Below are 57044 nucleotides of genomic sequence, written 5' to 3'. Positions count from 1 at the left end.
ATTGATCTGCGCTTCACTGACACCAAAGGCACTCAGCACCACGTGACCATGCCAGCTCGTGATGCGCTGGATGAAGATTTCTTCGAAGCCGGCAAGATGTTCGACGGTTCCTCCATCGCCGGCTGGAAAGGCATCGAAGCTTCCGACATGATCCTGATGCCGGACGACGCCTCCGCCGTGCTCGACCCGTTCACCGAAGAACCGACCCTGATCCTGGTCTGCGACATCATCGAACCGTCGACCATGCAAGGCTATGACCGCGACCCACGCGCCATCGCCCGCCGCGCCGAAGAGTACCTGAAGACCACCGGTATCGGTGACACCGTCTTCGTCGGTCCAGAGCCTGAATTCTTCATCTTCGACGAAGTGAAGTTCAAGTCCGATATCTCCGGCTCGATGTTCAAGATCTACTCCGAACAAGGCTCGTGGATGTCCGACCAGGACGTCGAAGGCGGCAACAAAGGCCACCGTCCGGGCGTCAAAGGCGGCTACTTCCCAGTACCTCCGTTCGACCACGACCACGAAATCCGTACTGCCATGTGCAACGCCATGGAAGAAATGGGCCTGGTCATCGAAGTGCACCACCACGAAGTGGCAACTGCCGGCCAGAACGAAATCGGCGTGCAGTTCAACACCCTGGTGAAGAAGGCTGACGAAGTTCAGACCCTCAAGTATTGCGTACACAACGTTGCCGACGCCTACGGCCGCACCGCGACCTTCATGCCTAAGCCGCTGTACGGCGACAACGGCTCGGGCATGCACGTGCACATGTCCATCTCCAAAGATGGCAAGAACACCTTCTCCGGCGAAGGCTATGCCGGCCTGTCCGACACCGCCCTGTACTTCATCGGCGGTATCATCAAGCACGGTAAAGCCCTGAACGGCTTCACCAACCCGGCTACCAACTCCTACAAGCGTCTGGTACCAGGCTTCGAAGCTCCGGTAATGCTGGCCTACTCGGCTCGCAACCGTTCCGCCTCGATCCGCATCCCTTACGTTTCCAGCCCGAAAGCCCGCCGTATCGAAGCGCGCTTCCCGGACCCGGCTGCCAACCCGTACCTGTGCTTCGCGGCACTGATGATGGCCGGCCTGGACGGTATCCAGAACAAGATCCACCCAGGCGATGCCGCCGACAAGAACCTGTACGACCTGCCGCCTGAAGAGGCGAAAGAGATCCCGCAGGTGTGCGGCAGCCTGAAAGAAGCCCTGGAAGAGCTGGACAAGGGCCGCGCGTTCCTGACCAAGGGCGGCGTGTTCTCCGATGACTTCATCGATGCCTACATCGCGCTGAAAAGCGAAGAAGAAATCAAGGTCCGCACCTTCGTACACCCACTGGAATACGAGCTGTACTACAGCTGCTAATCCGGTAACGCTCGCGCAAGCGGCGTAGTGCAAGAGAGGCCTCCTTCGGGAGGCCTTTTGTTTTTCTGACATTCTTATGCGCATTGGCCGACAGGAAAAAAGGCCAAAAAGCTGCACACTGCTCTTTTACCGCTTCGGACCCTCGCCATGCGTATGCCCCTGTTCGCCCTGCTCCTTGCGCCAACCTTGCTCCTGCAAGGGTGCGCCTCGACACCCGCACCGCCAGTTGCCCTGTCGCGCTTGCTCGATAGCGTGAATCAACGCCTGGATATCGCCGACGATGTCGCCCTGAACAAATGGGACTCGGGCCAGCCTGTAGAAGCGCCCGAGCGTGAGCAGCAGGTCATCGCCAATGCCCGCACCCAGGCCGTGCGCTTTGGTGTGGACGAGCACCGGGCAGGCGTGTTCTTCGCCGACCAGATCGAAGCCAACAAGCTGCTCCAGTACCGCGCACTTTCACGCTGGCATGCCGCAGGCAGCGCACCACAAACGCCACGGGTCGATCTGGGCAGCCAATTGCGCCCGCAACTGGATCGCCTGCAACGCACACTGCTGAGCCAACTGGCAGAGTTTGATCGCAACCGCCCGGCCCAATGCCAGGCGACCCTGGCCCAAGCCATCGCACAACAAGACAAAGACCCGCAGCAGTCCCTGGCCCTGATCCGCGCGACGACGCATTTGTGCTCGCCGCAGTAATCCTTCCTCTATGCTCTATATTGGTGCACGCATCTGCTTGCACCTGAGCAACTCAGCCCATTTTGGTTCGCGAAAAGTGCGACCTCAGGACTTTGTAGGCGTTTTTCGCGCAAATACAGGTCTTAATCCGGAAATTCCGCTTCTTTTCGGAGCCTTGGTTTGCTTTTTGCATTTTCTTTGTACCAGCGGATTACCAGCGCCCGCGACCTGGCCCTGTGCCGAGGTTGTATGAGCCAAAAGAGGTCAACGACGCCCCATGACCATTAGCGATGCACTGCACCGACTGCTACTGGACAACCTGACCACCGCCACCATCCTGCTCGACGCCGAACTGCGCCTTGAGTACATGAACCCGGCGGCGGAGATGCTCCTGGCCATCAGTGGCCAACGCAGCCACGGGCAATTCATCAGCGAACTGTTCACCGAATCGCCCGAGGCGCTCAACTCCCTGCGCCAGGCGGTGGAGCACGCGCACCCTTTCACCAAGCGCGAAGCCCAACTGACCTCGCTGACTGGCCAGACCCAGACCGTCGACTACGCGGTGACGCCGATCCTCAGCAAAGGCGCGACCCTGCTGTTGCTTGAAGTGCATCCGCGTGACCGCTTGCTGCGCATCACCAAGGAAGAGGCCCAGCTGTCCAAGCAGGAAACCACCAAGATGCTGGTGCGCGGCCTGGCCCACGAGATCAAGAACCCGCTCGGCGGCATTCGCGGCGCCGCCCAGCTGCTGGCCCGCGAGCTGCCGGAAGAAGGCCTGAAGGATTACACCAATGTGATCATTGAAGAGGCCGACCGCCTGCGCAACCTGGTCGACCGCATGCTCGGCTCGAACAAGCTGCCATCGCTGGCCCTGACCAACATCCATGAGGTGCTGGAGCGGGTCTGCAGCCTGGTCGAGGCCGAAACCCAGGGCGGCATCACCCTGGTGCGCGACTACGACCCGAGCCTGCCGGATGTGTTGATCGACCGCGAACAGATGATCCAGGCGGTGCTCAACATCGTGCGCAACGCCATGCAGGCCATCAGCGGCCAGAACGAACTGCGCCTGGGCCGCATCAGCCTGCGCACGCGAGCCATGCGCCAGTTCACCATCGGCCACACCCGTCATCGCCTGGTGGCCCGCATCGAGATCATCGACAACGGTCCCGGCATCCCTGCCGAGCTGCAGGAAACCATCTTCTACCCCATGGTCAGCGGCCGCCCGGACGGTACCGGGCTGGGCCTGGCCATAACCCAGAACATCATCAGCCAGCACCAGGGCCTGATCGAGTGTGACAGCCACCCTGGCCACACCACCTTCTCGATCTTCCTGCCGCTGGAACAAGGAGCCACCGCCTCATGAGCCGAAGTGAAACCGTCTGGATCGTCGACGATGATCGTTCCATCCGCTGGGTGCTGGAGAAGGCCTTGCAACAGGAAGGCATGACCACCCAGAGCTTCGACAGCGCCGACGGGGTCATGAGCCGCCTGGCCCGGCAGCAGCCGGACGTAATCATTTCCGACATCCGCATGCCTGGCGCCAGCGGCCTTGACCTGCTGGCGCAGATTCGCGAGCAGCACCCGCGCCTGCCGGTGATCATCATGACCGCCCATTCCGACCTGGACAGCGCGGTGGCGTCCTATCAGGGCGGTGCCTTCGAGTACCTGCCCAAACCGTTCGACGTCGATGAAGCGGTATCGCTGGTCAAGCGTGCCAACCAGCATGCCCAGGAGCAACAAGGCCTGGACGTGGCACCGAGCCTGACCCGCACCCCGGAAATCATCGGCGAAGCGCCGGCGATGCAGGAAGTGTTCCGCGCCATCGGCCGCCTGAGCCATTCCAACATCACTGTGCTGATCAACGGCGAGTCCGGTACCGGTAAAGAACTGGTCGCCCACGCCCTGCACCGCCACAGCCCGCGGGCGGCGTCGCCGTTCATCGCCCTGAACATGGCGGCGATCCCCAAGGACCTGATGGAGTCGGAACTGTTCGGCCATGAGAAAGGCGCCTTCACCGGCGCCGCCAACCTGCGCCGCGGCCGCTTCGAGCAAGCCGATGGCGGCACCCTGTTCCTCGACGAGATCGGCGACATGCCGGCCGACACCCAGACCCGCCTGCTGCGGGTGCTGGCCGATGGCGAGTTCTACCGGGTGGGCGGGCATGTGCCGGTCAAGGTCGATGTGCGGATCATCGCCGCCACCCACCAGAACCTGGAAACCCTGGTGCAGGCCGGCAAGTTCCGTGAAGACCTGTTCCACCGCCTGAACGTGATCCGCATCCACATCCCGCGCCTGGCCGATCGTCGCGAAGACATCCCGACCCTGGCCAGGCACTTCCTGGGTCGCGCAGCCCAGGAACTGGCCGTGGAGCCCAAACTGCTCAAGGCAGAAACCGAGGAATTCATCCGCAACCTGCCGTGGCCGGGCAACGTGCGTCAGCTGGAGAACACCTGCCGCTGGATCACGGTGATGGCCTCGGGGCGTGAAGTGCATATCGGCGACCTGCCACCCGAGCTGCTCAACCTGCCGCAAGACGCGGCGCCGGTGACCAACTGGGAACAGGCCCTGCGCCAATGGGCCGACCAGGCCCTGGCCCGTGGCCAATCGAGCCTGCTCGACAGCGCCGTACCGAGCTTCGAGCGGATCATGATCGAGACCGCGCTCAAGCACACCGCAGGCCGCCGCCGCGATGCCGCCGTGCTGCTGGGCTGGGGCCGCAACACCCTGACGCGCAAGATCAAGGAGTTGGGGATGAAGGTCGATGGCGGCGATGAGGACGGTGACGACGAGGCCTGACCTGTGGGAGCTGGCTTGCCAGCGATCGAGCGCGAAGCGGTCGCCCGGCCTGTAGAGAATGCACAGACTGCAGTGACCTCATCGCTGGCAAGCCAGCTCCCACAAGATTGCAATTTGCCCCATTGATGCACCGACCCCGCTATCGGTGCACCGCCTGAAGGCACAAATCCCCGGCAAAACCCTGCCTAACCCCGTAAACCCGCCATTTTGCGCACTGCAACAAAACTGGCACACACCCTGCATTAGTATCAGTACTTCCAGTTTTGGGGACCTTGGTACAGGCAGGCCGGGGAATCCCCTCTTTTATTCGCGCAGCCTCACCTGCACCCGCCAGCGTTCGCCCTCCTCTGCACCGGCCCATTCGCCGTGCAGGGGGCGGGCCGCGACCAGGGTCACCAGCAAGCCACCATCACTGTTCTGCACCCGCCAGCTCACCGGCTTGCCCTGCAACTGCAACTGACCGCGTGCAGCCCTGCCCTCGGCCTCGAACAGCAGCGTCAGGGTGCCTTCGACCTCTTCGCCGTGCAGCTTGGGTTCTTCGTTGAACCACAGGTTCAAGCCGGCCTCGACCACCTCGATCTGCTCCAGCACCCGCGGTTCGGGCGCGGTCAGGCGACCGATCATCAGCCCCACCAGCATGCCGAACAGCGCCAGGGAAAACAGCACGCGCGGCCATAGCTGCGAACGCGGGTCCGGTTCAGGAGTAGAATACTCGCCATCTTTATGTTCGGAGCCGTGCATGTTTCACGTCATCCTCTTTCAACCAGAGATTCCGCCGAATACCGGCAACATCATCAGACTGTGCGCCAACAGCGGCTGCCACCTGCACCTGATCGAGCCGATCGGCTTCGAGCTGGACGACAAGCGCTTGCGCCGGGCCGGTCTGGACTACCACGAGTATGCCACGCTCAAGCGCCACGCAGACCTGCCCAGCTGCCTGGAAAGCCTAGGCCAGCCACGGCTGTTCGCGTTCACCACGAAAGCCTCGCACCCCTACCACGAAACTGCTTTCCAGCCGGGTGACGCCTTTCTGTTCGGCCCGGAAAGCCGTGGCCTGCCCGCCGAGGTGCTGGACAGCCTGCCCGCCGAGCAACGCCTGCGCCTGCCGATGCGTCCGGGTTGCCGCAGCTTGAACCTGTCCAACACGGTGGCGGTGACGGTGTATGAGGCGTGGCGCCAGCAGGGGTTTGCCTGAGGAATCAAACCGCAGAACAGCGCCGCTCCCACAGTGTTCGCGACAATCCCCAAGAAAAAAGCGCCCATCAGGGCGCTTTTTGCTACATCGCAACAGGCTTATTGCAGCGAAGGGGCTTCGCCAGCTTCCTGCATGCGTTGCATTTCCTGAGCGTACAGGGCGTCGAAGTTGACCGGCGAGAGCATCAGTGCCGGGAACGAACCACGGGTCACCAGGCTGTCCAGCGCTTCACGGGCGTACGGGAACAGGATGTTCGGGCAGAACGCGCCCAGGGTGTGGCTCATCGATGCCGGGTCGAGGTTCTTGATCAGGAAGATACCGGCCTGCTGCACTTCAGCGATGAAGGCTACTTCGTCGCCGTTCTTCACGGTCACCGACAGGGTCAGCACGACTTCGTGGAAGTCGCCTTCCAGGCCTTTCTGCTTGGTGTTCAGGTCCAGGGCAACGCTCGGTTCCCACTGCTGACGGAAGATCGCCGGGCTTTTGGGCGCTTCGAACGACAGGTCGCGCACGTAGATGCGCTGCAGGGAGAACTGCGGCGTGTTGTCGTCGGCTGCGGCTGCGGCGTCGTTGTTCTGTTGATCAGTCATGACAGATCCTTCTTTCCAGAGTCTTTAATGGGTTTCTGATTCAGGCCTTGAGCAGCGCGTCGAGCTTGCCGGCGCGCTCCAGGGCATACAGGTCGTCGCAACCGCCGACGTGGGTGGAGCCGATCCAGATCTGCGGCACCGAGGTACGGCCGGCCTTCTGGCTCATTTCGGCGCGCACCTGAGGCTTGCCATCGACCTTGATCTCTTCGAAGGCCACGCCTTTGCTTTCGAGCAGGTATTTTGCCCGCGAGCAGTAAGGGCAGTAATCGCTGGAGTAGACGATGACGTTGCTCATATCACTTCACCAGCGGCAGGTTATCGGCCTTCCAGCTCGACACGCCACCCGACAGCTTGGCAGCGGTGAAGCCGGCCTTGAGCAGTTCGCGCGCGGTGGTGCCGGCGTGCTGGCCCATGGCGTCGACGATGATCAGGGTCTTGTTGGCCTTGTGCTTTTCCAGCTCGCCGATGCGCGCGGCAACCTTGTCCTGGGGAATATTCACGGCGCCAACGATATGGCCGGCGGCGTAGTCCTTGCTCGAACGGATGTCGATCACCAGGCCCTTGTCGGCGTTGACCAGCGCGGTCAGTTCGCCAGTGCTGAGGCTGCGGCCGCCCTTGCGTGCTTCGGTGACGATCAGCAAAACCAGCAGAACGACGAAGATACCGACCAGCAGATAGTGATTTGTTGCGAATTCAATCAGGTGAGCAACCATCGGAGGGTGTTCCAGGCCATTAAAAATGTTGGCCAGTATACACAGCCCCCAAGGTCGGCCAAAGCCCGCCGGGCAGGGTTATCGCCAGTAATTCTCATTACCGGGCTGCAGCCCGTCGGCCCGCGCTGCCGGGCCTGCAAGGTTAATTCGTCATTGCTGGCCAATTTGCCCTAAAATGCGTGCCTTTATCATCTGAACAACCGTGAGTGTGGGATTGATGACGAGCACGCCAAAACCCTTGGTCCTGATCATCCTGGATGGTTTCGGTCACAGCGAAAGCCACGAATACAACGCCATCTATTCGGCCAATACGCCGGTCTATGATCGCCTGCGCGCTACCCAGCCGCACGGCTTGATCTCCGGCTCCGGCATGGATGTCGGCCTGCCGGACGGGCAAATGGGCAACTCCGAGGTCGGCCACATGAACCTCGGCGCCGGCCGCGTGGTGTACCAGGACTTCACCCGGGTGACCAAGGCGATCAAGGACGGCGAGTTCTTCGAAAACCCGGTGCTGTGTGGCGCGGTCGACAAGGCTGTCGGTGCCGGCAAGGCCGTGCACATCCTTGGCCTGCTCTCCGATGGCGGCGTGCACAGCCACCAGGACCACCTGGTGGCCATGGCCGAGCTTGCCGCCAAGCGCGGTGCCGAGAAAATCTACCTGCACGCGTTCCTCGACGGCCGCGACACCCCGCCAAAAAGCGCGCAATCCTCGATCGAGTTGCTCGATGCCGCCTTCGCCAAGCTCGGCAAAGGCCGCATCGCCAGCTTGATCGGCCGCTACTACGCCATGGACCGCGACAACCGCTGGGACCGTGTATCGGCAGCCTACAACCTGATCGTCGACAGCAGCGCCGAATTCAGCGCCGACACGGCCCTGGCCGGCCTTGAAGCCGCCTATGCCCGCGACGAGAGCGACGAATTCGTCAAGGCCACGCGCATTGGCGAGGCGGTCAAGGTCGAAGACGGCGACGCAGTGATCTTCATGAACTTCCGCGCCGACCGCGCCCGCGAACTGTCGCGGGTGTTCGTCGAGCCCGAGTTCAACGAATTCCCACGTGCACGCCTGCCCAAACTGGCCGCCTACATCGGCCTGACCCAATACTCGGCGAAAATCCCGGCCCCGGCCGCATTCGCCCCGGGCAGCCTGAACAACGTGCTCGGCGAATACCTGGCGAAAAACGGCAAGACCCAGCTGCGCATCGCCGAAACCGAGAAATACGCCCACGTCACCTTCTTCTTCTCCGGTGGCCGTGAAGAGCCCTTCGAAGGCGAAGAACGCATCCTCATCCCGTCGCCAAAGGTCGCCACCTATGACCTGCAGCCGGAAATGAGCGCGCCGGAGGTCACCGACCGCATCGTCGAAGCCATCGAGCAGCAGCGCTATGACGTGATCGTGGTCAACTACGCCAACGGCGACATGGTCGGCCACAGCGGCGTGTTCGAGGCCGCAGTCAAGGCCGTCGAGGCGCTGGACCTGTGCGTCGGGCGCATCGTCGAGGCGCTGGACAAGGTCGGCGGCGAAGCGCTGATCACCGCCGACCACGGCAACGTCGAGCAGATGGAAGACGAATGCACCGGCCAGGCGCACACCGCGCACACCACCGAGCCGGTACCGTTCATCTATGTTGGCAAGCGCAAAGTGCAGGTCCGCGAAGGCGGCGTGCTGGCCGACGTGGCGCCCACCATGCTCAAGCTGCTGGGCCTGGAAAAACCGGCAGAAATGACCGGCTCGTCGATTCTGATCGACGGCTAAAGCCGCTAAAGACAAGCTACAAGCCGCAAGAAAGAGCCCATTCACCCGTTTTTCTTGCCGCTTGTAGCTTGCCGCTTGCAGCTAAAGCCGTTTTTTTTGCAGCCTATGGCGGGCATACTAGGCCAGTCTCTATGCCTGGTGCCGCCCACCCCATGTTTCGCGCCCTGATCCTACTCGCCCTGTCTTGCCTGCTCAGCCCGGCTTTCGCCGATGAGCGCGCGCAAACCCAGCAACAACTGGACGCCACGCGCCAGGACATTACCGAGCTGAAAAAGATGCTTGGCAAGTTGCAGGAGGAAAAATCCGGTGTGCAGAAAGACCTGCGCTCAACCGAAACCGACATCGGCAAGCTGGAAAAGCAGGTGGAGGCCCTGCAACTCGAACTAAAAAAGACGGAAGGCGAACTGGAGCGCCTTGATACCGAGAAAAAAAAACTCCAGAGCGCCCGCATTGAACAGCAACGACTGATCGCCATCCAGGCCCGTTCGGCCTACCAGAATGGCCGCGAGGAATACCTGAAACTGCTGCTCAACCAGCAGAATCCGGAAAAATTCGCCCGCACCCTGACTTATTACGATTACCTGAGCCAGGCGCGCCTGACCCAGTTGCGCAACTTCAACGAGACCTTGCGCCAGCTGGCCAACGTCGAGAAAGACATCAGCCTGCAACAAGCGCAGCTGCTGGCCCAGCAAGGCACCCTCGACAGCCAGCGCCAGGAGCTGGAAAAAGTCCGTACCGAGCGTAAAGAGGTGCTGGCCAAGCTCAACAATGACGTCAAGGCCCGCGACCAGAAGCTGCAGGCCCGTGAGCAGGACCAGGCCGACCTGAGCAAAGTGCTCAAGACCATCGAGGAAACCCTCGCCCGCCAGGCCCGTGAAGCCGAGGAAGCGCGGCAGAAGGCCCTGCTCGCCGCCCAGGAAGCGGAAAAACAACGCCAGCGCGAAGCCCTGGCCGCCAGCAACAGCGACGCGCCGAAGAAGCCCAAGGCTATTCCCGGCCCGCTGGTCTCCAGCAGTGGCGAAACCTTCGGTGGGGCTTTTTCTGCCGCACGGGGAAAACTTCCATGGCCTGTCAATGGTCGATTGCTGGCACGCTTTGGCGAAACCCGCGGCGATGACTCGCGAGCCAAGTGGGACGGGGTGATGATCAGCGCCTCCCAGGGCAGCCAGGTGCGCGCCGTGCATGGCGGCCGGGTGGTATTTGCCGACTGGTTGCGCGGCGCTGGACTTCTGGTCATTCTCGACCATGGTAATGGTTACCTGAGCCTGTACGGCCATAACCAGAGCCTGCTCAAGAGCGCCGGCGATGTGGTCAAGGCCGGTGAGGCCATCTCCACCGTCGGCAACAGCGGCGGCCAGAACAGCTCGGGGCTGTATTTCGCCATCCGCCAGCAGGGGCGCCCCAGCGACCCCGCACAATGGTGTCGTGCCCAGGGATAGGCAACACCCCCTATTTGACGGCGTAGCGCAACTTCGGGCTGCGCCGATGCTCTACGGAGCGCTACCAGGATCAGGAGTTCGTTCGACATGCTGCACTCGCCTCGCCTCACCTCGCTGGCCCTGACCATCGCCATGGTCATCGGCGCGCCCCTGGCCCTTGCGGCCGAGCCGGCCAAGCCCGCCGCGATTCCAGCGACAACGGTCTCGGCACCGTCGGCCAAGGCACCGCTGCCGCTGGAAGAGCTGCGCACCTTCGCCGAGGTCATGGACCGCATCAAGGCCGCGTATGTCGAACCGGTAGACGACAAGACCCTGCTGGAAAACGCCATCAAGGGCATGCTCAGCAACCTTGATCCGCACTCGGCCTATCTCGGCCCGGAAGACTTCCTCGAGCTGCAAGAGAGCACCAGCGGTGAGTTCGGCGGCCTGGGCATCGAAGTGGGCATGGAAGACGGCTTCATCAAGGTGGTCTCGCCGATCGACGAGACCCCGGCCTCGCGCGCCGGTATCGAAGCCGGTGACCTGATCGTCAAGATCAACGGCCAACCGACCCGTGGCCAGACCATGACCGAAGCAGTCGACAAGATGCGCGGCAAGGTCGGCGAGAAAATCACCCTGACCCTGGTGCGCGACGGCGGCAACCCGTTCGATGTAACCCTTGCCCGCGCGGTCATCCAGGTCAAGAGCGTCAAGAGCCAGATGCTCGAAGACGGCTACGGTTACATCCGCATCACCCAGTTCCAGGTCAAGACCGGCGAAGAAGTCGGCAAAGCCCTGGCCAAGCTGCGCAAGGACAACGGCAAGAAGATGCGCGGCCTGGTCCTGGACCTGCGCAATAACCCCGGTGGCGTCCTGCAATCGGCCGTGGAAGTGGCCGACCACTTCCTGACCAAGGGCCTGATCGTCTACACCAAGGGCCGCATCGCCAATTCCGAGCTGCGCTTCTCCGCTGACCCGGCCGACGCCAGTGAAGGCGTGCCATTGGTGGTGCTGATCAACGGCGGCAGCGCCTCGGCCTCGGAAATTGTCGCCGGCGCCCTGCAAGACCAGAAACGCGGTGTGCTGATGGGCACCGACAGCTTCGGCAAAGGCTCGGTGCAAACCGTGCTGCCGCTGAACAACGACCGCGCATTGAAGATCACCACGGCGCTGTACTTCACCCCCAACGGCCGTTCGATCCAGGCCCAGGGCATCGTTCCGGATATCGAGGTGCGCCGCGCCAAGATCACCGCCGAGCAGGACAGCGAGAACTTCAAGGAAGCCGACCTGCAGGGTCACCTGGGCAACGGCAACGGCGGCGCCGACCGTCCGTCGGGCAAGGGCGGCGGCGCCAAGCCTCGCCCACAGGATGATGATTACCAGCTCAGCCAGGCCTTGAGCCTGCTCAAGGGCCTGAGCATCACCCAGGGTAAATAAGGCCAGTTGATGCGTTACCTGCTGTTGGCCCTGTTGTACCTGATGAGCGGTGTCGCCCTGGCGGCGCCGACTCAACCGGGCAAGGCCTACCTGACGCTGATCATCGACGACCTGGGCCAGAACCCTGCGCGCGATTCACGCACCCTGGCCCTGCCCGGCCCGGTGACCCTGGCGATCATGCCCGACACCCCGCATGCCACGGCGTTCGCCCGCCAGGCCCACCGCGCCGGCAAGACGGTGATCCTGCACATGCCCATGGACCCGGCCACCGGCCCCTACGCCTGGCACCCCGGCACGCCGCTGCCGGAACTGGAGCGGCGGCTGAACGCAGCGCTCGACAAAGTGCCCTACGCCGTTGGCATCAACAACCACATGGGCAGCCGCATGACCGCGGAGCCTGCGGCCATGGCCTGGTTGATGGGCGAGCTGCAGCGCCGCGGCCTGTTCTTTGTCGACAGCCGCACCAGCGCCGCCACGGTTGCTGCCAAATCAGCGCAGAACATCAACCTGGCCAGTGTGTCGCGGGATGTATTCCTGGACGATGTACGCACCACCGAAGCCATTGCCGGCCAGCTGCAACAGGGCATTGCCCTGGCGCGCAAGCAAGGTTCGGCAGTGCTGATCGGCCATCCTTATCCACAGACCCTGGAAGTGCTCGAGCGCGAACTGCCCAAGCTCAAGGCCCAGGGCATCGAATGGATAGAAATTCAGCAGATGATCGCCGAGCGCAGCAATCGCGCGATGTCCGGCCACGGGCGCAACGGTATTTACAGGTAGCGGGCGAACGTCGCCTCGACAAAACCGTCACTGCGCATCTGCTCCAGCGCCTGCTGCAGCTTGTTCACCACCTCGTCCGGCACTTCACGGTTGAGCGCCAGGTACAGCTCGGCGCCGTGAAAACGCAGCACCGTCTTGAGCTTGCTCACCCCCACCTGGCACGCCAGGTAGCGACCGGCCGGGTCGCCGCTGGCCCACAGGTCGATTTCGCCGTTCAGCAGTTTTTTCGCGTTGTCGCGGTCGCGCAGCACCAACACCGGGTTCAGGCCTTGCTTGGCCAGGTATTCGGCAATCGCATCCCCTTTATAAGCCCCGATACGATAACGCTTGGCTTCCTGCAGGCTGCTCAAGGCAATCGGGCTGCCCTCGGGGGCCAGCAAAATCCAGTCATCCGGCCCCAGCGGCCCGACCCACTTGAACAGCTTTTCCCGCTCGGGCTGGCGAGCCATGACGAAAACGCCGTAGCCGGGGGTTTGCAGGGCCTGCTCGTAGATGCGCTGCCAGGGGAAGCGCAGGGTCATGCTGTAGGGCACCTTGGCGCGCTTGAACATCTCGCGCACCAGGTCGGCGGCAATGCCATTGATGCCATCGTCGCGGGCAAAGCTCTTGCCGCTGATGGCCATGTTGTAGGGCGGGAAGTTTTCGGTGAGCAGCACCACAGGCTCGCTCGCGCGGGCGAGATAGCTGAACGACAGGCAGCTGCACAACAACAGGACAAGACGCTTGAACATGGTGGCACCGGGCTCCTTGGCAACGCCAAGAGTGCCGGGGCCTAGTGCGCCTGTCCAGCATGGCGCTCACTATCTATGTACCACACGCCGGTAGCGCGGCTTGCGAACACTTGCGCAGGCATACACAAGGAGGTTCACCATGCGCACGTTTTCCCGTCACTACCTGGGTGCCGCACTGGCGTGTTTAGCCTTGCAGGCAACCGCCGCGGACTATGGTCAAGGCCTGGCCGATCAGGCAGGCCCCGTCACCCTCGACAACGCCAACAACCAGAACGCTCACTGGAGCGGCATCGGCCGAATGTCCGCCGGATGTATCGGCACCCTGATTGATACCCGGGACCCCTGGACCGACAACAACGGGCCAGCCTACATAATTACTAACGGGCATTGCGCCAATGCAAAAAATGGCACGATTACTCATGACCAGCCAATAACCGGCACCATAGCCTTCAACTACTTCGCAGACACTGCCAGCAAACGCCAGGTCGTGGCCCTCAAGCGTCTGGTATGGAGCAGTATCCAGGGTGTCGACCTTGCGCTGCTGGAGCTTGACGCACCACTCAGGGCAGTCATGGAAACAGGCATCGTACCACTGAAAATAGACCCTCCCACTCCCGTTGGCAGCCCGATCCTGGTGGTCGGCGACCCCATCAATCCCGGCCTTGGATTACGCTTGAGCACCTGCACCATGCAAAAAGCCGACGCCCATGTCGAGCGCCCATGGGTGTGGCGCAACATTCTGCGTAATCAGTGCGCGGGAATGGATGACGGGGCCTCTGGCAGCCCCATCCTCAACCGCGCCAACAATAATATTGTCGGTCTGATCAACAGCACTTCATTCAGGTCATACAGACCATCGGCGTCAGAGGGGCAAAACTATGGCGTACCTATTACGCGCTTGTTTCGTTGCGGCATGGGCGGGCGAGCGGACTTAACCTTGGACGGCTGCGACCTGCTGCCGGGCTTCGCACTGGAGCAGCAGAATCCTAATGCATTCCAGCGTGTACACAAGATCGCTACAGCTGAGGACGGCAGCCCGCAGGTACCGTCATGGAATTATGAATTTATCATCGACACGCAGTTTTACCGTTACAAGACAACCCGGGATGCCCTGCAATGCGAGAACCCGGCTCATTACAGCGACACCCTGCCTGGGCCACGGGCCAAGATCGAAGATACTGTTGGCCCGGAGCCCGGGAGGCACTTTCTGTGTATCGTCGGCGTCGAGTCACCTGAGCAATCGGCCTCGCGCGCGCTAATGGCGAACAGCATGAGCGTAGCCGTTGACCTGTTCGAGCAAGCCCCGGTACCAGAACCGTCCGTACTGATCGAGCCTCGGCGCTCCGGTGATATCAAAGTCACCTGGACCCTCGACCCACCCCATCTGGACACCTATCGGGCAAAGCGCGGCCCGATTGCCGGTACCGACTGTGCCGATGAGCGGGGCTACACGACTTTTTTCGGTAACCGCTCCGTCGTGTTCAAGGCGAACAAACTCCCGCAAAAACTCTGTACCTATTCGCAAGACATCATCAAACAACGCTCGCCTGTTCGCACCGACCTGCTGCCAGCCCCTGCCGCCGGCTGACAGCCGTCCATGAAAAAGGGCCCTGTTCCTGCGAACAGAGCCCTTCGGGTCCATCAGCCGTTATCAGCTATAGACACGCCCCAGCAACTGGCGGTGGCTTTCGAACTGATCGAGCACATCACGGGTGATCTGCTCCGGGGTGAAGCCCATCAGGTCGTATTCCTGGCTGCCGTTGTGCAGGTAGACCTCGGCGCGGTAGAAGCGCTGGCGCACTTCCGACTCGCCTTCTACCGGCGCTTCGCTCGGCGCGGCCAGGTAACCGTCCAGGCTTACTTCGTAAACGAACGGGTTGCCTTCTTCCATGTCGATGCGCAGGCCCATGGCCGAGCGCGACTGGCCGACCCGGGTCTGCACCTGGAAGCCCAGGGTCTGCAGCTGCGCGGCTGCTTCCTTGAGCGCCGGGCTGACGCGTTTGTCCATGAAGCGCTGAACGATCGCCTGGGTCGGCTGCAGGTCCAGCTGGCTCAGGCGCTCGCTGAAACCGCGACGACCACGGGCAGCCAGTTCGGCTTGCTCCTGCTCGACCTGGCTGTCCTGTTTCATCGCCTTGTACAGGCCGAACATGAACAGCACCAGCACCACCGAGAACGGTAGCCCCGCCAGCACCACCATGGTCTGCATGGCCTGGAAGTTACCGGCCAGAAGCAAACCGATGGTGACCACGGTAATGATCGCCGACCAGAGGATACGCAGCCAGTTCGGCGCATCTTCATCGACATGGCCGCCTTTGCAGGAAAGGTTGGCCATCATCACCGCGCCGGAGTCGGCTGGGGTCAGGAACAGCACGAAGCCTACGAAGATCGCCACACCGACTACGATCTTGGCGAACGGATAGTGCTCGAGCAGCTGGTAGATCGACATCGCCGGCTGCTCCAGCGCTGTTCGCCCGAGCTCCACCGCGCCCTGGTTCATTACCAGGTCCAGCGCCGAGTTGCCGAAGATCGACAGCCAGGCCAGGGTGAAGCCCAGCGGGATCAGCAGCACGCCAGCGACCAGTTCGCGCACGGTACGACCGCGGGAGATACGGGCAATGAACATGCCGACGAACGGGCCCCAGGAAATCCACCAGGCCCAATAGAACACGGTCCACAGGCCCAGCCAGCGCTCGGACTTGGCACTGTCGCCCTCATAGACGTACAGGTCGAAAGTCTTCAGCACCGCGCCATTGAGGTAGTCGCCGATGTTCTGCACGAAGCTGTTGAGCAGGTGCAGGGTCGGGCCGTTGAGCAGCACGAACAGCAGCAAGCCGCTGAACAGGATGATGTTCAGGTTGGACAGGCGGCGGATGCCGTTCTCCACACCCGAAACAGCGGCGATGGTCGCCACGGTGCTCATCACCAGGATCACGATCAGCAGGTTGGTGTCGCTGTGCTGCATGCCGAACAGGTACTCAAGGCCCGAGGACACCTGCATCGAACCGATCCCCAGGTTGGTCACCAGGCCCAGCAGGGTCACGAACATGCCGAAGATGTCGACGGTGTGGCCCGCGGCACCCTTGACCCAACGCTCGCCGACCAGCGGGTACAGCGCCGAGCGCAGTGCCAGCGGCTGGTTGTGGCGGTAGGCGAAGTAGGCCACGGCCAGGCCGACCAGGGCATAGATTGCCCAGCCATGCAGACCCCAGTGCAGGAAGGTCAGCTGCAGGCCTTCACGGGCCGATTGCAGGCTGGCCGACGCGCCTTCAGGCGGGTTGAAGTAGTGATCCAGCGGCTCGGACGCGCCGAAGTACAGCAGCGAGATACCGATACCGGAGGAGAACAGCATCCCGGCCCAGGCACCGTAGCTGAAGTCCGGCTTGTCATCCTTGCCGCCAAGCTTGAGCTTGCCGAAATTGGAGAAGGCCAGAACGATGACGAACAGCAGGTAGCCGCCAATCACCAGCATGTAGTACCAGCCGAAGCTGCGCGACAACCAGGCCTGGGCCTCGTTCAGCACGCGGCCGGCGGTTTCGGGAACTGCGATCAGCAAGGCAGTCAACAGCAGGATCAACAACGTCGAGGTGAAGAACACCACGCTGTTGACCCGGACCCTCTCGGCAGGGGTCTTGATTAGGGAGGCAGAACTCATTGCACATAGGCTCCGGGCAGTGCGAGAGAAACACGAAACAACCGTTACCCGAGCAAATGGTGCAATAGCCCCACTGCTCCAGGTGTTATAAAAGCACCTTGAAAAAACCGTGATCCCGAATCGATTGCGTTGAAAAAAACAGGCCGAAAACCCCGTCCCGAGGGTTGGCCGCGCGGTGCTATACCGTTCGGCAGATCTGTTCAACGCGCCGTTTACACCCGTCAACACCTTGTATTCCGGGGGTTCCACGTCTTTTTGGGGTGCCAATTTGTGCAAGCCGCAGGTAGGAAAAACCTGTCAATTGCACAGATTGTCGCAGAGCTTATTCTTTGTTGATTGAACGTTCAATCAAAACAAAATAGACTGGCCTTCGCCGAGGCAGCCGCTCGTCGACTGCTCGCAGGCCTGAGGAGATTTGCAAGATGCCCAAGGTCGGTATGCAACCCATCCGCCGTCAGCAGTTGATCGAAGCCACATTGATGGCCATCGACCAGGTCGGCATGGGTGACGCCAGCATTGCGCTGATCGCCCGTTTGGCCGGTGTGTCGAATGGCATCATCAGTCACTACTTTCAGGACAAGAACGGCCTGATCGCAGCGACCATGCGGTACTTGATGAGCGTGCTGAACGAGAACGTCGTCGCCAACCGGCAGGCGCTCAAGGACACCAGCCCGCGCGCCCACCTGCAGGTGATTATCGAAGGCAACTTCGACGCCAGCCAGGTCAACGGCCCGGCAATGAAAACCTGGTTGGCCTTCTGGGCTTCCAGCATGCACCAGCCGTCTTTGCACAGGTTGCAGCGGATCAACGATCACCGCTTGTATTCCAACCTGTGCTGCCAGTTCCGCCGCGTCCTGCCGCTGCCTGATGCACGCACCGCGGCCCGTGGCCTGGCAGCGTTGATCGACGGTCTGTGGCTGCGCGGTGCGCTGTCCGGAGACGCGTTCGACACCGACCAGGCGAAACAAATCGCTTACGAATACATGGATCTACAACTGGCTAAACAGACGAGCCCGGACACGCAAAACCAGGCCTCTGAACCACCGCGCGTCGCGATTGCCAAACAAGCAGGAGCGCTGCACGGATAGCCAAACACACATATGCACTTGCGAGGACACTATGGCCCGTTTCGAACTGCAAAAACTCTACATTGATGGTGGTTATGTCGACGCTTCCAGCGACGCTACCTTCGACGCCATCAACCCGGCCAACGGCGAAGTCCTCGCCCAGGTGCAACGCGCTACCGAAGCCGACGTCGAGCGCGCTGTAGAAAGCGCCGAACGTGGCCAGAAAATCTGGGCCGCCATGACCGCCATGCAGCGTTCGCGCATCCTGCGCCGCGCCGTCGACATCCTGCGTGAGCGCAACGATGAGCTGGCCGCCCTGGAAACCCTGGACACCGGCAAGTCCTACTCCGAAACCCGCTACGTCGACATCGTCACCGGCGCCGACGTGCTGGAATACTACGCAGGCCTGGTACCGGCCATCGAAGGCGAGCAGATCCCGCTGCGCGACAGCTCGTTCGTCTACACCCGCCGCGAGCCGCTGGGCGTGACCGCCGGTATCGGCGCCTGGAACTACCCGATCCAGATCGCCCTGTGGAAATCCGCACCTGCCCTGGCGGCCGGTAACGCGATGATCTTCAAGCCGAGCGAAGTCACCTCGCTGACCACCCTGAAACTGGCCGAGATCTACACCGAAGCCGGCCTGCCGGACGGCGTGTTCAACGTTCTGACCGGCAGCGGCCGCGAAGTCGGCACCTGGCTGACCGAGCACCCGCGCATCGAGAAAATCTCCTTCACCGGCGGCACCACCACCGGCAAGAAGGTCATGGCCAGCGCCTCGAGCTCGACGCTCAAGGAAGTCACCATGGAACTGGGCGGCAAGTCGCCGCTGATCATCTGCGACGACGCCGACCTCGATCGCGCCGCCGACATCGCCATGATGGCCAACTTCTACAGCTCGGGTCAGGTCTGCACCAACGGCACCCGCGTATTCGTCCCTGCCTCGATGAAAGCGGCTTTCGAAGCCAAGATCGCCGAGCGCGTTGCCCGCATCCGCGTTGGCAACCCTGAAGACGAAAACACCAACTTCGGCCCGCTGGTCAGCTTCGCCCACATGGAAAGCGTGCTGGGCTACATCGCCAAGGGCAAGGAAGAAGGTGCACGCGTTCTGTGCGGCGGCGAGCGTCTGACCGAAGGCGAACTGGCCAAGGGCGCGTTCGTGGCACCTACCGTGTTCACCGACTGCCGTGACGACATGACCATCGTCAAGGAAGAGATCTTCGGCCCAGTGATGAGCATCCTCTCCTACGAGAGCGAAGAAGAAGTCATCCGCCGTGCCAACGACACCGAATACGGCCTGGCCGCGGGCGTGTGCACCAACGACATCAGCCGCGCCCACCGCATCATCCACCAGCTGGAAGCCGGTATCTGCTGGATCAACGCCTGGGGCGAGTCGCCAGCCGAAATGCCGGTCGGCGGTTACAAGCAATCCGGTGTCGGCCGTGAAAACGGCGTGAGCTCGCTGGCTCAGTACACTCGCATCAAATCCGTTCAAGTTGAGCTGGGTTCCTACAACTCGGTGTTCTGAAGCGACAAGCTTCAAGCGGCAAGCTGCAAGTCAAAGCCGGTGCGTGTTGCGCCAACCGGCTCTTGCAGCTCTCACTCATTTGCGAGCCTCGCACGACCGCATTTTCTTGCGGCTTGTAGCTTGAGGCTTGCAGCTGCTTTCGGAGAAAGCCATGGAATATGACTACATCATCGTCGGTGCCGGCTCTGCCGGTAACACCCTGGCGACCCGCCTGACCGAAGACGAAGGCGTAACTGTCCTGCTGCTCGAGGCCGGTGGCCCTGACTACCGCATGGACTTCCGCACCCAGATGCCAGCCGCGCTGGCCTTCCCGCTGCAGGGCCGCCGCTACAACTGGGCCTACGAGACCGACCCGGAGCCGCACATGGACGGCCGCCGGATGGAATGCGGTCGCGGCAAGGGCCTGGGTGGCTCGTCGCTGATCAACGGCATGTGCTACATCCGCGGCAACGCCATGGATTTCGACGGCTGGGCCAAACTGCCAGGCCTGGAAGACTGGACCTACCTGGACTGCCTGCCGTATTTCCGCAAGGCGGAAACCCGCGACATCGGCGCCAACGATTACCACGGCGGCGAAGGCCCGGTCAGCGTGACCACGCCGAAAGCCGGTAACAACCCGCTGTTCCACGCCATGGTCGAAGCCGGCGTGCAGGCCGGTTACCCGCGCACCGAAGACCTCAACGGTTACCAGCAGGAAGGTTTCGGCCCGATGGACCGTACCGTGACGCCTAAAGGCCGTCGCTCCAGCACCGCCCGCGGCTACCTGGACACCGCCAAGAAGCGCTCGACCCTGACCATCGTCACTCACGCCCTGAGCGATCGCGTGCTGTTCGACGGCAAGCGCGCTGTTGGCGTGAGCTACCTGGTCGGCGCCAGCGAAGAACGCGTCGAAGCCCGTGCACGCAAGGAAGTGATCGTCTGCTCCGGCGCCATCGCTTCGCCGCAACTGCTGCAACGCTCCGGCGTTGGCCCGCGCGCCCTGCTGGAAAGCCTCAACGTGCCTGTGGTTCATGACCTGCCAGGCGTGGGCGAGAACCTGCAGGACCACCTTGAGCTGTACCTGCAATACGCCTGCACCCAGCCGGTTTCGCTGTACCCGTCGCTGCTCTGGTACAACCAGCCAGCCATCGGTGCCGAGTGGCTGTTCAAAGGCACCGGTATCGGCGCCAGCAACCAGTTCGAAGCCGGTGGTTTCATCCGTACTCGCGAAGAGTTCGAATGGCCGAACATCCAGTACCACTTCCTGCCGGTTGCGATCAATTACAACGGCAGCAACGGCGTACAGGAACACGGCTTCCAGGCCCACATGGGTTCGATGCGCTCGCCTAGCCGCGGCCGTATCCAGCTCAAGTCCAAGGACCCGCGCCAGCACCCGAGCATCCTGTTCAACTACATGGCGACCGAGCAGGACTGGCAGGAATTCCGTGATGGCATCCGCCTGACCCGCGAAATCATGGCTCAGCCTGCGCTGGACGCCTACCGTGGCCGCGAAATCAGCCCGGGCGCCGACGTGCAGACCGACGAGGAACTGGACAAGTTCATCCGCGAGCACGCCGAAACCGCGTTCCACCCGTCCTGCTCGTGCAAGATGGGCGACGACGACATGGCGGTGGTCGACGGCCAGGGCCGCGTGCATGGCATGCAGGGTCTGCGGGTGGTCGATGCCTCGATCATGCCGATCATCATCACCGGCAACCTCAACGCCACCACGATCATGATCGCCGAGAAAATCGCCGACAAGATCCGCAACCGCCAGCCGCTGCCGCGTAGCACCGCCAAGTACTACGTCGCCAACGGCACGCCGGTCAAGGGCAAGGCGATGCGTGAGGTCAAGCAGGCCTAAGCCTTTTTCGCGGGGCAAGCCCGCTCCCACAGGTGATGAGCAATCCGTGTGGGAGCGGGCTTGCCCCGCGATGAGGCCCGCAAAGGCAACACAAGAAGGCACTCCAGGGAGTGTCTTTTTTGTACCCGCGATTAACCCTTTACACCCCGCCAACCCCTCAGGTTAGAATCCTTGGCACGCGACCTGCTTATCGAAAGCAAGCCGCCCCCTTCCTGCTTTCCCCCGGAGTACTGCCTTTGGATGCGTCCACCATCAATAGCCTGTTCTTGATCGGCGCATTGCTGGTAGGTGCAAGTATTCTGGTCAGCTCACTTTCTTCACGTCTGGGCATCCCGATCCTGGTCATCATCCTCGCGGTCGGCATGATTGCCGGGGTCGATGGCGGCGGCATCATCTTCAACAACTACCCGACCGCCTACCTGGTGGGCAACCTGGCACTGGCGGTGATCCTTCTCGACGGCGGCCTGCGCACGCGGGTGGCGAGTTTCCGCGTGGCCCTGTGGCCGGCGCTGTCGCTGGCCACGGTGGGTGTGCTGATCACTACCGGCTTGACCGGCATGGTTGCCGCCTGGCTGTTCGACCTGAGCATCATCCAGGGCCTGCTGATCGGCGCCATCGTCGGTTCCACCGATGCCGCGGCGGTGTTCTCGCTGCTCGGCGGCAAAGGCCTGAACGAACGGGTTACGGCAACCCTCGAGATCGAATCGGGCAGTAACGACCCGATGGCGGTGTTTCTCACCGTAACCCTGATCGACATGATCGCCAGCGGCCAGACCGGCCTGCACTGGAGCCTGCTCACTCACCTGTTGCGCGAGTTCGGCATCGGCGGCCTGCTGGGCCTGGGGGGCGGCTGGCTGATGCTGCAGCTGGTCAACCGCATCAACCTCGCTGGCGGCCTCTATCCGATCCTGGTGGTGGCCGGCGGCCTGGTAGTGTTCTCGCTGACCAACGCCCTGCACGGCAGCGGCTTCCTCGCCGTGTACCTGTGCGGCCTGGTGCTGGGCAACCGGCCGATCCGCAGCCGCCATGGCATCCTGCACATGCTCGACGGCATGGCCTGGCTGGCGCAGATCGGAATGTTCCTGGTCCTCGGCCTGCTGGTGACGCCTCACGACCTGCTGCCGATCGCATTGCCGGCGCTGGGCCTGGCGCTGTGGATGATCATCTTTGCCCGGCCACTGTCGGTGGCCGCCAGCCTGCTGCCGTTCAAGGCCTTCCATGGCCGCGAAAAAGCCTTTATCTCCTGGGTTGGCCTGCGCGGCGCGGTACCGATCATTCTTGCGGTGTTCCCGCTGATGGCCGGGCTGCCCGATGCCCAACTGTTCTTCAACCTGGCGTTCTTCATCGTGCTGGTCTCGCTTTTGGTCCAAGGCACCAGCCTGCCGTGGGTGGCCAAACTGCTGAAAGTGACAGTACCGCCAGACCCTGCGCCAATTTCCCGTTCAGCCCTGGAAGTGCACATCACCAGCGAGTGGGAACTGTTCGTCTATCGTCTGGGCGCCGAAAAATGGTGCATCGGTGCCGCCCTGCGTGAGCTGAAAATGCCCGAAGGCACCCGCATCGCGGCCCTGTTTCGCGGCCAGCAACTGCTCCATCCGTCGGGAAGTACCACCCTGGAAGTCGACGATCTCCTCTGCGTAATCGGCCACGAACACAACCTGCCGGCCCTCGGCAAGCTGTTCAGCCAGGCTCCGCAGCGCGGCCTCGACCTGCGCTTCTTTGGTGACTTCGTGCTCGAAGGTGACGCAGAACTGGGGGCTGTAGCGGCGTTGTACGGTTTGAAGCTCGACGGCCAGGACCCGCACACGCCGCTCAGCCGCTTCATTGCGCAGAAGGTTGGTGGCGCGCCGGTGGTCGGCGACCAGATCGAATGGAACAGTACCTTGTGGACTGTTGCGGTCATGGAAGGGAACAAGATCCTCAAAGTGGGCGTCAAATTCCCCGAAGGTACTCGACCCGGCCCTGGGTTGTTCCTTTAAACTCCGTTCTTCGCCTCTGCCTGTACGAATTTTCTGCCTATGTCCCTGCGCACTTTGTTAAGCGCAGCCCTGATCGGGCTGTGCCTGTCCTTCACCCCGGTCTGGGCGGCTGAACCGCCAACCACAGCGTCGATCCAGAAAAGCCTGGACAAGATCGCCGAGCGCAAGCTGCCCGAGGCTGAACAGAAAGCCCTGCAGCAGGTGCTCGAACAGACCCTGACCTTCCTCGGCAACAAAGAGGACAGCGAGAAGAAGCTCGCTGCGCTCAAGCACCAGCTCAGCGACGCACCGCGCCAGACCAGCGATAACCAGCGCGAGCTGGCCAAGCTCAAGGACAGCAAAGTGATCCCGGTCGCCCAGCGCTACGCTAGCTCCAGCGTGCCGCAGCTGGAGCAATTGCTGGCCGAGCGCACTACCGAGCAGGGCGAACTGCAAAAAGCGCTGTCCGAGGCCAACAGCCTGACCATTACCGCGCAGACCCGGCCCGAACGGGCCCAGGCAGAAATCAGCGCCAACCAGACCCGCACCCAGCAGATCAACACCAGCCTGAAGATCGGCAAGGACGGCGGCAAGCCGCTCAACGCCGACCAGCGCAACCAGCTCAACGCCGAACTGGCCGCCCTCAACGCCCTGACCCTGCTGCGCCGCCAGGAACTGGCCGGCAACAGCCTGCTGCAGGACCTGGGCAACAGCCAGCATGACCTGCTGATCGAACGCGCCACGCGCCTGGAGCAGGAAATCCAGGACCTGCAGACGCTGATCAACCAGAAGCGCCTGGCCCAGTCCCAGCAGACCGTCACCGAGCAATCGATCGAAGCGCAGAAGGCCGGCGGCAGCACCCTGCTGGCCACCGAAAGCGCCGCCAACCTCAAGCTCTCCGACTACCTGCTGCGCAGCACCGACCGCCTCAACGAACTGACCCAGCAGAACCTCAAGACCAAACAGCAACTGGACACCCTGACCCAGAGCGACCAGGCCCTGGACGAGCAGATCAGCGTGCTCAAGGGCAGCCTGCTGCTGTCGAAGATCCTCTACAAGCAGAAGCAGGCGCTGCCGCACCTGAAGCTCGACCGCGACCTGGCCGACCAGATCGCCGACATCCGCCTGTACCAGTTCGAGATCAACCAGCAGCGCGAGCAGCTCAGCAGCCCCAGCAGCTATGTCGACAAGCTGCTCACCGCGCAACCGCCCGAGACCGTCACCCCGCAACTGCGCAAGGCCCTGCTGGAAGTGGCGATCACCCGCAGCGACCTGCTCGAACGCCTGAACCGTGAACTGAGCGCGCTGCTCAACGAATCGATCACCCTGCAGCTGAACCAGAAGCAACTGTTCAGCACCGCACAGAACCTGCGTGCAACCCTTGATGAGCAGATGTTCTGGATCCCCAGCAACAAGCCGCTGGACCTGGAATGGCTACGCACCGTCCCCGAGCGTCTGCAGAAACAAGTGGTCAGCCTGCCCTGGGGTTCGGGCCTGAGGGAGCTGACCGACGGCCTGGCCCAGCGCCCGTTGTTGTTCCTGCCCTTGCTACTGCTGATCGGCGCCCTGCTGTGGCGGCGCAAGTACCTGTATGCGCGCCTGACCAAGGTTCACCAGGATGTCGGCCACTTCAAGCGTGACAGCCAGTGGCACACACCCCAGGCGATCCTGGTCAATATCCTCCTGGCCATGCCCCTGAGCCTGGGCCTGGCCTTGTGCGGCTATGCCCTGCAGATCGACGCCCGCGGGCAGAACGCCAACCTCGCCTCGGCGCTGTTCCAGGTGGCCCAGGCCTGGCTGGTGTTCTACACCGCCTACCGGATACTCGCCCCGGGCGGGGTGGCCGAACTGCACTTTCGCTGGGAAAAACCCCAGGTCGAATTCCTCCGCGGCTGGATCCGCCGCCTCGGCACCGTGGTCCTGGCCCTGGTCGGCGTGGTGGCGGTGGCCGAGCATCAACCTTCGGCGCTGGCTGAGGACGTACTCGGCATCGGCGTGGTGCTGACCTGCTATGCCTTGATGGCCTGGCTGCTCAGCCGCCTGCTGTTGAGCAGCCCTACCCACCGCAACGCCTCGCTGTTCCGCAAGGCCGTGGGCGTGGCCTTCACCGCACTGCCGGTGGCGCTGTTCATTGCCGTGTGCTTTGGCTACTACTACACCGCGCTCAAGCTCACCGATCGCCTGATCGATACCCTGTACCTGCTGATGTTCTGGCTGGTGATCGAAGCCGCCTTTGTCCGCGGTCTGGCCGTGGCCGCCCGGCGCCTGGCCTACCAGCGGGCGCTGAGCAAGCGCCAGGCGGCCAAGGAAGGCCTGGATGGCGAAGTGCTGGTTGAAGAACCGACCCTGGACATCGAACAGGTCAACCAGCAGTCCCTGCGCCTGATTCGCCTGGCCCTGCTCGGCGGTTTCATCGCCGCCCTGTACTGGGTCTGGTCGGACCTGATCAGCGTGTTCGCCTACCTCGACAACATCACCCTGTACGAGTACACCAGCGGCACCGGCGCGGCCATGAGCATGGTGCCGATCAGCCTGCGCGACCTGCTGGGCGCACTGGTGATCATCGGCATCACCGTTGCCCTGGCCGGCAACTTGCCTGGCCTGCTGGAAGTGCTGGTGCTATCACGCCTGAACCTGGCCCAGGGCAGCGCCTACGCCACCACCACGTTGCTGTCCTACGTGATTGCCGGGGTCGGCTTCGTCTCTACCCTGTCAGCCTTGGGCGTCAGCTGGGACAAGCTGCAATGGCTGGTGGCCGCACTGTCGGTGGGCCTGGGCTTCGGCATGCAGGAGATCTTCGCCAACTTCATCTCCGGGATCATGATCCTGTTCGAGCGCCCGGTGCGCATCGGCGACACCATCACCATCGGCAACCTCTCCGGCACGGTGAGCAAGATCCGCATTCGCGCAACCACCATCACCGACTTCGACCGCAAGGACATCATTGTCCCGAACAAGACCTTCATCACCGGGCAACTGATCAACTGGTCGCTGACCGACACCATCACCCGGGTGACCCTCAAGCTCGGCGTCGACTACGGCTCGGACCTCGACCTGGTGCGCACCCTGCTGCTCAAAGCCGCCAACGACAACCCGCGGGTGCTCAAGGAACCGGCGCCGATCGTCTACTTCCTCAACTTCGGCGAAAGCACCCTGGACCACGAACTGCGCATGCATGTGCGAGATCTGGGCGACCGCAACCCGGTACTCGACGAGATCAACCGCTACATCAACAAAGAGTTCAAGAAGCAGCACATCAACATCTCCTTCCGGCAGATGGAGATCTACCTGAAGAACATGCAGGGTCAGGAGTACAAGATGGTCCCGGTGGAAAACCTCGACAAGACCGTGCTGCCAAACGCCACGAATGGCGACAAGCCCGGCGACGAGGCCCCGGGCAAACCGGCCTGACTGGACGCCAACGGCCATACCCTTGCAGAATACTCAGGTTTTCTCCAGGAGATGGCCGTTGAAAGCCCTCGACGAACTGACTTTCGATAACCGTTTCGCCCGCCTGGGCGATGCCTTCTCTACTTCGGTGTTGCCCGAGCCGATCGCCGAGCCGCGCCTGGTGGTCGCCAGCGAAGCGGCCATGGCGCTGCTCGACCTGGAGCCAACCGAAGCCCATTCCCCGGTATTTGCCGAACTGTTCGGCGGCCACAAGCTGTGGGCCGAGGCCGAGCCGCGGGCGATGGTCTACTCCGGGCATCAGTTCGGCTCCTACAATCCGCGCCTGGGTGATGGCCGCGGCCTGTTGCTGGGCGAAGTGCACAACGACGCCGGCGAATCCTGGGACCTGCACCTCAAGGGCGCCGGGCAGACGCCATACTCGCGCATGGGGGATGGCCGTGCGGTACTGCGTTCGTCGATCCGCGAGTTCCTCGCTTCCGAAGCCTTGCCAGCCCTGGGCATCCCCAGCAGCCGAGCGCTGTGCGTGATCGGCTCGAGCACCCCGGTCTGGCGTGAAACCCAGGAACGCGCGGCCATGCTGCTGCGCCTGGCACCGAGCCATGTACGCTTCGGCCATTTCGAGTATTTCTATTACACCCGCCAGCCCGAACAGCAGCGCATCCTCGTCGATCACGTACTCGACACGCACTTTGCCGAATGCCGCGAAGCGCCCGAGCCGTACCTGGCCATGTTCCGCACCATCGTCGAGCGCAATGCCGAGCTGATCGCCCGCTGGCAGGCTTACGGTTTCTGCCACGGGGTGATGAACACCGACAACATGTCGATCCTGGGCATCACCTTCGACTTCGGCCCCTATGCCTTCCTCGACGACTTCGACGCCAACTTCATCTGCAACCACTCCGATGACCAGGGCCGCTATAGCTACAGCAACCAGGTGCCCATCGCCCACTGGAACCTCAGCGCCCTGGCCCAGGCCCTGACGCCGTTCATCAGTGTCGAAGCGCTGAAGGAAACCCTCGGGCTGTTCCTGCCGCTGTACGAGGCCCATTACCTGGACCTGATGCGCCGGCGCCTGGGCCTGACCCGGGCCGAAGACGACGACAAGCCGCTGATCGAACGCCTGCTGCAACTGATGCAACCGGGCGCGGTGGACTACACCCTGTTTTTCCGTAATCTCGGCGACCAACCCGCCGAGCAGGCGCTGCAGGTGGTGCGCGACGACTTCATCGACCTGGCCGGCTTTGACCTGTGGTCAGCAGACTACCTCGCGCGGCTGCAGCGCGAGCCCGGCAACGCCGAAGGCCGGCGCGAACGCATGCATGCGGTCAACCCGCTGTACATCCTGCGCAACTACCTGGCCCAGCGCGCCATCGAGGCGGCTGAGGGGGGCGATTACGAGGAAGTACGCCGGCTGCACCAGGTGCTGAGCAAGCCATTCGACGAGCAGCCGGGAATGCAAGCCTACGCCCAGCGGCCACCGGAGTGGGGCAAGCACCTGGAGATCAGTTGCTCGTCGTGACGGACTTGAACTATTTAACCTGTAGGAGCGGGCTTGACCCGCGAACGACCGCAAACCGGTCGCAATTTCCGGAGCTGTCATGACTGACCCACTACTAATCCCCTGCCCCCACTGCAACGGCCTCAACCGCATTCCCGGCGAGCGCCTTGGCGACAGTCCGAAATGCGGTCGCTGCAAGAACCCGGTCCTGCTGAGCACGCCGTTCGATTTGCAACAGGGCGACTACGCCAGTCAAATCAAGGGCGACCTGCCGCTGCTGGTCGATGTCTGGGCCGACTGGTGCGGGCCGTGCAAGTCGTTTGCGCCGATCTTTGCCCAGGCGGCCAGCCAGCTCAGCGGGCGCTGTCGCCTGGCCAAGCTGGACAGCGAGGCTAACCAGCAACTGGCCGGACAATTGGCGATTCGTTCGATTCCCAGCCTGATCCTGTTCAGAAACGGCCGGGAAGTGGCACGCCAGAGCGGTGCATTCCCACTCCAGCAACTGCTGGAGTGGCTGCGCAGCCAGGGGATTTAAGCGTTTTCTTCGAGCAGGGCGTGCAGTTCGACGAACTGCTGGGTCAGCTTGTGCCGCGGTTCCAGGTGAATCAGCGGCAGGCTGGCCTGGTGTGACTCACGCATTTTCACCGAGCTGTTGAGGTACACCGGCAGCACCGGCAGGCCCTCGGCGATCAATTCGTCAAGCATCTGCTGGGGCAGGCTGGCGCGGGCCTGGAACTGATTGACGACGATGCCTTCGACCTGCAGCTCTTCGTTGTGATCGTCCTTGAGTTCTTCGATTTCGGCCAGCAGGCCATACAGCGCCTGGCGGGAAAAACTGTCGCAATCGAAGGGAATCAATACACGATCAGCGGCGATCAACGCAGAAACAGCGTAGAAGTTAAGCGCCGGCGGAGTATCCAGGTAGATTCGGTCATAGTCCTCATCCAGCTCATCCAGCAGTTTGCGCAGCTTGTTGATCTTGTGCTTGGCCTCAAGCTTGGGCTGCAGGTCCGCAAGCTCGGCGGTGGCGGTCACCACATGCAGGTTGTCGAAGGGCGTTTCGTAGATATCGACTTTGTTCTTCTTGGCAAACGGTCCGGAGGACAGGGTCTGCTTGAAGAAGTCGGCAATGCCCATGGGAATGTCCTCGCCGGTCAGGCCGGTGAGGTACTGGGTCGAGTTGGCCTGGGCATCCAGGTCGATCAACAGCGTCCGATAGCCTTCATTGGCACTCACCGCCGCCAGGTTGCAGGCAATGCTCGATTTGCCAACGCCACCTTTCTGATTGAACACCACGCGCCGCATGGAATGACCTCCGTGTGTCTGGGGATGACCGAGTATGTGTGCGCAGGGTCCACTTGACCAGCACCGTCGGGCTCAAGTTGTCGAGGAATCGACCGACAACCCGTGACCGCCGTTGGTCGGGAAAAAACCAGGCTTACCTGACGAAGCAGAACATTCGAGGTCTGTTTCAAACTGCAGTTTTGTAACCAGTATTTGCTACACGCCGACGGCACCGGGATAATGCGCGCCACTCGGCGATTGCGCCACACCCTGTCAGGTCGTTGTTCCGAGTTACTCCCTCGGCAAGGAAGTCCCTCAGGGCGGGAAGTACAGCAAAGTGATCACATTCAATATCAGCCAGTGGCGCGCGTGGGCACCAGGCCTGCAGACGGCTGCCGATTGGCAGGCCTGGAGCCAGGCAAACCACTTGCCAGAAATGGCTGAACAGGCACCGGATGTGTCGTTTTTGCCGGCCATGCAACGCCGTCGTCTAAGCCGCCTGGCGCGCATGGCTTTTGCCGTGGGCTGGCCACTGGCCGAAGGTTTGCAAGATTTGCCGCTGGTGTTCGTTTCCCGGCATGGCGAAACCCCGCGCACCTTCGAAATCCTCAGCGACCTGGCCAATGAGCAGCCGCTGTCGCCAACCCAGTTCAGCTTGTCGGTACACAACGCGGTCATCGGCCTGTGGTCGATCATGCGTGGCGAAACCAGTGAAATGACCGCCCTGGCTGCTGCCGGCGACGGTTTCGAACAAGGCGTAATGGAAGCCGCCTGCCTGCTGCGCGAAGGCGCGCCCGCGGTGTTGTTGATCGTCACCGAAGAACAGCCGCCAGCGGCCTATGGCCCAAGGATCGATGACGTGCCTTTCGCCTATGCCCTGGGCCTGTTGTTGACCCCCGGCGATGACTGGCAACTGGACCTGGGCGGTAAAGCCGCCGTTGCTGCGGTAACAGAACCCCATGCCTTGAGCTGGTTGCGTTGCCTGCTCACTGGCCAACGCACTTGTACCCACACCTGGAAGAGCCGCACATGGAACTGGCAACGCAAGCCATAAGCAGACCGCGTGACGCCTATTACTGGCGCCTGCTCGCCACCGCCATCAGCTTCCTGCTGTTCGGCATCGGCGGCCTGTGCCTGCGCCTGCTGGTCTTCCCGTTGCTGGCCTGTCTGCCCGGCGATGCCGCACGCCATCGCCAGCGCGCCCGGCACACCATCAGCTGGCTGTTCTGGCGCTTCATCCGCTTCATGGCCGCCAGCGGCGTGCTCACCTATGAGGTCAAGGGCGCCGAAAAGCTCGGCCGCCCGGGGCAGATGATTATCGCCAACCACCCGTCGCTGATCGACGTGGTGTTCCTCATCGGCCTGGTGCGCCAGGCCAACTGCGTGGTCAAGCAGAGCCTCTGGCACAACCCCTGCACCCGCGGCCCGGTGCGTTCGGCCGAATACATCAGCAACGACGGCAGCATCGACATGCTCGACAGCGCCGTAACGGCGCTGCAAGGCGGCCAGACCCTGATCATCTTCCCCGAAGGCACCCGCACCCAGCCGGGCCAGCCGCCTGCCTTTCATCGCGGCGCTGCAGCCATTGCCCTGCGCGGTGCGAAGATCATCACCCCGGTCACCATCAAGGTCACCCCCAGCACCCTGACCAAGGCCGAACCCTGGTACCGCATTCCCCGGTGCCGGGTGCATTTCAGCCTGCAGGTCGGTGCCGACATCGACCCGCAGGCCTTCGCCGCACAAGGCCCTGCCCCGCAGGCCTCGCGCAAACTCAATGATCACCTGCATCAGCACTTCACCAAGGAGCTCGCCGAAGATGAGCGATCCACAGAACACCCTTAACCACGACATCAAGCTGTTGATCATCGACGCCCTGGGCCTGGAAGACATCAGCGCCCAGGACATCGGCGACGAGCAGACCCTGTTCGGCGAAGGCCTGGGCCTGGATTCGGTGGACGCCCTCGAGCTCGGCCTGGCGATCCAGAAAAAGTACGGCATCAAGATCGACGCCGACGCCAAGGACACCCGCAACCATTTCACCAGCGTGGCCAGCCTTGCGGCTTTCGTCACCGCCAAACAGGCAGCCTGAGACAGCACCATGCAAACCCGCGAAGACATCTTCAACACCCTGCGCGACGCCCTGGTCGAACTGTTCGAACTGGACCCGGCCAGCATCAGCCTGGAGTCGAACCTGTATCAAGACCTGGAAATCGACAGCATCGACGCCGTCGACCTGATCGATCACATCAAGCGCCAGACCGGCAAGAAAATCGCCGCCGACGAGTTCAAGGCCGTGCGTACGGTCAATGACGTGGTCGAGGCGGTGTACCGCCTGGTCAATCCTGCGGCATGAAACGCCTGATCGGCCTCGGCCTGCTGCTGGCCGGTCTGCTGTACCCCTTTGCGGTGCATTTTGGCATGGCCCACTTTGCCCCCTGGCAGTTCGGCCTGCTGCTTGGCGGCCTGTGGCTGGCGCGCGCCTTGAGCGAACCGCGGCGGCCCGGCGGGCATTGGATGGCCTTGGCGGCGATTGCCTTCTGCGCGTTGCTGGCGCTGTTCAACAGCCCGCAGCTGCTGCGTTGGTACCCGGTGCTGATCAGCGCTTTCATGCTTGGCCTGTTTGGCCTGAGCCTGAAGTTCGGCCCACCGCTGGTCGAGCGCCTGGCGCGGCTGCGTGAGCCGGAGTTGCCCGCCGTGGCAATTCACTACACGCGCCAGGTAACCAAGGTCTGGAGCCTGTTCTTCCTGGCCAACGGCCTGGTCGCAGCCGCCCTGACCCTGTGGGCGCCACTGAGCTGGTGGACCCTGTACAACGGCCTGATCGCCTACGGGCTGATGGGCCTGCTGTTTGCCATTGAATGGCTGATTAGACAACGCGTGCGAGGACGCTCATGAAATGGATTGCCCTTGAGCAACTGCTGCATCCGGCCAGCGCGCCGCGCCCGGTCAGCGTCGCCCCGGCGCTGGACCACGCGAGCTTGTGCCAGCAAGCCCTGCAACTGGCCGCAGGCCTTCAGCAGCGAGGCGTAAAGCGCATTGCCGTGCACCTGGAAGACGCCGCGCAACTGGCCGTCGCGCTGCTCGGGGCCTGGCGCGCCGGGGTGCAGGTGCTGCTGCCTGCCGACCTGCAAGCCCAGACCCGCCAGCGCTGGCTCGGCGAGGTCGAGCTGTGGCTCAGCGACCAAGCGCAGGACACCGCACTCGAGGCACTGTTGCAAGCGCCCCTGGCCGCCGCTGACCTGGACCTGGACAATTGCCAGCTGAGCCTGTGCACCTCCGGCTCCAGCGGCGAAGCCAAACGCATCGACAAGAGCCTGCGCCAGCTGGCCAATGAAGTGCAGGCCCTGGAACAGCTGTGGGGCAAGGACCTGGGCGCTGCCTGCATCATCGGCAGCGTCGCCACCCAGCACATCTACGGCCTGCTGTTTCGCGTGCTTTGGCCGCTGTGCGCCGGGCGCCCGTTCGTGCGCCGCCAGTTGCCCTTCCCCGAAGACCTGCAGCGCGCCAGCCGCGAGCACCCGGCCTTTGCCTGGGTCGCCAGCCCGGCGCTGCTCAAGCGCATGGGCGACAACCTCGACTGGCCAGCATTGAGTGCGGTACGCCGGGTGTTTTCCTCCGGCGGCGAACTGCCGGCCAGCGCCGCCCAGGCCTTGCACCAGCGCTTGCAGCAATGGCCGACGGAAATCCTTGGCAGCTCGGAAACCGGCGGCATCGCCTGGCGCCAGGGCGACAGCCTGTGGCAGCCATTTGCCGAGGTGCGCCTGAGCCAGAACCAGGACGGTGCGCTGCGCATTGAATCGACTTACCTGCCACCCGATCATATCGAACAAAGCGCCGATGCCGTCGAGTTCGCCGCTGACGGTCGCTTCCGCCTGCTCGGGCGCCTGGACCGCATCGTCAAACTGGAAGAAAAACGCATCTCCTTGCCGATGCTGGAACAGGCCCTGGTCGAGCACGTCTGGGTCGAGGAAGCGCGCCTGGCGGTGATCCAGGAAAACCGCGCCAGCCTTGGCGCCCTGCTGGTGCTCAGCGCCGCAGGCCTGTATGCCTTGCGCAACCAGGGCCGCCGTGCGGTCACCGAAGGCCTGCGCCAACACCTCAGCCAGCACTGCGAAGCCCTGGCCCTGCCCCGGCGCTGGCGACTGCTGCGGCAACTGCCGTTCAACGCCCAGGGCAAACTGCCCCAGGCCGAACTCGAAGCCCTGCTGCTGGCACCACGGCCGAAAGGCCCGGACGTCCTGAGCCAGGCCGAGGTGGACGGCGAGCTACAGCTGCAACTGGCAGTGTCGGCGGACCTGGCCTATTTCAACGGTCACTTCCCGCAGACCCCGGTGCTGCCAGGCGTGGTCCAGGTCGACTGGGCGCTGGCCCTGGGACAACAATTGCTCGACCGGCCGCGCCAGTTCGCCGGCATGGAAGTGCTGAAATTCCAGCAACTGGTGCGCCCCGGCGACCCGCTGCAGCTAACCCTGCGTTTCGATGCCGAGCGCAGCAAGCTCTACTTCGCCTACAGCAACGCCGGAGCGCCCTGCTCCAGCGGCCGCATCGTGCTGGAGGCCGTCGGTGAATAAGCCTTGTGCGGTGATCCCGGTGTACAACCACGAACTGGCGGTGCCGGCGGTGGTTGCCGACCTGCTCGCAGCCGGCCTGCCCTGCGTGCTGGTCGATGACGCCAGCAGCCCGGCCTGCGCCACCGTGCTGCGCCAGCTGGCCGAGCACCAGCAGGTGTTCCTGGTACAGCTGAAGGTCAACCAGGGCAAGGGCGGCGCGGTCATGGCCGGCCTGCGCGAAGCCGCGCGCCTGGGCTTCAGCCATGCCCTGCAGGTGGATGCCGACGGTCAGCATGACCTGGCCGATGTCAGCCGCTTTCTCGAACAGTCGCAGGCTTATCCACAGGCGCTGATCTGCGGTTATCCACAGTACGACGCCAGCGTGCCCAAGGGCCGTCTGTATGCGCGCTACCTGACCCACGTATGGGTGTGGATCAACAGCCTGTCGCTGCAGATTCCCGATTCGATGTGCGGTTTTCGGGTCTACCCGCTGCCGCCGACCCTGGCGCTGATCGAGGCGGTGAACCTCGGCAAGCGCATGGACTTCGACCCGGAGATCCTCGTGCGCCTGGCCTGGCGCAACCAGCCGATGCGCTGGCTGCCCACCAAGGTGCATTACCCGGCCGACGGCCTCTCGCACTTTCGCCTGTTCCACGACAACGCATTGATCTCGAAGATGCACACCAAGCTGTTCTTCGGCATGTTGCTGCGCGCCCCGGCCATCCTCTGGCGGCGGTGGCAGGCATGAGCAACGGCGAACAACACTGGGCCGAACACCAGGAACGTGGCAGCTTCTGGCTGATGAAGCTGACCGCCCTGGGCATCAAGCTGCTCGGTCGGCGCCTGCTCAGCCCGGTGCTGTATGGCATCGTCCTGTACTTCTTCGTGTTTGGCCGCCGTGCCCGGCAGAGTATCTGGCAATACCAGCAGCGCCTGGCCGACTGGAGCGGGCAAGCCAGCCTGCGCCCCAGCCACACGCGGGTGTTCGGCCAGTTCATGGCCTTCGCCGATGCCCTGCTGGACAAGCTCGACGTATGGAACGGCAAGCTGCGCCTGGAGCAGATCGAGATCGTCGACCCCGGGCAGTTGCGCGGCCAGCTGCGCGCCGAGCGCGGACAGATGCTGGTGGGGGCGCACCTGGGCAATCTTGAAGTCTGCCGCGCCCTGGCCGAGCTTGGCGAGCAGGTGACCATGAACGTGCTGGTGCACACCAAGCACGCCGAACGCTTCAATCGCCTGCTCGGTGAATCGGGTGCGACCAACCTGCGGCTGATCCAGGTCAGCGAGCTGGACCCGGCGATCATGCTGCAACTGAGCCAGCGCCTGGACCGCGGCGAATGGCTGGCGATTGCCGGCGACCGCGTGCCGCTGCATGGCGCGCGTACGGTCGAGGCGGATTTCCTCGGCCACCGCGCCGCCTTCCCGCAGGGCCCGTGGCTGCTGGCCGGGCTGCTCAAGTGCCGGCTCAATCTGTTCTTCTGCCTCAAGCAGCAAGGCCGCTACCAGGTGCTCCTCGAACCCTTCGCCGAGGCCATCGAGTGGCGCCGCGGCCAGCGCGATCAGGTGATCGCCGACTGGGCCGGGCGCTACGCCGAACGCCTGGGCCACTATTGCCTGCAAGCGCCGCAGCAATGGTTCAATTTCTACCCTTTCTGGAAGACCGATGACGATGCATCCGCATAAGCCCGTGACCTTCGGCGCGCTGCCGTTGGCAATCGAAGACGTCCTCGCCCTGGCCCACCGCCAGGCCGAAACCCGCCTGCAGGACGACAGCGACTACCGCGCGCGGATTGCCCGTGGCGCGCAGTTCCTCGACTCGCTGCTGGACAAGGAAGGGGTGATCTACGGGGTGACCACCGGCTACGGTGACTCGTGCGTGGTGGCGGTGCCACTGGAGCATGTCGAGGCCCTGCCCAAGCACCTGTACACCTTCCATGGCTGCGGCCTCGGCCAGTTGCTCGATGCGCCATCCACCCGCGCCGTACTGGCCGCCCGCTTGCAGTCGCTGTGCCATGGTGTGTCCGGCGTGCGCGTCGAGTTGCTGGAGCGCCTGCAGGCGTTTCTTGCCCACGACATCCTGCCGCTGATTCCCCAGGAAGGCTCGGTCGGTGCCAGCGGCGACCTGACGCCACTGTCCTACGTGGCCGCGACCCTGTCGGGCGAGCGCGAAGTCATGTACCGCGGCGAGCGCCGCAGCGCTGCTGACGTACACCGCGAACTGGGCTGGCAGCCGCTGGTGCTGCGGCCCAAGGAAGCCCTGGCGCTGATGAACGGCACCGCGGTGATGACCGGTCTGGCCTGCCTGGCGTTCGCCCGCGCCGATTACCTGCTCAAACTCGCCACCCGGATCACCGCGCTGAACGTGGTCGCCCTGCAAGGCAACCCGGAACACTTCGACGAGCGCCTGTTCGCCGCCAAGCCGCATCCGGGGCAAATGCAGGTGGCTGCCTGGTTGCGCCATGACCTGGCCATCGACGCGCCGACCGCGCCGCTGCATCGCCTGCAGGACCGCTACTCGCTGCGCTGCGCGCCGCATGTGCTGGGCGTGCTGGCCGACAGCCTGGGCTGGCTGCGCGGCTTTATCGAGACCGAACTGAACAGCGCCAACGACAACCCGATCATCGACGCCGAAGCCGAACGCGTACTGCACGGCGGCCACTTCTACGGCGGCCATATCGCCTTCGCCATGGACAGCCTGAAGAACCTGGTGGCCAACGTCGCCGACCTGCTCGACCGCCAGCTCGCCTTGCTGGTCGACACGCGCTACAACCACGGTCTGCCGAGCAACCTGTCGGGCGCCAGCGCCGAGCGGGCGATGCTCAACCACGGCTTCAAGGCCGTGCAAATCGGCGCCAGCGCCTGGACCGCCGAAGCTCTGAAAAACACCATGCCGGCCAGCGTGTTCTCGCGCTCCACCGAATGCCACAACCAGGACAAGGTGAGCATGGGCACCATCGCCGCCCGCGATGCCCTGCGCACGCTCGAACTGACCGAACAGGTTGCCGCCGCGACCTTGCTGGCGGCCAACCAGGGCGTCTGGCTGCGCAGCCGCGAAGCCGATGCCCGTGACCTGCCGCCGGCCCTGGCCGAGATGCACAGTGCGCTGCTCGAAGACTTCGCCCCGGTGATCGAGGACCGCGCCCTGGAAGGCGACCTGCGCCTGTGCCTGAGCCGAATTGCCGAACAACACTGGAGGCTGCATGCGTAGTCAGGGAGTGCTGCACGTCGATACCGAAGTGCTGGTGCCGTTCTTCGATGTCGACAGCATGCTGGTGGTCTGGCACGGCCACTACGTCAAGTATCTGGAAGTAGCGCGCTGCGCGCTGCTCGACCGCCTCGAACACAACTACCTGCAGATGCAGGCCTCCGGCTTCGCCTGGCCGGTGATCGACCTGCAGTTGCGCTATATGCGTGGCGCCACCTTTGGCCAGCGCCTGAACGTGCGTGCCAGCCTGGTGGAGTGGGAGAACCGCCTGAAGATCAACTACCTGATCAGCGACGCCGCCACCGGCGAACGCATGACCCGCGCGAGTTCCGTGCAGGTCGCGGTCGAAATCGCCAGTGGCGAGATGCAACTGGCCTCGCCGCAGGTGATGCTCGACGCCGTGAACAAGGTGCTCAAATGAACACGCTGCTGCGTAGCCTGCTGTGCATCGGCCTGCTTGCCAGCTGCACCCTGGCTCAGGCCTTTGGCCTCGATGACCTGAGCAAGCAATTGGGCGAGCCTGCAGTCATCAAGGGCCCGTTCATCCAGGAAAAACACCTGCGCGCCCTGCCGCAGCCGTTGCTCAGCAAGGGCCAGTTCGTCCTGGCCCGTGACCACGGCCTGCTCTGGCTGCTGCAAACACCGCTCAAGCAGGACTATCGCCTCAACGCCCAGGGCATCGCCCGCCGCGACCCGTCCGGTTGGCAGATGCTGCCGGGCAAGAGCGCCGGCGCCGAGCAGAACCGCCTGTTCTTCGCCGTGCTGCAAGGCGACAGCAGCGGCCTGCAGCGTGACTTCGAGCTGAGCCTGCAAGGCGATGCCAAGCACTGGCAATTGCGCCTGACCCCGCGTTCGCTGCTGCTCAAACAGGTGTTCAAGCAGATCGATATCGACGGCGGGCGCTACGTCGAACGCATCCAGCTGCTGGAAACCCAGGGCGACAGCACGGTACTGCGCATGCCATCGAGCAGCAGCGCCAGCCTGACCGACACGGAGCGCCGCGATTTTGCCGAGTGAGCGCCTGTTGCCACGGCTGTTTTTGCTGCTGCTGATCGCTCTGCTGGCCCTGGCCGGCTGGCAGTGGCACCGCGCTGCGCCCTTGTCTGCCGACCTGATGACGCTGGTGCCCGGCGCCACCCAGGACCCGCTGGTGCAACGCGCCGAGCAGCGCATGCAAGAGCCGCTGAACCGCGAGATGCTGGTACTGGTCGGCCACCCCCAGCGTGACCAGGCCATTGCCCTGGCCCAGCGCCTGGCGGAACAATGGCAGGCCAGTGGCTTGTTCGAGAAGGTCCAATGGAGCCTGCAGACTGACCTGCAAGCACTGCGTGAACAGTTGCTGCAAGGGCGCCTGGCGATGCTCTCGCGCGCTGACCGCAGCAGCCTGATCGACAATCCGCAAGGCTTTATCGAGCAGCGCGTACAGAACCTCTACGACCCCTTTGCCGGCTTCAGCCTGGTGCCCAGCCAGGACGACTGGCTGGGCCTGACCGGGCGCATCCAGAACAGCCAGCCACGCCCTGCCGCAGTACAGCTGGACACCGCCAGCGGCACGCTGGTGGCCGAAGCGGACGGGCAGAACTGGGTACTGCTGCGTGCCCGCACCCTGGGTAATGCGTTCGATATGCAACTGCCCCTGCAAGTCGCCGACCTGCTCGCCAGCGGCCGGGTTGAAGCCGGGCACAACGGTGCCCGCCTGCTGGCCGCCAGTGGTTTGCTGTACGCCGCCAACGGCCAGCGCCAGGCCAGCCAGGAAATCACCTGGGTCGGCGGCGGCGCCACGGTTGGCATCCTGTTGCTGCTCCTGCTAGCGTTCCGCCGTTGGCGCATTCTTCTGGCCTTCGTTCCGGTACTGGTCGGCATGTTGTTCGGCGCGGTGGCCTGCGTGGCGCTGTTCGGCCAGATGCACGTGATGACCCTGGTACTCGGCTCAAGCCTGATCGGCGTGGCCGTCGACTACCCGCTGCACTATCTGTCCAAGAGCTGGAGCCTGCGCCCCTGGCAGGCCTGGCCGGCCTTGCGGCTGACCTTGCCGGGCCTGAGCCTGAGCCTGGCCACCAGTTGCATCGGCTACCTGGCCCTGGCCTTCACGCCGTTCCCGGCCCTGACCCAGATCGCAGTGTTTTCCGCCGCGGGCCTGATCGGCGCCTACCTCAGTGCCGTGTGCCTGCTGCCGGCACTGCTCAAGGGCATCGACCTGCAGCCGGCGCAGTGGCCGCTGCGCATTGCCCAATGGCTGGTGGATCTGCGTGAGAAACTACTGAGCAAGATTCCCAGCCCGGTGTTGCTCGGTTTGCTGATCCTGTTCTGCGCTGCCGGTCTATGGCAGCTGGACAGCCGCAACGACATCCGTCAGTGGGTCGGCAGCCCGCCGCAACTGCTCGAAGAAGCCCAGGCTGTGGCACGTATCACGGGCTACCAGCCGACCAGCCAGTTCTACCTGGTTCGCGGCGCCGACCAGACGCAGTTGCTGGGTCGCCTGCAAGCGCTGAGCACGCGGCTCGATGAACTGGTCGAAACCGACAAGCTCAAGGGCTACATGGCCCTCAGCCAACTGGTCGCCAGCCCTGGCGAACAAGAACAGGTACGCGATGCACTCGGCAAGCTGCCGCTGCAACCGCTGTTGGCCCTGGGCGTGCCGCAAAGCGCGCTACAGGCCGAACTGACACAACTGCAGGCACTGGCTGCCCTGGACATCGATCACGCCCTCAGCGGCCCGCTAGGCGAGCCATGGCGCACCTTGTGGCTGGGCACCGACGCTCAGGGCGTGGCCGCCATCGTCAGCCTGCAAGGCTTGAACGATCCGGCGTTGCTGCGCCTGCAAGCCGACGACCTTGAAGGCGTGCAACTGGTGGACCGCCTCGGCGACCTCAACCGGGTGTTCGCTGCCACCCAGGTCAGTGCTGCAGAGCTCAAGCTGTTGTCGTGCGCGCTGATCGTGGTGCTGTTGATCCTGCCGTTTGGCCTCGGCGGTGCCCTGCGCATCGTCGCCCTGCCGTTGCTCGCCGCGCTGTGCAGCCTGGCTTGCCTCGGCTGGCTGGGCCAGCCGCTGACCCTGTTCAGCCTGTTCGGCCTGCTGCTGGTCACTGCCATCAGCGTCGACTACGCGATCCTCATGCACGAGCAGATCGGCGGCGCCGCCGTCAGCCTGCTCGGCACCCTGCTCGCGGCGACCACCACCTGGCTGTCGTTTGGCCTGCTGGCGGTGTCGAGCACCCCGGCGGTGAGCAACTTTGGCCTGGCAGTCAGCCTCGGCCTGGCCTTCAGTTTTGTCCTGGCGCCCTGGGCTGCCACCGGCCACAAGGAACAGGCGGCATGAGTATCGTGTTGTTCTGGGTCCTGGCCCTGGCACTGTTCTGGATCGCCAGTGAGCTCGGCCGGCGCCTGGGGCTGATCCCGATTGTCAGCCAGTTGCTGCTGGCGACCCTCGGCCTGCCGCTGCTGATGCTGTTCTGGGTCGAGCCGCACTGGCAGCTCAGTGGCGCCGCGCTGGTGGCGCCGTCCTGGCTGAAAACCCTGTATGGCCTGAGTTTCGCCCTGCTGCTGGGGCATATTCTGGCTGATGTGGTGGAGCTGAACGTCGACCGCCAAAGCCTGAAGATCGCCCTGCCCAGCTTCTTCGTGCCCTTCACCTGTGGCCTGGCCTGCGGCGCGTTGTTGCTGCCCGAACAGCCCTGGCTGACCACCCTGGCCCTCGGCCTGGTGTTCGCCATCACCGCCATCCCGGTGCTCTACCTGTACCTGCGCAACATCGACTACCCACCCGCCGCAACCCGCCGGCTGATGCAGTCGGCGATCCTCATCGACCTGACCTGCTGGCTGCTGTTCGGCCTCGGCAAGGGCAGCCTCGAACCCGTGAGCCTGTTGCTGCCACTGCTCGGTGCCTGCCTGCCGTTACCACTGTATGCCCTCGGTGTGCGTCGGCCCTGGGTCTACAGCCTGGGCTTTTTCGGCCTGCTGTTCGTCGCCGAGCACTACCGGCTCAACGCGCTGATCTCCGGCATCGGCTACCTGTGCTGCCTGGCCTGGCTCAAGTTGCCGCTGCGCATGCCGTTATCGGAGCTGTGGATAAAACGCCTGCAGAACGGTGTGGCGATCCCGCTGATCCTGACCTTCGGCATCATCCAGATCGATATCCACAACGTGCTGCAGGGCTTCGATGCCATCCAGTTGAGTGCCCTGCTGCTGTTGCCGATCGTCAGCAAGCTGCTCGGCAACTGGCTGGGCCTGTGCTGGGCGACGCCGTCGTTCGCCGGCGCGAGCAAATGGCGGGAAAGCCTGCTGCTCAATATTCGCGGCTTGAGCGAGATCGTCTTTCTCAACCTGCTGCTGCAACAACAGTTGATCAGCCCGGCGCTGTACTTCGCGCTGATGCTGATGAGCCTGGTCGCCACGCTGATGCCCGCGCTGGCCGGCCTGCACCGGATTCCATTGAAGACTGCCCAACCGGCAAGGAGGCCTTATGCCGAACACTGAACTGCAACAACGGCAGGTATTGATTATCGGCGCCGGCCCGTCCGGCGCCATCGCCGGGGCCTTGCTCAAGCGCAACGGCCACGACGTGCTGATCATCGAGCGCCAGCGCTTCCCGCGTTTTTCCATCGGCGAGAGCCTGTTGTCGCACTGCATCGACTTCGTCGAGGAAGCCGGCATGCTCCCGGCCCTCGAAGCGGCAGGCTTCCAGCGCAAGAACGGCGCGGCCTTCGCCTGGGGCGATGAGTACAGCGCCTTTGATTTCGGCGACACCTTCAGCAATGGCAAGCCGAGCACCTTCCAGGTCCAGCGCGCCCAGTTTGACCAGTTGCTGGCCGACCAGGCGGCAGCCCAGGGCGTGGAAATCCGCTACGAAGAAGAGATCATCGCCGCCGACTTCGAGCGCCCGCGCCCACAGGTCCGCGTGCGTCGCCTGGATGGCAGCGAGTACCGCGTCGAAGCCGAATTTGTCCTCGATGCCAGCGGTTATGGCCGCGTGCTCCCGCGCCTGCTGGACCTCGAAGCACCGTCGAATTTCCCGGTGCGCCAAGCGGTGTTCACCCACATCGAAGACCGCATCGACCACCCGGCTTTCGACCGGGAAAAGATCCTCATCACCACCCACCCGCAGCACCGTGATATCTGGTTCTGGACCATTCCGTTCAGCAATGGCCGCTGCTCCCTGGGGGTGGTCGCCGCCGCCGAGCACTTTGCCGCCGCGCCGGCCGACCTGGATGCCTGCCTGAAGGACTTCGTCGCCCAGACGCCAAGCCTGGCCAAGGTGCTGGCCAATGCCGCATGGGACACTCCGGCGCGGACCATCGGCGGCTATTCGGCCAACGTCAAGACCCTGCATGGCCCGGGCTTTGCCCTGCTCGGCAACGCCGCCGAATTCCTCGACCCGGTGTTCTCCTCCGGGGTGACCATTGCCATGCGTTCGGCGAGCATGGCCGCCGGCGTGCTGCACCGTCAGTTGCAGGGCGAAAGCGTCGACTGGCAGAGCGAGTTCGCCGAGCCGCTCAAGCGCGGCGTCGACACCTTCCGCGCCTACGTTGAAGGCTGGTACAACGGCAGCTTCCAGGACGTCATTTACCACCCGGCCAGCTCGCCGGAAATCCGCGCAATGATCAGCTCGATCCTTGCCGGTTACGCCTGGGACCAGCGCAACCCGTTCGTCAGCGAGCCCAAGCGGCGCCTGCGCATGCTCGCCGAAGTCTGCGCAAGGACGGTGGCATGAGGTTCCTCAGCGACAGCTACGTCGAGGAGACCCGCTTCGGCTTCTGGTTCCTGCGCAGCCACACCTGGCAGCACCATGTGCTGCGGGTAGCGATAAACGATCTGCGCCGGCTGTTCGACCAGGCACCACCCAGCGCACCCGTGCTGCTCGATGCCGGCTGCGGCCAGGGCAAGTCGTTCCAGTACCTGCAGCAGGTGTTCGCCCCCGGCCGGTTGCTGGGCACCGACGCCGACCCGCACAGCCTCGAGCTGAGCCAGGCCGAAGCCGGGCGCCTGGGCCTGAATGTCGAACTGCGCGGCAGTGACTGCGCGGCGTTGCAGTTTGCCGACAACAGCGTCGATATCCTTTTCTGCCACCAGACCTTCCACCACCTGGTCGAGCAGGAACAGGCCCTGGCCGAGTTCTACCGGGTACTCAAGCCCGGTGGCTACCTGCTGTTCGCCGAGTCCACCGAAGCCTATATCGACACCTGGGTGATCCGCTGGCTGTTCCGCCACCCCATGCACGTGCAGAAAAGTGCCGAACAGTACCTGCAGATGCTCCGCGACCAGGGCTTCGAATTCGGCGCGCAGAATGTTTCCTACCCGTACCTGTGGTGGAGCCGTTCCAGCGACTTCGGCCTGCTCGAACGCTTTGGCCTGCGCAAGCCGCCACCGGTCGGCCAGCGCGAAGAAACCCTGGTCAACGTGGTTGCCCGTAAACCTTTGAAGCCAGCCGAGCCGAGTGCATGAAACGCCTGTTGCTGATCCTCGCCTTCGCCCTGTTGAGCGCCTGCGCCAGCCGTGCGCCGCTGCCCGCGCAGTTGCCGCCGCTGACGCTGCCGATGCAGCTGCATATCCAGCGCGAACAGGCAGGAGAAAGTCAGGACTGGCTGCTGGTGATCCAGCGCGAGAACGCCAGCCTGCGCTGGTCGTTGCTGGACTTGCTGGGTATTCCGCAAGCCCGGCAGTTGCTCAACGACGGTCAGTGGCAAGCCGATGGCCTGCTGCCGCCCAACCCGGGCGCCCGTGAATTGTTCGCCGCCCTGCTGTTCGCCCTGACCCCGGCCGGGCAGCTGCAAGCGCTCTACCCCGGTGCCCGCCAGCAAGGCCAGCAGCGCTGGCTGGGTGAGCGCTGGCGCGTCGACTACCGACAAGCCGACGACTTCACCTTGAACCTGGGCCAGGGCCTGCGTTATCTAGTCAGCCCACTGCCCAGCGAGAACACGCCATGACCGCTTACCTCAATGCCCTGGGCCTGGTCTGTGCCCTGGGGCGCGGCCAGGCCGAAGTCGCCCGCAAGCTGTTTGCCGGCGACTGCTCGGGGATGCGCGTGGAAGACGGCTGGGTGCCGGAACGCAGCCTGCCGGTGGCGGGCGTGCAAGGCGAGCTGCCTGAGTTGCCAGCCGAGATGCAGGCCCATCACAGCCGCAACAACCAGTTGCTGTACGACGCCTGCCTGCAGATCGGCGCCCCGATCGAAGCGGCCATCGCCCGCTTTGGCCGCCAGCGCATCGGCATCGTCCTGGGCACCAGCACCTCGGGCATCAAGGAAGCCAGCGACGACATCGCTCACTACCTGCGCGAACACGCGTTTCCGGCCAGCTACGACTATGCCCAGCAGGAGCTCAGCGCCCCGGCCAATTTCCTCGCCGACTGGCTGCAACTGAGCGGCCCGGCCTATGTGATCTCCACTGCCTGCACCTCCAGTGCCCGGGCCTTGATGAGTGCCCGCCGCCTGCTTGATCTCGACATGTGCGATGCGGTGATCTGCGGCGGTGTCGACAGCCTGTGCAAGCTGACCCTCAACGGTTTCAGCGCCCTGGAAGCGGTCAGCGCCGAGCGCTGCAACCCGTTTTCGGTCAACCGCAACGGCATCAACATCGGTGAAGCCGCGGTGGTGTTTCTGATGACCCGTGAAGCCCACGCTGAAGGCAACAACATTGCCCTGCTCGGCGCCGGCGCCAGCTCCGATGCGCATCACATCTCGGCGCCCGAACCCGGCGGCAAAGGCGCCTTGCAGGCCATGCGCAAGGCACTGGACAATGCCGGTCTGCAACCAGCACAGATCGACTACCTGAACCTGCACGGCACCGCCACCCGCCACAACGACGCCATGGAAAGCCTGGCCGTGCATGAGTTGTTCGGCAGCCAGTTGGCCTGCTCGTCGAGCAAGCCCATGACCGGCCATACTTTGGGTGCGGCCGGCGCTCTGGAAGCAGCGTTCTGCTGGTTGAGCCTGGCCGCCGACAATGCCGAAGGGCGCTTGCCGCCGCATGTCTGGGATGGCGTGGATGACCCACAGCTACCGGCCCTGAAGCTGGTCGATGCCAGCCAACGCCTGCCGGCCCGAGGCCCGCGGCGCCTGATGAGCAACTCGTTCGCCTTCGGCGGCAACAACGTCAGCCTGATTCTCGGAGACACCCCATGATCACCTGGCCACTGGCCGAACTGCTGCCTCATGCCGGCGACATGATCCTCATCGATCAGGTCGAGTCGTTCGATGAAGAGCAGATCCACACTCAACTGACCGTGCGCCCCGGCGGCCTGTTCAACCGCGCCGACGGCAGCCTGCCGGCCTGGGTCGGCATCGAGCTGATGGCCCAGAGCGTCGCCGCCTACGCCGGTTGTCGCGCGCGCCAGCAAGGCCGGCCGGTGGAGCTGGGCTTTTTGCTCGGCACGCGCAAATTCGAATGCAATGTCGAACATTTCCCTGCCGGTGCCCACTTGCGCATCCATGCCCTGCGGTCGCTCGAAGACGACAACGGCATGGGCGTGTTCGAGTGTCACCTGCGCGGCCCGGGCATCCATGCCATGGCCCGCTTGAACGTTTTTCGCCCGCCGCAAGTTGCCAGCTACCTGGCCGAAGCGGGCCCAGAGGAGTCCCCCCATGACTGACACCATCCTGGTCACCGGTTCCAGCCGTGGCATTGGCCGGGCCATCGCCCTGCGCCTGGCCCGGGCCGGTTTCGACCTGGTCCTGCATTGCCGTAGCGGGCGCAGTGAAGCCGACGCCGTTGCAGAAGAAGTCCGGGGCCTGGGCCAGCAAGCCCGCGTGCTGCAATTCGACGTTGCCGATCGCGCTGCCTGCGCGGCCATCCTCACCGATGACGTGGAAACCCACGGTGCCTACTATGGCGTGGTCTGCAACGCCGGCCTGACCCGCGACGGCGCCTTCCCGGCGCTCACCGAAGAGGACTGGGACCAGGTGCTACGCACCAACCTCGATGGCTTCTACAACGTCCTGCACCCGCTGATGATGCCGATGATCCGCCGGCGCAAAGCGGGGCGCATCGTTTGCATCACTTCGGTATCGGGAATGATCGGCAACCGTGGCCAGGTCAATTACAGCGCTTCCAAGGCCGGGGTGATCGGCGCCGCCAAGGCTCTGGCAATCGAGCTGGGCAAGCGCAAGATCACCGTCAACTGCGTGGCCCCTGGGTTGATCGATACCGCCATGCTCGACGAGCACGTGCCGGTCGATGAGCTGTTGAAGATGATCCCGGCACAGCGCATGGGCACCCCGGAAGAAGTCGCCGGCGCGGTGAATTTCCTCATGTCGGCCGAAGCCGCCTACATCACCCGCCAGGTACTGGCAGTCAACGGAGGCCTGTGCTGATGAAACGTGTGGTCGTCACCGGCATGGCCGGTATCACTTCGCTGGGCAGCGACTGGCAGACCATTGCCGGCAACTTCGCCAGCAACCGCAGCGGCATTCGCCGCATGGACGAATGGGACCGTTTCGAGGAGCTCAACACGCGCCTGGCCGGCCCCATCGATGACTTCAAGGTGCCGAGCGGCTGGACCCGCAAGCAACTGCGCAGCATGGGCCGGGTCTCGCGCCTGGCCGTGGCTGCCGCGCAGAACGCCCTGCGCGATGCCGGCCTGCTCGACGACCCGTCGATCCGCGACGGGCGCATGGGCGTGGCCTGCGGCTCGTCCACCGGCAGCACCGACGAGATCAAGGCATTCGGCAACATGCTGCTCAACTCGGTGGCCGAAGGCCTCAATGCCAACTCCTATGTGCGGATGATGCCGCACACCACCGCGGCCAACATCAGCATTTTCTTCGGCCTTACCGGGCGCCTGATCCCCACTTCGAGCGCCTGTACCAGCGGCAGCCAGGGCATCGGCTATGCCTATGAAGCGATCAAGTTCGGCCGCCTGCCGTTGATGCTCGCCGGCGGCGCCGAAGAGCTGTGCCCGACCGAAGCCATGGTCTTCGACGCACTGTACGCCACCAGCCTCAAAAACCATGCCCCCCACACCAGCCCGAGCCCCTATGACAGTGGCCGCGACGGCCTGGTGATCGGTGAAGGCGGCGGCATGCTGGTGCTCGAAGAGCTCGAACACGCCCTGGCCCGTGGCGCGCACATCTACGCCGAGATCGTCGGCTTTGGCAGCAATGCCGACGGCCAGCACACCACCCGTCCGGAGCAGGCAACCATGCGCCGGGCCATGGAGCTGGCGCTGGAAGACGCCAGCCTCGCGCCGGCTGCCATCGGTTACGTGAACGGCCACGGCACCGCCACCGAGCAGGGCGACATCGCCGAAACCCTGGCCACCAGCAGCCTGTTCGGCCCGCGCATGCCGATCAGCTCGCAAAAAAGCTTCCTCGGCCACACCCTCGGTGCTTGCGGCGCGCTGGAGTCCTGGTTCAGCATCGAGATGATGAACAGCGACCGCTATGTGCACACCCTCAACCTGGAGCACATCGACCCGCGCTGTGGCGAGCTGGACTACCTGTGCGGCGAGTTTCGCAGCATGAGTCACGACTATGTGATGAACAACAACTTTGCTTTTGGCGGGGTCAACACCTCGCTGATTTTCCGTCGCTGGAACTGAACTGAAACCTGCTGGAGAGAAAGGAATGTCTTCATTGATTCGCGCCGCTGTCCTCGGCCTGGCCCTGGCGGGCCTCGCTGGCTGTACCTCGAAACCGGTACTGACCCCGCAAGAGCAACTGGTGGTTGGCCACAACTACAGCCAGGAGCAGGTACAGCAGGCCATCCTCAAGGCCGTGGCCGAGCGTGGCTGGACCGCCCGCAAGATCAGCCCGAACCTGATCCAGGCCGACATCCTGGTGCGCAACACCTTCTACGCCGCCGTCGACATCCGCTACAGCGTCAGCAACTTTCGCATCAATTACCGCGACAGCCGCGAGCTGGGCTACAACAACGGCAAGATTCACCGCAACTACAACCGTTGGGTGAACAACCTCGACAAAAGCATCCTGCAAGAGCTGAACAGGATGGAAGCGCAAAACATCATGCAACGCGCCATCAACGAACAGCATTCGAACACTGTTAAATAATCAAGGAACGACCCGATGCGCCTGAAAACCTGGACCGCCACCGCCACTCTGCTGCTCTGCGCCCTGCCCGGCCTCAGCCAGGCCCGTGACACCACCCACTACCTGCCGTTCGAGAAAGTCGTGGCGCAGATGACCGCCGAGAACAAGCTCGACGGTTCGGTGAAGTTCTACCTGGCCGGCGTGCAGCCCAAGGGCAAGGTCACCGTGGTCAGCCCGGCGGCGGTCACCAACAAGAAGACCAACGCCTTCAACAAGACTGACGAAGCGGCCTGTGAATGGGCCCTGCAATCGGCGCTGCTGACCATGCAGGACGCCGCGCGCAAGGTTGGCGCCAACGCCGTGACCAACATCAGCAGCTACTACAAGCGCAACGAGCGCAAGGATGCCACCACCTACGAATGCCATGCCGGTGCGGTCATGGCTGGCGTTGCGCTGAAGGGCGACCTGGCCAAGGTCCAGTAACTCAGCTGCGTTCCAGGGCCTGCCGGGTCAACAGCTCGGCAAAGGCCCTGGCCATCGCTGACGGCGCATCGCGGCGCTGCACAAGCCACACGGCCGTCACCGCGTCGTCGTCGAGCAAGGTCCGGTACACCACCCCGTCGATACGCATGCGCTGGAACGAGGCCGGCAACACCGATACCCCCAGCCCCGCCGCCACCAGACCGATGATGGTCATCGCCTCCCCCGCCTCCTGGGCAAAATGCGGACTGAACCCGGCCTGACGCGCCAGGCTCAGCAACTGCGCGTGCAAGCCGCTGCCATAGCTGCGCGGAAAGAACACGAACGGCTCGTGAGCCAGGGCCGCCATGCGCACCCCGGCTTCGCTACTTTGCGCCAACGGGTGAGCGGCATTGATCACTGCCACCAGTGGTTCGCGAAACAGCTCGACAGCATTCAGGCTCTCGGGCAACGCCAGCGGCCGCATCAGGCCGACTTCGATCGACTCGTCGAGCAAGGCATCGGCCACGTCGCGGCTGCTCATCTCCTTGAGGTTCAGGTGCACCGCCGGGAAGCGTTGGCGAAAGGCGTGAATGGCCTTGGGGATGCTCGAATTGAACGGCGCCGATGAGGTGAAGCCGATCTTCATCTCGCCCAGCTCACCCAGTTGCGCACGTCGGGCGACATCGGCAGCCTTGTCGACTTGCGCCAGCACCAGCCGTGCCTCTTCGAGGAACAGGCGCCCGGCCTCGCTGAGCTCGACCCGACGATTGGTACGCTCGAACAAGCGTGCCCCCAGCTCCTGTTCCAGGGCCTGGATCTGCTGGCTCAACGGCGGTTGGGAGATCCCCAGGTTCTGCGCCGCCCGGCCAAAATGCAGCTCTTCGGCGACGGCGATGAAGTAGCGCAGGTGACGCAATTCCATGGCAGCTCCAATAGGTCGTAAAACCTCTTAAACAGGTCGAACAATATATTGGAAATGATCATTAGCCAGCTATATGCTTTTTTCACTGCCTGACAGGCCGTAGCGCCCCCGAGGTCACCCGTGAAAACTGCTGTTGCGCCACACGCCCACGAACTCCCCCCTGCTCCCCTGGACGAAATCGTCGCCACCTTCAACGAAAGCTGGATCGAAAAAGGCACCCCGGCCTTTTTAGGTACCGTGCTGGCGCTGTTCTGCGGCGGTTTTGCCACCTTTGCCCTGCTGTACTGCGTGCAGCCGATGATGCCGCTGCTGTCCCAGGAGTTCTCGATCAGCGCCGCGCAAAGCAGCCTGATCCTCTCGGTATCCACCGGTATGCTGGCATTCGGGCTGCTGATCACCGGGCCGATTTCCGACCGCATCGGACGCAAGCCGGTGATGGTTTTCGCCTTGTTTTGCGCAGCGCTGTGCACCATCGTCAGCGCCCTGATGCCCAGCTGGCACGGCGTACTGCTGACCCGCGCCTTGCTCGGGCTGTCGCTGAGCGGCCTGGCGGCGGTGGCCATGACTTACCTCAGCGAAGAGATCCACCCCCAGCACATCGGCCTGGCCATGGGCCTGTACATCGGTGGCAATGCCATTGGCGGCATGAGCGGGCGCTTGATCACCGGCGTGCTGATCGACTTCGTCAGCTGGCACACGGCGATGCTGGTCATCGGCGGCCTGGCGCTGGTTGCGGCGGCGGTGTTCTGGAAGATCCTCCCGGAATCGCGCAACTTCCGCCCGCGCTCGCTGCACCCGCGCAGCCTGCTTGATGGCTTCACCCTGCACTTTCGCGATGCCGGCCTGCCGTGGCTGTTCCTCGAAGCCTTCCTGCTGATGGGCGCTTTCGTCACCCTGTTCAACTACATCGGCTATCGCCTGCTGGCCGAGCCCTATCACATGAGCCAGGCGCTGGTCGGGCTGTTGTCGGTGGTGTACCTGTCGGGGATCTACAGCTCGGCACAGATCGGCGCGCTGGCCGACAAGCTGGGCCGGCGCAAGGTGTTCTGGGCCACCATTTTGCTGATGTTCAGCGGCTTGCTGATGACCCTGCTCAGCCCCTTGCTGCTGATCATCGTTGGCATGCTGGTGTTTACCTTCGGCTTTTTCGGCGCGCACTCGGTGGCCAGCAGCTGGATCGGCCGACGGGCGACCAAGGCCAAGGGCCAGGCGTCGTCGTTGTACCTGTTCAGTTACTACGCGGGGTCGAGTGTGGCGGGGACAGCGGGCGGGGTGTTCTGGCATCAGGCGGGGTGGAACGGCATCGGGCTGTTCATTGGCAGCTTGCTGGTGGTGGCCTTGCTGGTGGCGGTGCACTTGAGCCGGTTGCCGGCCAAGGCCTGAAATGCAAATCGCGGGGCAAGCCCGCTCCCACAGGTTCAGTGTAGGAGCGGGCTTGCCCCGCGATGCATTCTTTAGTTAATCACTTCAACCAGATCAACATCCACTTCACGGCTCATCAGGTGCTTCTCGACTTCACCGGTCAGCTTGACCTTGGTCTTGTCGTTGAAGGCCACCGGCGGCAGGTCTTCGTCATCGATCTCGACGGTGATGGTGCCGGTGGTGTCCTTGAACTCGTACTTGTCATCGTTGTTCACTTTCTTGATGACGTAGCCTTGCAGCACCACCGGGGTGTCGTCAGCGGCGTCGTTAGCGGCGGCAACCGTGGTCACCGACTGGGCGCCAGGGCCGGTGTAGCCGGCAGCCAGGGCAGCGGTGCTGAACAGCGGGGCAAGCAGCAGAGCGAGGTAACGAGCTTTCATGGTGAAGATCCTGTCTGGGTTTCGATGGAGCCAGATTACCCAGGCAGGCTGAATTGAACCTTAATGGCAGTGGGAGCGGGCTTGCCCCGCGATCGCGCTGGTTCAGCCAGGTCGCAATCGCGGGGCAAGCCCGCTCCTACTTAGTGGTACTGCGCCGACAGCTCGTGCACGGCGTTGATGAACGCGCCGGCGTGCTCCGGATCAACCTCCGGGGTGATGCCGTGACCGAGGTTGAACACATGACCGGTGCCATGGCCGTAGCTGGCGAGGATGCGCCCGACTTCGGCACGAATGGCCTCCGGCTTGGCGTACAGCACGGTCGGGTCCATGTTGCCCTGCAGGGCGACCTTGCCACCGACGCGCTGACGGGCTTCGCCGATGTCGCAGGTCCAGTCCAGGCCCAGGGCATCAGCGCCGGCATCGGCGATGCTTTCCAGCCACAGGCCGCCGTTCTTGGTGAAGAGGATCACCGGCACCTTGCGCCCTTCGTGCTCGCGGATCAGGCCGCTGACGATCTTGCGCATGTAGGCCAGGGAGAACTCCTGGTAGGCCGCTGCCGACAGGTTGCCACCCCAGGTATCGAAGATCTGCACCGCTTGCGCGCCGGCGAGGATCTGCCCGTTGAGGTAGCTGATGACCGACTGCGCGAGCTTGTCGAGCAGCAGGTGCATGGCCTGCGGATTGTCGTAGAGCATGGCCTTGGTCTTGCGGAAGTCTTTCGACGAGCCGCCTTCGACCATGTAGGTGGCCAGGGTCCAGGGGCTGCCGGAGAAGCCGATCAGCGGCACGCGGCCATTGAGCTCGCGGCGGATGGTGCTGACCGCGTCCATGACGTAGCCCAGGTCCTTCTGCGGATCAGGGATCGGCAGCGCTTCGATGTCGGCCAGGGTGCTGATGACCTTCTTGAAACGTGGGCCTTCGCCGGTTTCGAAGTACAGGCCCTGGCCCATGGCGTCAGGGATGGTGAGGATGTCCGAGAACAGGATCGCGGCGTCCAGCGGGTAGCGGTCCAGCGGTTGCAGGGTGACCTCGCAGGCAAACTGCGGGTTCATGCACAGGCTCATGAAGTCGCCGGCCTTGGCGCGGCTGGCGCGGTACTCCGGCAGGTAGCGGCCGGCCTGGCGCATCATCCACACCGGGGTGACGTCTACGGGTTGCTTGAGCAGGGCGCGCAGAAAACGATCGTTCTTCAAGGCAGTCATGTCGGCATCCGGAAAAAAAGTGGGGGCATTTTCTCAGAGCCCAACGTAAAAGGCACGGTATCAACCGTGCCTTTTGTCTATCGACTTGTGACAGGTCAATAGATTTCCTTAAAAGCATCGCTGGCAAGCCAGCTCCCACAGTGTACGCGGTGACTTTGTGGGAGCTGGCTTGCCAGCGATGAGGCCCGATCAGACCTCCAGGTAATCCAGAATCCCCTCGGCGGCATTGCGCCCCTCGAAGATCGCCGTCACCACCAGGTCGGAACCGCGGACCATGTCGCCACCGGCGAAGATCTTCGGGTTGCTGGTCTGGTGCTTGTAGGTGTTCTTCTCCGGTGCCACCACGCGGCCCTGGCTGTCGGTCTGGATGCTGAACTGCTCGAACCACGGCGCCGGGCTCGGGCGGAAGCCGAAGGCGATGACCACGGCATCGGCCGGGATGATCTCTTCGGAGCCCGGGATCGGCTCGGGGCTGCGGCGGCCACGGGCGTCCGGCTCACCGAGACGGGTCTCGACCACCTTCACGCCTTCGACCTTGTCTTCACCGACAATCGCAATCGGCTGGCGGTTGTAGAGGAACTTCACGCCTTCTTCCTTGGCGTTCTTCACCTCTTTGCGCGAGCCGGGCATGTTCGCCTCGTCCCGACGGTAGGCACAGGTCACGGCCTTGGCGCCCTGGCGGATGGAGGTGCGGTTGCAGTCCATCGCCGTGTCGCCGCCACCGAGTACCACGACCTTCTTGCCCTTCATGTCGACGAAATCTTCCGGCGACTTTTCAAAGCCCAGGTTGCGGTTGACGTTGGCCACCAGAAAATCCAGGGCATCGTGCACGCCGGGCAGGTCTTCACCGGGGAAGCCGCCCTTCATGTAGGTGTAGGTGCCCATGCCCATGAACACGGCATCGTATTCCTCGAGCAGCTGCTCCATGCTGACATCCTTGCCCACCTCGGTGTTGAGGCGGAACTCGATGCCCATGCCGGTGAAGACTTCGCGGCGATTGCTCAGCACGGTCTTTTCCAGCTTGAACTCGGGGATGCCGAAGGTCAGCAAGCCGCCGATTTCCGGGTTGCGGTCGAACACCACCGGAGTCACCCCGCCGCGCACCAGCACGTCGGCGCAACCCAGGCCGGCCGGACCGGCGCCGATGATGGCAACGCGCTTGCCGGTCGGCTTGACCTTGGACATGTCCGGGCGCCAGCCCATGGCGAAAGCGGTGTCGGTGATGTACTTCTCCACCGAGCCGATGGTCACCGCGCCAAAGCCGTCGTTGAGGGTGCAGGCACCCTCGCACAGGCGGTCCTGCGGGCACACCCGGCCGCAGACTTCCGGCAGGGTGTTGGTCTGGTGCGACAGCTCCGCGGCGGCGAGGATGTTGCCTTCGGCGACCAGCTTCAACCAGTTGGGGATGAAGTTGTGCACCGGGCACTTCCACTCGCAGTACGGGTTGCCACAGCCCAGGCAGCGGTGGGCCTGTTCGGCCGACTGCTGGGGTTTGAAGGGCTCGTAGATTTCCACGAACTCTTTCTTGCGTTGACGCAACAGTTTCTTCTTCGGATCCTTGCGCCCGACCTCGATGAACTGGAAGTCATTACTCAGACGTTCAGCCATGTTCAAAACCTCATCAAACTCTTCAGGCGCATATCACTGCGGGTTGGCACGGGTGCTGGACAGCAGGTTCTTCAGGTTGGCCGCCTTCGGCTTGACCAGCCAGAAGCGCCGCACGTAGTCGTCCAGGTTTTCCCAGAGCTCACGACCCCATTCGCTGTTGGTTTCTTCGACGTATTCAGCCAGCACGCGCTGCAGGTGGCTGCGATAAGCCTCCATGGCCTCGCCGCTGATGCGCTGGATCTCGACCAGTTCGTGGTTGAGCTTGTCGACGAAGCTGTTGTCCATGTCCAGCACGTAGGCAAAACCACCGGTCATGCCCGAGCCGAAGTTGTAACCGGTCTTGCCCAGAACGCAGACAAAGCCACCGGTCATGTACTCACAGCAGTGATCGCCTGTGCCCTCGACAATCGCGTGGGCACCGGAGTTGCGCACGGCAAAGCGCTCGCCCGCGGTACCGGCGGCGAACAGCTTGCCGCCGGTGGCGCCGTACAGGCAGGTGTTGCCGATGATGGCGCTGTGCTGGGTAGCGAACGGGCTGCCCGCAGGCGGTACGATCACCAGCTTGCCACCGGTCATGCCTTTACCGACGTAGTCGTTGGCATCGCCTTCGAGGTACATGTTCAGGCCACCGGCGTTCCATACGCCGAAGCTCTGCCCGGCAGTGCCCTTGAAGCGGAAGGTGATCGGTGCCTTGGCCATGCCCTGGTTGCCGTGCAGGCGGGCGATTTCGCCGGAAATCCGCGCGCCGATGGAGCGGTCGCAGTTGCAGATGTCCAGGGCGAACTCGGCGCCCGACAGGTCGCGGATGGCCGGCAGGGCCATATCGACCATCTTCTCGGCCAGCACGCCCTTGTCGAACGGCGGGTTGCGGTCGACTTCGCAGAACTGCGGCTTGTCGGCCGGCACGTGCTCGCTGCCCAGCAGCGGGCTGAGGTCCAGGTGCTTCTGCTTCTCGGTTTCGCCGGGGAGCATTTCCAGCAGGTCGGTACGCCCGATCAGCTCGCCGAGGCTGCGCACGCCCAGCTTGGCCAGCCACTCACGGGTTTCTTCGGCGACGTAGGTGAAGAAGTTCACCACCATGTCGACGGTGCCGATGTAGTGATCCTTGCGCAGCTTGTCGTTCTGGGTGGCGACGCCGGTGGCGCAGTTGTTCAGGTGACAGATACGCAGGTACTTGCAGCCCAGGGCGATCATCGGTGCGGTACCGAAGCCGAAGCTTTCGGCGCCAAGGATCGCCGCCTTGATCACGTCCAGGCCGGTTTTCAGGCCGCCGTCGGTCTGCACCCGGACCTTGCCGCGCAGGTCGTTGCCGCGCAGGGTCTGGTGGGTTTCGGCCAGGCCAAGCTCCCACGGCGCACCAGCGTACTTGATCGAGGTCAGCGGCGAAGCGCCGGTACCGCCGTCGTAGCCGGAGATGGTGATCAGGTCGGCATAGGCCTTGGCCACGCCGGCGGCGATGGTGCCAACACCCGCTTCTGCCACCAGCTTGACCGAAACCAGCGCCTGCGGGTTGACCTGCTTGAGGTCGAAGATCAGCTGCGAGAGGTCCTCGATCGAGTAGATGTCATGGTGCGGCGGTGGCGAGATCAGGGTCACGCCAGGCACGGAGTAGCGCAACCGGGCGATCAGGCCGTTGACCTTGCCGCCAGGCAGTTGCCCGCCCTCACCCGGCTTGGCGCCCTGGGCCACCTTGATCTGCAGCACTTCGGCGTTGACCAGGTACTCGGGGGTTACGCCAAAGCGGCCGGTGGCCACCTGCTTGATCTTCGAGCTCTTGATGGTGCCGTAGCGGGCCGGGTCTTCGCCGCCCTCACCGGAGTTCGAGCGCGCACCCAGGCGGTTCATCGCCTCGGCCAGGGCTTCGTGAGCCTCCGGCGACAGCGCGCCAAGGGAGATACCGGCGGAGTCGAAGCGCTTGAGAATCGCTTCCAGCGGTTCGATCTCGCTCAGCTCCAGCGGCTGCTCCAGGGTTTTCACCTTGAGCAGGTCGCGAATCATCGACACCGGACGCGTGTCGACCAGCGCGGTGTATTCCTTGAACTTGCTGTAGTCGCCCTGCTGCACGGCGGCCTGCAGGGTGTTGACCACGTCCGGGTTGTAGGCGTGGTATTCGCCACCGTGGACGAACTTCAGCAGGCCACCCTGCTGGATCGGCTTGCGCGCGCTCCACGCTTCGGCGGCGAGCAGCTTCTGCTCGTTCTCGATGTCGACGAAACGGGCGCCTTTCAGGCGGCTGGCAACGCCACGGAAGCTCAGGTTCACCACTTCTTCCGAGAGGCCGACGGCTTCGAACAACTGCGCACCACGGTAGGAACCGACAGTCGAAATACCCATCTTCGAGAGGATCTTCAACAGGCCCTTGGAGATGCCCTTGCGGTAGTACTTGAACACTTCGTCCAGGTCACCGAGCACTTCGCCGGTGCGGATCAGGTCGGCCAGCACTTCATAGGCCAGGTACGGATAGACGGCCGAAGCACCGAAACCGATCAGCACGGCGAAGTGATGCGGGTCGCGGGCGGTGGCGGTTTCAACCAGGATGTTGCTGTCGCAACGCAGGCCCAGCTCGGTCAGGCGGTGGTGCACGGCACCCACGGCCAGCGAGGCATGTACCGGCAGCTTGCCCG

The 57044-nt window shown here is 63.6% G+C and carries 52 protein-coding genes (2 of these 52 only partly in view); 40 read left to right on the top strand and 12 right to left on the bottom strand.

Annotation, left to right across the window (positions count from 1 at the left end; all coding sequences use genetic code 11):
* The 4 genes from glnA to ntrC all read left to right on the top strand — a co-directional run.
* Positions 1-1362 carry the 3' portion of a glutamate--ammonia ligase gene (gene glnA, locus JV241A_RS01115; protein ID WP_010222298.1) on the top strand. It extends 45 nt beyond the left edge of the window, so only the last 1362 of its 1407 coding nucleotides appear in the window; its start codon lies off the left edge, out of view; the stop codon is at positions 1360-1362.
* A gap of 147 nt (positions 1363-1509) precedes the next feature.
* Positions 1510-2058, top strand: coding sequence for a chorismate mutase (locus JV241A_RS01110; protein WP_115089305.1), 549 nt, complete (start codon positions 1510-1512; stop codon positions 2056-2058).
* A gap of 256 nt (positions 2059-2314) precedes the next feature.
* A complete protein-coding gene (gene glnL, locus JV241A_RS01105) occupies positions 2315-3400 on the top strand; it encodes a nitrogen regulation protein NR(II) (protein WP_115089307.1) in 1086 nt (361 codons plus the stop codon).
* Positions 3397-4833: a nitrogen regulation protein NR(I) gene (gene ntrC / locus JV241A_RS01100; RefSeq protein ID WP_115089310.1), complete on the top strand. Its 1437-nt coding sequence runs from the start codon at positions 3397-3399 to the stop codon at positions 4831-4833. Before glnL ends, ntrC begins: the two co-directional genes overlap by 4 nt.
* Before the next feature lie 303 nt (positions 4834-5136).
* On the opposite strand, the gene JV241A_RS01095 is transcribed toward ntrC, so the two are convergent.
* A complete protein-coding gene (locus tag JV241A_RS01095; RefSeq protein WP_134061224.1) occupies positions 5137-5574 on the bottom strand; it encodes a hypothetical protein in 438 nt (145 codons plus the stop codon).
* On the opposite strand from JV241A_RS01095, the gene JV241A_RS01090 reads away from it, so the two are divergent.
* Positions 5573-6028: a tRNA (cytidine(34)-2'-O)-methyltransferase gene (locus JV241A_RS01090; RefSeq protein WP_010222290.1), complete on the top strand. Its 456-nt coding sequence runs from the start codon at positions 5573-5575 to the stop codon at positions 6026-6028. The two genes, JV241A_RS01095 and JV241A_RS01090, sit on opposite strands and share 2 nt — an antisense overlap.
* Before the next feature lie 98 nt (positions 6029-6126).
* On the opposite strand, the gene secB is transcribed toward JV241A_RS01090, so the two are convergent.
* From secB to JV241A_RS01075, 3 genes are read right to left on the bottom strand one after another with little or no spacing between them, the layout of a single operon-like run.
* Positions 6127-6618, bottom strand: coding sequence for a protein-export chaperone SecB (secB, locus tag JV241A_RS01085; RefSeq protein WP_038997589.1), 492 nt, complete (start codon positions 6616-6618; stop codon positions 6127-6129).
* Positions 6619-6658: 40 nt separating this feature from the next.
* On the bottom strand, positions 6659-6913 hold the full coding sequence (gene grxC / locus JV241A_RS01080) for a glutaredoxin 3 (RefSeq protein WP_045193908.1): 255 nt from the start codon (positions 6911-6913) through the stop codon (positions 6659-6661).
* Position 6914: 1 nt separating this feature from the next.
* Positions 6915-7331 carry a rhodanese-like domain-containing protein gene (locus JV241A_RS01075; protein WP_010222286.1) on the bottom strand — a complete coding sequence of 139 codons (417 nt, stop codon included), beginning with the start codon at positions 7329-7331 and terminating at the stop codon, positions 6915-6917.
* A 217-nt stretch (positions 7332-7548) separates the two neighbouring features.
* Between JV241A_RS01075 and gpmI the strand changes: the two genes are divergently transcribed.
* The 4 genes from gpmI to JV241A_RS01055 all read left to right on the top strand — a co-directional run bounded on the left by gpmI (position 7549) and on the right by JV241A_RS01055 (position 12716).
* Positions 7549-9084 (top strand): 2,3-bisphosphoglycerate-independent phosphoglycerate mutase, encoded by a 1536-nt coding sequence (gene gpmI / locus JV241A_RS01070; protein ID WP_115089312.1) that lies wholly within the window; start codon positions 7549-7551, stop codon positions 9082-9084.
* Between the two features lie 152 nt (positions 9085-9236).
* Complete coding sequence (locus JV241A_RS01065; RefSeq protein WP_208644395.1) at positions 9237-10523, top strand: murein hydrolase activator EnvC; 1287 nt, start codon at positions 9237-9239, stop codon at positions 10521-10523.
* 87 nt (positions 10524-10610) lie between these two features.
* The gene (locus tag JV241A_RS01060; RefSeq protein WP_115089314.1) at positions 10611-11939 is read left to right on the top strand and encodes a S41 family peptidase; all 1329 of its coding nucleotides are present in this window, start codon (positions 10611-10613) and stop codon (positions 11937-11939) included.
* 9 nt (positions 11940-11948) lie between these two features.
* On the top strand, positions 11949-12716 hold the full coding sequence (locus JV241A_RS01055; RefSeq protein ID WP_115089316.1) for a divergent polysaccharide deacetylase family protein: 768 nt from the start codon (positions 11949-11951) through the stop codon (positions 12714-12716).
* On the opposite strand, the gene JV241A_RS01050 is transcribed toward JV241A_RS01055, so the two are convergent.
* Complete coding sequence (locus JV241A_RS01050; protein ID WP_134061222.1) at positions 12707-13447, bottom strand: ABC transporter substrate-binding protein; 741 nt, start codon at positions 13445-13447, stop codon at positions 12707-12709. The two genes, JV241A_RS01055 and JV241A_RS01050, sit on opposite strands and share 10 nt — an antisense overlap.
* A 139-nt stretch (positions 13448-13586) precedes the next feature.
* On the opposite strand from JV241A_RS01050, the gene JV241A_RS01045 reads away from it, so the two are divergent.
* A complete protein-coding gene (locus tag JV241A_RS01045) occupies positions 13587-15035 on the top strand; it encodes a serine protease (RefSeq protein ID WP_134061221.1) in 1449 nt (482 codons plus the stop codon).
* A 63-nt stretch (positions 15036-15098) separates the two neighbouring features.
* Here the strand turns inward: JV241A_RS01045 and betT are convergent, their stop codons facing one another.
* Complete coding sequence (gene betT, locus JV241A_RS01040) at positions 15099-17102, bottom strand: choline BCCT transporter BetT (RefSeq protein ID WP_134061220.1); 2004 nt, start codon at positions 17100-17102, stop codon at positions 15099-15101.
* A gap of 422 nt (positions 17103-17524) precedes the next feature.
* Between betT and betI the strand changes: the two genes are divergently transcribed.
* From betI to trxC, 7 genes are all read left to right on the top strand, one after another.
* The gene (gene betI / locus JV241A_RS01035) at positions 17525-18190 is read left to right on the top strand and encodes a transcriptional regulator BetI (protein WP_010222276.1); all 666 of its coding nucleotides are present in this window, start codon (positions 17525-17527) and stop codon (positions 18188-18190) included.
* 31 nt (positions 18191-18221) lie between these two features.
* Positions 18222-19694 (top strand): betaine-aldehyde dehydrogenase, encoded by a 1473-nt coding sequence (gene betB / locus JV241A_RS01030; RefSeq protein ID WP_115089326.1) that lies wholly within the window; start codon positions 18222-18224, stop codon positions 19692-19694.
* Between the two features lie 151 nt (positions 19695-19845).
* Positions 19846-21537 carry a choline dehydrogenase gene (gene betA / locus JV241A_RS01025; RefSeq protein WP_134061219.1) on the top strand — a complete coding sequence of 564 codons (1692 nt, stop codon included), beginning with the start codon at positions 19846-19848 and terminating at the stop codon, positions 21535-21537.
* 236 nt (positions 21538-21773) lie between these two features.
* Positions 21774-23516, top strand: coding sequence for a potassium/proton antiporter (locus JV241A_RS01020; RefSeq protein ID WP_115089329.1), 1743 nt, complete (start codon positions 21774-21776; stop codon positions 23514-23516).
* A 39-nt stretch (positions 23517-23555) separates the two neighbouring features.
* A complete protein-coding gene (mscK, locus tag JV241A_RS01015; RefSeq protein ID WP_115089331.1) occupies positions 23556-26906 on the top strand; it encodes a mechanosensitive channel MscK in 3351 nt (1116 codons plus the stop codon).
* Between the two features lie 58 nt (positions 26907-26964).
* The gene (locus JV241A_RS01010) at positions 26965-28425 is read left to right on the top strand and encodes a protein adenylyltransferase SelO (RefSeq protein ID WP_134061218.1); all 1461 of its coding nucleotides are present in this window, start codon (positions 26965-26967) and stop codon (positions 28423-28425) included.
* Between the two features lie 79 nt (positions 28426-28504).
* A complete protein-coding gene (gene trxC / locus JV241A_RS01005; protein ID WP_134061217.1) occupies positions 28505-28939 on the top strand; it encodes a thioredoxin TrxC in 435 nt (144 codons plus the stop codon).
* Here the strand turns inward: trxC and JV241A_RS01000 are convergent.
* Positions 28936-29709 carry a ParA family protein gene (locus tag JV241A_RS01000; protein ID WP_038997609.1) on the bottom strand — a complete coding sequence of 258 codons (774 nt, stop codon included), beginning with the start codon at positions 29707-29709 and terminating at the stop codon, positions 28936-28938. The genes trxC and JV241A_RS01000 overlap by 4 nt on opposite strands.
* A gap of 316 nt (positions 29710-30025) precedes the next feature.
* On the opposite strand from JV241A_RS01000, the gene JV241A_RS00995 reads away from it, so the two are divergent.
* From JV241A_RS00995 to JV241A_RS00890, 22 genes are read left to right on the top strand one after another with little or no spacing between them, the layout of a single operon-like run.
* Positions 30026-30742 (top strand): beta-ketoacyl synthase chain length factor, encoded by a 717-nt coding sequence (locus tag JV241A_RS00995; RefSeq protein WP_134061216.1) that lies wholly within the window; start codon positions 30026-30028, stop codon positions 30740-30742.
* Positions 30718-31530 (top strand): lysophospholipid acyltransferase family protein, encoded by an 813-nt coding sequence (locus tag JV241A_RS00990; RefSeq protein WP_134061215.1) that lies wholly within the window; start codon positions 30718-30720, stop codon positions 31528-31530. The genes JV241A_RS00995 and JV241A_RS00990 overlap by 25 nt, the downstream gene beginning before the upstream one ends.
* Entirely contained in the window at positions 31505-31777 is a 273-nt protein-coding gene (locus JV241A_RS00985; RefSeq protein WP_010222262.1) for a phosphopantetheine-binding protein, read from the top strand. Before JV241A_RS00990 ends, JV241A_RS00985 begins: the two co-directional genes overlap by 26 nt.
* A 9-nt stretch (positions 31778-31786) precedes the next feature.
* Positions 31787-32041, top strand: coding sequence for an acyl carrier protein (locus JV241A_RS00980; protein WP_115089345.1), 255 nt, complete (start codon positions 31787-31789; stop codon positions 32039-32041).
* Positions 32038-32583 carry a hypothetical protein gene (locus JV241A_RS00975; protein ID WP_134061214.1) on the top strand — a complete coding sequence of 182 codons (546 nt, stop codon included), beginning with the start codon at positions 32038-32040 and terminating at the stop codon, positions 32581-32583. Before JV241A_RS00980 ends, JV241A_RS00975 begins: the two co-directional genes overlap by 4 nt.
* A complete protein-coding gene (locus JV241A_RS00970; RefSeq protein ID WP_134061213.1) occupies positions 32580-34259 on the top strand; it encodes an acyl-CoA synthetase family protein in 1680 nt (559 codons plus the stop codon). The genes JV241A_RS00975 and JV241A_RS00970 overlap by 4 nt, the downstream gene beginning before the upstream one ends.
* Complete coding sequence (locus JV241A_RS00965; RefSeq protein WP_134061212.1) at positions 34252-34986, top strand: glycosyltransferase family 2 protein; 735 nt, start codon at positions 34252-34254, stop codon at positions 34984-34986. The genes JV241A_RS00970 and JV241A_RS00965 overlap by 8 nt, the downstream gene beginning before the upstream one ends.
* A complete protein-coding gene (locus JV241A_RS00960) occupies positions 34983-35921 on the top strand; it encodes a glycosyl transferase (RefSeq protein WP_115089354.1) in 939 nt (312 codons plus the stop codon). The genes JV241A_RS00965 and JV241A_RS00960 overlap by 4 nt, the downstream gene beginning before the upstream one ends.
* Entirely contained in the window at positions 35902-37446 is a 1545-nt protein-coding gene (locus tag JV241A_RS00955) for an aromatic amino acid ammonia-lyase (RefSeq protein ID WP_115089356.1), read from the top strand. The genes JV241A_RS00960 and JV241A_RS00955 overlap by 20 nt, the downstream gene beginning before the upstream one ends.
* Positions 37439-37864, top strand: a complete 426-nt coding sequence (locus JV241A_RS00950; RefSeq protein WP_115089357.1) for an acyl-CoA thioesterase — start codon at positions 37439-37441, stop codon at positions 37862-37864. The genes JV241A_RS00955 and JV241A_RS00950 overlap by 8 nt, the downstream gene beginning before the upstream one ends.
* Positions 37861-38460: an outer membrane lipoprotein carrier protein LolA gene (locus JV241A_RS00945; RefSeq protein ID WP_134061211.1), complete on the top strand. Its 600-nt coding sequence runs from the start codon at positions 37861-37863 to the stop codon at positions 38458-38460. The genes JV241A_RS00950 and JV241A_RS00945 overlap by 4 nt, the downstream gene beginning before the upstream one ends.
* Entirely contained in the window at positions 38450-40762 is a 2313-nt protein-coding gene (locus tag JV241A_RS00940) for a hypothetical protein (protein WP_134061210.1), read from the top strand. Before JV241A_RS00945 ends, JV241A_RS00940 begins: the two co-directional genes overlap by 11 nt.
* Complete coding sequence (locus JV241A_RS00935) at positions 40759-41919, top strand: sodium:proton antiporter (RefSeq protein ID WP_134061209.1); 1161 nt, start codon at positions 40759-40761, stop codon at positions 41917-41919. The genes JV241A_RS00940 and JV241A_RS00935 overlap by 4 nt, the downstream gene beginning before the upstream one ends.
* On the top strand, positions 41906-43153 hold the full coding sequence (locus tag JV241A_RS00930) for an NAD(P)/FAD-dependent oxidoreductase (protein ID WP_115089361.1): 1248 nt from the start codon (positions 41906-41908) through the stop codon (positions 43151-43153). The genes JV241A_RS00935 and JV241A_RS00930 overlap by 14 nt, the downstream gene beginning before the upstream one ends.
* Complete coding sequence (locus JV241A_RS00925) at positions 43150-43884, top strand: class I SAM-dependent methyltransferase (protein ID WP_115089362.1); 735 nt, start codon at positions 43150-43152, stop codon at positions 43882-43884. The genes JV241A_RS00930 and JV241A_RS00925 overlap by 4 nt, the downstream gene beginning before the upstream one ends.
* Entirely contained in the window at positions 43881-44366 is a 486-nt protein-coding gene (locus JV241A_RS00920) for a hypothetical protein (protein WP_115089363.1), read from the top strand. The genes JV241A_RS00925 and JV241A_RS00920 overlap by 4 nt, the downstream gene beginning before the upstream one ends.
* On the top strand, positions 44363-45562 hold the full coding sequence (locus tag JV241A_RS00915; protein ID WP_115089364.1) for a beta-ketoacyl-[acyl-carrier-protein] synthase family protein: 1200 nt from the start codon (positions 44363-44365) through the stop codon (positions 45560-45562). Before JV241A_RS00920 ends, JV241A_RS00915 begins: the two co-directional genes overlap by 4 nt.
* On the top strand, positions 45559-46029 hold the full coding sequence (locus JV241A_RS00910; RefSeq protein ID WP_115089365.1) for a hotdog family protein: 471 nt from the start codon (positions 45559-45561) through the stop codon (positions 46027-46029). Before JV241A_RS00915 ends, JV241A_RS00910 begins: the two co-directional genes overlap by 4 nt.
* Entirely contained in the window at positions 46022-46750 is a 729-nt protein-coding gene (gene fabG / locus JV241A_RS00905) for a 3-oxoacyl-ACP reductase FabG (protein ID WP_115089366.1), read from the top strand. The genes JV241A_RS00910 and fabG overlap by 8 nt, the downstream gene beginning before the upstream one ends.
* A complete protein-coding gene (locus JV241A_RS00900; protein ID WP_115089367.1) occupies positions 46750-47976 on the top strand; it encodes a beta-ketoacyl-ACP synthase in 1227 nt (408 codons plus the stop codon). Before fabG ends, JV241A_RS00900 begins: the two co-directional genes overlap by 1 nt.
* A 25-nt stretch (positions 47977-48001) precedes the next feature.
* Positions 48002-48445 (top strand): hypothetical protein, encoded by a 444-nt coding sequence (locus tag JV241A_RS00895; protein WP_115089369.1) that lies wholly within the window; start codon positions 48002-48004, stop codon positions 48443-48445.
* Between the two features lie 15 nt (positions 48446-48460).
* Entirely contained in the window at positions 48461-48907 is a 447-nt protein-coding gene (locus JV241A_RS00890) for an excinuclease (protein WP_115089371.1), read from the top strand.
* A gap of 1 nt (position 48908) precedes the next feature.
* Here the strand turns inward: JV241A_RS00890 and JV241A_RS00885 are convergent, their stop codons facing one another.
* Positions 48909-49808 (bottom strand): LysR family transcriptional regulator, encoded by a 900-nt coding sequence (locus JV241A_RS00885; protein WP_115089373.1) that lies wholly within the window; start codon positions 49806-49808, stop codon positions 48909-48911.
* A gap of 120 nt (positions 49809-49928) precedes the next feature.
* Between JV241A_RS00885 and JV241A_RS00880 the strand changes: the two genes are divergently transcribed.
* A complete protein-coding gene (locus JV241A_RS00880) occupies positions 49929-51191 on the top strand; it encodes an MFS transporter (protein WP_134061208.1) in 1263 nt (420 codons plus the stop codon).
* A gap of 71 nt (positions 51192-51262) precedes the next feature.
* Here the strand turns inward: JV241A_RS00880 and JV241A_RS00875 are convergent, their stop codons facing one another.
* The 4 genes from JV241A_RS00875 to gltB form a co-directional block, all read right to left on the bottom strand.
* Positions 51263-51610 carry a NirD/YgiW/YdeI family stress tolerance protein gene (locus tag JV241A_RS00875; protein ID WP_115089377.1) on the bottom strand — a complete coding sequence of 116 codons (348 nt, stop codon included), beginning with the start codon at positions 51608-51610 and terminating at the stop codon, positions 51263-51265.
* A gap of 140 nt (positions 51611-51750) precedes the next feature.
* The gene (hemE, locus tag JV241A_RS00870) at positions 51751-52812 is read right to left on the bottom strand and encodes a uroporphyrinogen decarboxylase (protein WP_134061207.1); all 1062 of its coding nucleotides are present in this window, start codon (positions 52810-52812) and stop codon (positions 51751-51753) included.
* Positions 52813-53001: 189 nt separating this feature from the next.
* Positions 53002-54420 (bottom strand): FAD-dependent oxidoreductase, encoded by a 1419-nt coding sequence (locus tag JV241A_RS00865; RefSeq protein WP_010222236.1) that lies wholly within the window; start codon positions 54418-54420, stop codon positions 53002-53004.
* Between the two features lie 33 nt (positions 54421-54453).
* Positions 54454-57044: the 3' portion of a glutamate synthase large subunit gene (gene gltB, locus JV241A_RS00860; RefSeq protein WP_134061206.1), read on the bottom strand. The gene runs 1855 nt beyond the window's last position; 2591 of the gene's 4446 nt are visible here — the last part of the coding sequence; the start codon falls outside the window, past its right edge; its stop codon occupies positions 54454-54456.

The organism is Pseudomonas sp. JV241A (assembly GCF_900275665.1).
GTDB lineage: Bacteria > Pseudomonadota > Gammaproteobacteria > Pseudomonadales > Pseudomonadaceae > Aquipseudomonas > Aquipseudomonas wadenswilerensis.
The sequence above is the reverse complement of the archived record's forward strand: the minus strand, read 5'-3'. Positions and strand labels throughout refer to the sequence as shown.

Bases quoted from the DNA above. Each gene is read 5' to 3' on its own strand.
- JV241A_RS01110 (WP_115089305.1), top strand. From the start codon at position 1,510: ATGCGTATGCCCCTGTTCGCCCTGCTCCTTGCGCCAACCTTGCTCCTG.
- trxC (WP_134061217.1), top strand. From the start codon at position 28,505: ATGACTGACCCACTACTAATCCCCTGCCCCCACTGCAACGGCCTCAAC.
- ntrC (WP_115089310.1), top strand. From the start codon at position 3,397: ATGAGCCGAAGTGAAACCGTCTGGATCGTCGACGATGATCGTTCCATC.
- JV241A_RS00895 (WP_115089369.1), top strand. From the start codon at position 48,002: ATGTCTTCATTGATTCGCGCCGCTGTCCTCGGCCTGGCCCTGGCGGGC.
- JV241A_RS00925 (WP_115089362.1), top strand. From the start codon at position 43,150: ATGAGGTTCCTCAGCGACAGCTACGTCGAGGAGACCCGCTTCGGCTTC.
- JV241A_RS00955 (WP_115089356.1), top strand. From the start codon at position 35,902: ATGACGATGCATCCGCATAAGCCCGTGACCTTCGGCGCGCTGCCGTTG.
- JV241A_RS00930 (WP_115089361.1), top strand. From the start codon at position 41,906: ATGCCGAACACTGAACTGCAACAACGGCAGGTATTGATTATCGGCGCC.
- JV241A_RS01000 (WP_038997609.1), bottom strand. From the start codon at position 29,709: ATGCGGCGCGTGGTGTTCAATCAGAAAGGTGGCGTTGGCAAATCGAGC.
- grxC (WP_045193908.1), bottom strand. From the start codon at position 6,913: ATGAGCAACGTCATCGTCTACTCCAGCGATTACTGCCCTTACTGCTCG.
- JV241A_RS00975 (WP_134061214.1), top strand. From the start codon at position 32,038: ATGAAACGCCTGATCGGCCTCGGCCTGCTGCTGGCCGGTCTGCTGTAC.
- JV241A_RS00885 (WP_115089373.1), bottom strand. From the start codon at position 49,808: ATGGAATTGCGTCACCTGCGCTACTTCATCGCCGTCGCCGAAGAGCTG.
- JV241A_RS00990 (WP_134061215.1), top strand. From the start codon at position 30,718: ATGGAACTGGCAACGCAAGCCATAAGCAGACCGCGTGACGCCTATTAC.
- gpmI (WP_115089312.1), top strand. From the start codon at position 7,549: ATGACGAGCACGCCAAAACCCTTGGTCCTGATCATCCTGGATGGTTTC.
- JV241A_RS00890 (WP_115089371.1), top strand. From the start codon at position 48,461: ATGCGCCTGAAAACCTGGACCGCCACCGCCACTCTGCTGCTCTGCGCC.
- JV241A_RS01055 (WP_115089316.1), top strand. From the start codon at position 11,949: ATGCGTTACCTGCTGTTGGCCCTGTTGTACCTGATGAGCGGTGTCGCC.
- JV241A_RS00950 (WP_115089357.1), top strand. From the start codon at position 37,439: ATGCGTAGTCAGGGAGTGCTGCACGTCGATACCGAAGTGCTGGTGCCG.
- JV241A_RS00935 (WP_134061209.1), top strand. From the start codon at position 40,759: ATGAGTATCGTGTTGTTCTGGGTCCTGGCCCTGGCACTGTTCTGGATC.
- JV241A_RS01065 (WP_208644395.1), top strand. From the start codon at position 9,237: ATGTTTCGCGCCCTGATCCTACTCGCCCTGTCTTGCCTGCTCAGCCCG.
- JV241A_RS01060 (WP_115089314.1), top strand. From the start codon at position 10,611: ATGCTGCACTCGCCTCGCCTCACCTCGCTGGCCCTGACCATCGCCATG.
- mscK (WP_115089331.1), top strand. From the start codon at position 23,556: ATGTCCCTGCGCACTTTGTTAAGCGCAGCCCTGATCGGGCTGTGCCTG.
- JV241A_RS00910 (WP_115089365.1), top strand. From the start codon at position 45,559: ATGATCACCTGGCCACTGGCCGAACTGCTGCCTCATGCCGGCGACATG.
- JV241A_RS00920 (WP_115089363.1), top strand. From the start codon at position 43,881: ATGAAACGCCTGTTGCTGATCCTCGCCTTCGCCCTGTTGAGCGCCTGC.
- JV241A_RS00945 (WP_134061211.1), top strand. From the start codon at position 37,861: ATGAACACGCTGCTGCGTAGCCTGCTGTGCATCGGCCTGCTTGCCAGC.
- JV241A_RS00970 (WP_134061213.1), top strand. From the start codon at position 32,580: ATGAAATGGATTGCCCTTGAGCAACTGCTGCATCCGGCCAGCGCGCCG.
- JV241A_RS01045 (WP_134061221.1), top strand. From the start codon at position 13,587: ATGCGCACGTTTTCCCGTCACTACCTGGGTGCCGCACTGGCGTGTTTA.
- JV241A_RS00900 (WP_115089367.1), top strand. From the start codon at position 46,750: ATGAAACGTGTGGTCGTCACCGGCATGGCCGGTATCACTTCGCTGGGC.
- JV241A_RS00985 (WP_010222262.1), top strand. From the start codon at position 31,505: ATGAGCGATCCACAGAACACCCTTAACCACGACATCAAGCTGTTGATC.
- JV241A_RS00980 (WP_115089345.1), top strand. From the start codon at position 31,787: ATGCAAACCCGCGAAGACATCTTCAACACCCTGCGCGACGCCCTGGTC.
- betA (WP_134061219.1), top strand. From the start codon at position 19,846: ATGGAATATGACTACATCATCGTCGGTGCCGGCTCTGCCGGTAACACC.
- hemE (WP_134061207.1), bottom strand. From the start codon at position 52,812: ATGACTGCCTTGAAGAACGATCGTTTTCTGCGCGCCCTGCTCAAGCAA.
- JV241A_RS01075 (WP_010222286.1), bottom strand. From the start codon at position 7,331: ATGGTTGCTCACCTGATTGAATTCGCAACAAATCACTATCTGCTGGTC.
- JV241A_RS01095 (WP_134061224.1), bottom strand. From the start codon at position 5,574: ATGCACGGCTCCGAACATAAAGATGGCGAGTATTCTACTCCTGAACCG.
- betB (WP_115089326.1), top strand. From the start codon at position 18,222: ATGGCCCGTTTCGAACTGCAAAAACTCTACATTGATGGTGGTTATGTC.
- JV241A_RS00875 (WP_115089377.1), bottom strand. From the start codon at position 51,610: ATGAAAGCTCGTTACCTCGCTCTGCTGCTTGCCCCGCTGTTCAGCACC.
- secB (WP_038997589.1), bottom strand. From the start codon at position 6,618: ATGACTGATCAACAGAACAACGACGCCGCAGCCGCAGCCGACGACAAC.
- betT (WP_134061220.1), bottom strand. From the start codon at position 17,102: ATGAGTTCTGCCTCCCTAATCAAGACCCCTGCCGAGAGGGTCCGGGTC.
- JV241A_RS01050 (WP_134061222.1), bottom strand. From the start codon at position 13,447: ATGTTCAAGCGTCTTGTCCTGTTGTTGTGCAGCTGCCTGTCGTTCAGC.
- JV241A_RS01090 (WP_010222290.1), top strand. From the start codon at position 5,573: ATGTTTCACGTCATCCTCTTTCAACCAGAGATTCCGCCGAATACCGGC.
- glnL (WP_115089307.1), top strand. From the start codon at position 2,315: ATGACCATTAGCGATGCACTGCACCGACTGCTACTGGACAACCTGACC.
- fabG (WP_115089366.1), top strand. From the start codon at position 46,022: ATGACTGACACCATCCTGGTCACCGGTTCCAGCCGTGGCATTGGCCGG.
- betI (WP_010222276.1), top strand. From the start codon at position 17,525: ATGCCCAAGGTCGGTATGCAACCCATCCGCCGTCAGCAGTTGATCGAA.
- JV241A_RS00915 (WP_115089364.1), top strand. From the start codon at position 44,363: ATGACCGCTTACCTCAATGCCCTGGGCCTGGTCTGTGCCCTGGGGCGC.
- JV241A_RS00960 (WP_115089354.1), top strand. From the start codon at position 34,983: ATGAGCAACGGCGAACAACACTGGGCCGAACACCAGGAACGTGGCAGC.
- JV241A_RS00865 (WP_010222236.1), bottom strand. From the start codon at position 54,420: ATGGCTGAACGTCTGAGTAATGACTTCCAGTTCATCGAGGTCGGGCGC.